60 protein-coding genes (1 of these 60 only partly in view) are annotated in these 54,552 nt (G+C 71.2%); 25 read left to right on the plus strand and 35 right to left on the minus strand.

Annotated features, from left to right (window positions below):
• Positions 1-190: 190 nt before the first annotated feature.
• Positions 191-610, minus strand: a complete 420-nt coding sequence (locus ACFCZ1_RS32130; protein ID WP_376681854.1) for an ATP-binding protein — start codon at positions 608-610, stop codon at positions 191-193.
• Between the two features lie 138 nt (positions 611-748).
• Here ACFCZ1_RS32130 and ACFCZ1_RS32135 point away from each other — a divergent pair, with 138 nt between their 5' ends.
• Positions 749-1,621, plus strand: a complete 873-nt coding sequence (locus tag ACFCZ1_RS32135) for a Scr1 family TA system antitoxin-like transcriptional regulator (protein ID WP_376681801.1) — start codon at positions 749-751, stop codon at positions 1,619-1,621.
• Positions 1,618-1,866, plus strand: coding sequence for a DUF397 domain-containing protein (locus tag ACFCZ1_RS32140; protein WP_376681802.1), 249 nt, complete (start codon positions 1,618-1,620; stop codon positions 1,864-1,866). The genes ACFCZ1_RS32135 and ACFCZ1_RS32140 overlap by 4 nt, the downstream gene beginning before the upstream one ends.
• On the opposite strand, the gene ACFCZ1_RS32145 is transcribed toward ACFCZ1_RS32140, so the two are convergent.
• The gene (locus ACFCZ1_RS32145) at positions 1,847-2,725 is read right to left on the minus strand and encodes a GyrI-like domain-containing protein (RefSeq protein WP_376681803.1); all 879 of its coding nucleotides are present in this window, start codon (positions 2,723-2,725) and stop codon (positions 1,847-1,849) included. The two genes, ACFCZ1_RS32140 and ACFCZ1_RS32145, sit on opposite strands and share 20 nt — an antisense overlap.
• Positions 2,726-3,308: 583 nt before the next feature.
• Between ACFCZ1_RS32145 and ACFCZ1_RS32150 the strand changes: the two genes are divergently transcribed.
• From ACFCZ1_RS32150 to ACFCZ1_RS32165, 4 genes are all read left to right on the plus strand, one after another.
• On the plus strand, positions 3,309-3,734 hold the full coding sequence (locus tag ACFCZ1_RS32150) for a hypothetical protein (protein WP_376681804.1): 426 nt from the start codon (positions 3,309-3,311) through the stop codon (positions 3,732-3,734).
• 120 nt (positions 3,735-3,854) lie between these two features.
• Positions 3,855-4,136 carry a hypothetical protein gene (locus ACFCZ1_RS32155; protein WP_376681805.1) on the plus strand — a complete coding sequence of 94 codons (282 nt, stop codon included), beginning with the start codon at positions 3,855-3,857 and terminating at the stop codon, positions 4,134-4,136.
• 151 nt (positions 4,137-4,287) lie between these two features.
• Positions 4,288-5,256 (plus strand): ABC transporter ATP-binding protein, encoded by a 969-nt coding sequence (locus tag ACFCZ1_RS32160; protein ID WP_376681806.1) that lies wholly within the window; start codon positions 4,288-4,290, stop codon positions 5,254-5,256.
• Complete coding sequence (locus tag ACFCZ1_RS32165) at positions 5,253-6,161, plus strand: hypothetical protein (RefSeq protein ID WP_376681807.1); 909 nt, start codon at positions 5,253-5,255, stop codon at positions 6,159-6,161. Before ACFCZ1_RS32160 ends, ACFCZ1_RS32165 begins: the two co-directional genes overlap by 4 nt.
• A gap of 70 nt (positions 6,162-6,231) precedes the next feature.
• Here ACFCZ1_RS32165 and ACFCZ1_RS32170 read toward each other — a convergent pair whose 3' ends face one another.
• The 4 genes from ACFCZ1_RS32170 to ACFCZ1_RS32185 all read right to left on the minus strand — a co-directional run bounded on the left by ACFCZ1_RS32170 (position 6,232) and on the right by ACFCZ1_RS32185 (position 12,438).
• Positions 6,232-6,717, minus strand: a complete 486-nt coding sequence (locus ACFCZ1_RS32170; protein WP_376681808.1) for a hypothetical protein — start codon at positions 6,715-6,717, stop codon at positions 6,232-6,234.
• A gap of 200 nt (positions 6,718-6,917) precedes the next feature.
• Complete coding sequence (locus tag ACFCZ1_RS32175; RefSeq protein WP_376681809.1) at positions 6,918-8,321, minus strand: alpha/beta hydrolase; 1,404 nt, start codon at positions 8,319-8,321, stop codon at positions 6,918-6,920.
• A gap of 377 nt (positions 8,322-8,698) precedes the next feature.
• Positions 8,699-10,591 (minus strand): AMP-dependent synthetase/ligase, encoded by a 1,893-nt coding sequence (locus tag ACFCZ1_RS32180; RefSeq protein ID WP_376681810.1) that lies wholly within the window; start codon positions 10,589-10,591, stop codon positions 8,699-8,701.
• Positions 10,592-12,063: 1,472 nt separating this feature from the next.
• Positions 12,064-12,438, minus strand: a complete 375-nt coding sequence (locus ACFCZ1_RS32185; RefSeq protein WP_376681811.1) for an ATP-binding protein — start codon at positions 12,436-12,438, stop codon at positions 12,064-12,066.
• Between the two features lie 156 nt (positions 12,439-12,594).
• Here ACFCZ1_RS32185 and ACFCZ1_RS32190 point away from each other — a divergent pair, with 156 nt between their 5' ends.
• Positions 12,595-13,452, plus strand: coding sequence for a helix-turn-helix domain-containing protein (locus ACFCZ1_RS32190; RefSeq protein ID WP_376681812.1), 858 nt, complete (start codon positions 12,595-12,597; stop codon positions 13,450-13,452).
• Positions 13,449-13,631: a DUF397 domain-containing protein gene (locus ACFCZ1_RS32195; protein ID WP_376681813.1), complete on the plus strand. Its 183-nt coding sequence runs from the start codon at positions 13,449-13,451 to the stop codon at positions 13,629-13,631. Before ACFCZ1_RS32190 ends, ACFCZ1_RS32195 begins: the two co-directional genes overlap by 4 nt.
• Before the next feature lie 16 nt (positions 13,632-13,647).
• Here the strand turns inward: ACFCZ1_RS32195 and ACFCZ1_RS32200 are convergent, their stop codons facing one another.
• Complete coding sequence (locus ACFCZ1_RS32200; RefSeq protein ID WP_376681814.1) at positions 13,648-14,157, minus strand: hypothetical protein; 510 nt, start codon at positions 14,155-14,157, stop codon at positions 13,648-13,650.
• Between the two features lie 259 nt (positions 14,158-14,416).
• On the opposite strand from ACFCZ1_RS32200, the gene ACFCZ1_RS32205 reads away from it, so the two are divergent.
• The 5 genes from ACFCZ1_RS32205 to ACFCZ1_RS32225 all read left to right on the plus strand — a co-directional run bounded on the left by ACFCZ1_RS32205 (position 14,417) and on the right by ACFCZ1_RS32225 (position 18,808).
• On the plus strand, positions 14,417-16,318 hold the full coding sequence (locus ACFCZ1_RS32205) for a WD40 repeat domain-containing serine/threonine protein kinase (protein WP_376681815.1): 1,902 nt from the start codon (positions 14,417-14,419) through the stop codon (positions 16,316-16,318).
• 75 nt (positions 16,319-16,393) lie between these two features.
• A complete protein-coding gene (locus tag ACFCZ1_RS32210) occupies positions 16,394-16,834 on the plus strand; it encodes a hypothetical protein (RefSeq protein ID WP_376681816.1) in 441 nt (146 codons plus the stop codon).
• Positions 16,831-18,219 (plus strand): hypothetical protein, encoded by a 1,389-nt coding sequence (locus ACFCZ1_RS32215; RefSeq protein ID WP_376681817.1) that lies wholly within the window; start codon positions 16,831-16,833, stop codon positions 18,217-18,219. Before ACFCZ1_RS32210 ends, ACFCZ1_RS32215 begins: the two co-directional genes overlap by 4 nt.
• Entirely contained in the window at positions 18,216-18,497 is a 282-nt protein-coding gene (locus tag ACFCZ1_RS32220; protein ID WP_376681818.1) for a hypothetical protein, read from the plus strand. The genes ACFCZ1_RS32215 and ACFCZ1_RS32220 overlap by 4 nt, the downstream gene beginning before the upstream one ends.
• Positions 18,494-18,808, plus strand: coding sequence for a hypothetical protein (locus ACFCZ1_RS32225; protein WP_376681819.1), 315 nt, complete (start codon positions 18,494-18,496; stop codon positions 18,806-18,808). The genes ACFCZ1_RS32220 and ACFCZ1_RS32225 overlap by 4 nt, the downstream gene beginning before the upstream one ends.
• Positions 18,809-18,903: 95 nt before the next feature.
• Here the strand turns inward: ACFCZ1_RS32225 and ACFCZ1_RS32230 are convergent, their stop codons facing one another.
• The 5 genes from ACFCZ1_RS32230 to ACFCZ1_RS32250 form a co-directional block, all read right to left on the minus strand.
• The gene (locus tag ACFCZ1_RS32230; protein WP_376681820.1) at positions 18,904-20,226 is read right to left on the minus strand and encodes a dicarboxylate/amino acid:cation symporter; all 1,323 of its coding nucleotides are present in this window, start codon (positions 20,224-20,226) and stop codon (positions 18,904-18,906) included.
• Between the two features lie 452 nt (positions 20,227-20,678).
• Entirely contained in the window at positions 20,679-20,951 is a 273-nt protein-coding gene (locus tag ACFCZ1_RS32235) for a DUF4229 domain-containing protein (protein WP_376681855.1), read from the minus strand.
• A gap of 126 nt (positions 20,952-21,077) precedes the next feature.
• On the minus strand, positions 21,078-21,602 hold the full coding sequence (locus ACFCZ1_RS32240) for a GNAT family N-acetyltransferase (RefSeq protein ID WP_376681821.1): 525 nt from the start codon (positions 21,600-21,602) through the stop codon (positions 21,078-21,080).
• A 101-nt stretch (positions 21,603-21,703) separates the two neighbouring features.
• Positions 21,704-22,867, minus strand: a complete 1,164-nt coding sequence (gene mqnE / locus ACFCZ1_RS32245) for an aminofutalosine synthase MqnE (RefSeq protein WP_069920704.1) — start codon at positions 22,865-22,867, stop codon at positions 21,704-21,706.
• A 52-nt stretch (positions 22,868-22,919) separates the two neighbouring features.
• Complete coding sequence (locus ACFCZ1_RS32250) at positions 22,920-23,375, minus strand: Lrp/AsnC family transcriptional regulator (protein WP_376681822.1); 456 nt, start codon at positions 23,373-23,375, stop codon at positions 22,920-22,922.
• Positions 23,376-23,497: 122 nt separating this feature from the next.
• On the opposite strand from ACFCZ1_RS32250, the gene ACFCZ1_RS32255 reads away from it, so the two are divergent.
• Positions 23,498-23,632 carry a hypothetical protein gene (locus ACFCZ1_RS32255; protein ID WP_267886500.1) on the plus strand — a complete coding sequence of 45 codons (135 nt, stop codon included), beginning with the start codon at positions 23,498-23,500 and terminating at the stop codon, positions 23,630-23,632.
• Positions 23,633-23,652: 20 nt separating this feature from the next.
• On the opposite strand, the gene ACFCZ1_RS32260 is transcribed toward ACFCZ1_RS32255, so the two are convergent.
• Entirely contained in the window at positions 23,653-24,321 is a 669-nt protein-coding gene (locus ACFCZ1_RS32260) for a UbiX family flavin prenyltransferase (RefSeq protein ID WP_376681823.1), read from the minus strand.
• Positions 24,322-24,471: 150 nt separating this feature from the next.
• Between ACFCZ1_RS32260 and ACFCZ1_RS32265 the strand changes: the two genes are divergently transcribed.
• Positions 24,472-25,026 carry a rhomboid family intramembrane serine protease gene (locus ACFCZ1_RS32265; protein WP_376681856.1) on the plus strand — a complete coding sequence of 185 codons (555 nt, stop codon included), beginning with the start codon at positions 24,472-24,474 and terminating at the stop codon, positions 25,024-25,026.
• 16 nt (positions 25,027-25,042) lie between these two features.
• Here ACFCZ1_RS32265 and mqnP read toward each other — a convergent pair whose 3' ends face one another.
• The 4 genes from mqnP to ACFCZ1_RS32285 are packed head-to-tail and all read right to left on the minus strand — an operon-like array spanning position 25,043 to position 28,321.
• A complete protein-coding gene (gene mqnP / locus ACFCZ1_RS32270) occupies positions 25,043-25,963 on the minus strand; it encodes a menaquinone biosynthesis prenyltransferase MqnP (RefSeq protein WP_376681857.1) in 921 nt (306 codons plus the stop codon).
• Positions 25,963-26,397 carry a hypothetical protein gene (locus ACFCZ1_RS32275; protein ID WP_376681824.1) on the minus strand — a complete coding sequence of 145 codons (435 nt, stop codon included), beginning with the start codon at positions 26,395-26,397 and terminating at the stop codon, positions 25,963-25,965. Before ACFCZ1_RS32275 ends, mqnP begins: the two co-directional genes overlap by 1 nt.
• Positions 26,394-26,870 carry a hypothetical protein gene (locus tag ACFCZ1_RS32280; RefSeq protein WP_376681825.1) on the minus strand — a complete coding sequence of 159 codons (477 nt, stop codon included), beginning with the start codon at positions 26,868-26,870 and terminating at the stop codon, positions 26,394-26,396. Before ACFCZ1_RS32280 ends, ACFCZ1_RS32275 begins: the two co-directional genes overlap by 4 nt.
• Positions 26,867-28,321 (minus strand): menaquinone biosynthesis decarboxylase, encoded by a 1,455-nt coding sequence (locus ACFCZ1_RS32285; protein ID WP_376681826.1) that lies wholly within the window; start codon positions 28,319-28,321, stop codon positions 26,867-26,869. Before ACFCZ1_RS32285 ends, ACFCZ1_RS32280 begins: the two co-directional genes overlap by 4 nt.
• A 90-nt stretch (positions 28,322-28,411) precedes the next feature.
• Between ACFCZ1_RS32285 and ACFCZ1_RS32290 the strand changes: the two genes are divergently transcribed.
• Positions 28,412-28,714, plus strand: a complete 303-nt coding sequence (locus tag ACFCZ1_RS32290; protein WP_376681827.1) for a PLD nuclease N-terminal domain-containing protein — start codon at positions 28,412-28,414, stop codon at positions 28,712-28,714.
• Positions 28,715-28,733: 19 nt separating this feature from the next.
• Here ACFCZ1_RS32290 and ACFCZ1_RS32295 read toward each other — a convergent pair whose 3' ends face one another.
• Positions 28,734-29,102 carry a cupin domain-containing protein gene (locus tag ACFCZ1_RS32295; RefSeq protein WP_376681828.1) on the minus strand — a complete coding sequence of 123 codons (369 nt, stop codon included), beginning with the start codon at positions 29,100-29,102 and terminating at the stop codon, positions 28,734-28,736.
• Positions 29,103-29,172: 70 nt separating this feature from the next.
• On the opposite strand from ACFCZ1_RS32295, the gene ACFCZ1_RS32300 reads away from it, so the two are divergent.
• Entirely contained in the window at positions 29,173-29,655 is a 483-nt protein-coding gene (locus ACFCZ1_RS32300; RefSeq protein WP_376681829.1) for a MarR family winged helix-turn-helix transcriptional regulator, read from the plus strand.
• A 45-nt stretch (positions 29,656-29,700) separates the two neighbouring features.
• Here ACFCZ1_RS32300 and ACFCZ1_RS32305 read toward each other — a convergent pair whose 3' ends face one another.
• The 8 genes from ACFCZ1_RS32305 to hemL form a co-directional block, all read right to left on the minus strand.
• A complete protein-coding gene (locus ACFCZ1_RS32305) occupies positions 29,701-30,234 on the minus strand; it encodes an SRPBCC domain-containing protein (protein WP_376681830.1) in 534 nt (177 codons plus the stop codon).
• 25 nt (positions 30,235-30,259) lie between these two features.
• Entirely contained in the window at positions 30,260-31,342 is a 1,083-nt protein-coding gene (gene ccsB, locus ACFCZ1_RS32310) for a c-type cytochrome biogenesis protein CcsB (RefSeq protein WP_376681831.1), read from the minus strand.
• Complete coding sequence (locus ACFCZ1_RS32315; protein WP_376681832.1) at positions 31,339-33,048, minus strand: cytochrome c biogenesis protein ResB; 1,710 nt, start codon at positions 33,046-33,048, stop codon at positions 31,339-31,341. The genes ccsB and ACFCZ1_RS32315 overlap by 4 nt, the downstream gene beginning before the upstream one ends.
• 13 nt (positions 33,049-33,061) lie before the next feature.
• On the minus strand, positions 33,062-33,835 hold the full coding sequence (locus tag ACFCZ1_RS32320) for a cytochrome c biogenesis CcdA family protein (RefSeq protein WP_376681833.1): 774 nt from the start codon (positions 33,833-33,835) through the stop codon (positions 33,062-33,064).
• Between the two features lie 4 nt (positions 33,836-33,839).
• Positions 33,840-34,481, minus strand: a complete 642-nt coding sequence (locus ACFCZ1_RS32325; RefSeq protein WP_376681834.1) for a TlpA family protein disulfide reductase — start codon at positions 34,479-34,481, stop codon at positions 33,840-33,842.
• Positions 34,482-34,547: 66 nt separating this feature from the next.
• Positions 34,548-35,792 (minus strand): hypothetical protein, encoded by a 1,245-nt coding sequence (locus tag ACFCZ1_RS32330; RefSeq protein ID WP_376681835.1) that lies wholly within the window; start codon positions 35,790-35,792, stop codon positions 34,548-34,550.
• Positions 35,793-35,963: 171 nt separating this feature from the next.
• Positions 35,964-36,644, minus strand: a complete 681-nt coding sequence (locus ACFCZ1_RS32335) for a histidine phosphatase family protein (protein WP_376681836.1) — start codon at positions 36,642-36,644, stop codon at positions 35,964-35,966.
• On the minus strand, positions 36,641-37,963 hold the full coding sequence (gene hemL / locus ACFCZ1_RS32340; protein ID WP_376681837.1) for a glutamate-1-semialdehyde 2,1-aminomutase: 1,323 nt from the start codon (positions 37,961-37,963) through the stop codon (positions 36,641-36,643). Before hemL ends, ACFCZ1_RS32335 begins: the two co-directional genes overlap by 4 nt.
• Before the next feature lie 304 nt (positions 37,964-38,267).
• Between hemL and ACFCZ1_RS32345 the strand changes: the two genes are divergently transcribed.
• Positions 38,268-38,705 carry a hypothetical protein gene (locus ACFCZ1_RS32345; protein WP_376681858.1) on the plus strand — a complete coding sequence of 146 codons (438 nt, stop codon included), beginning with the start codon at positions 38,268-38,270 and terminating at the stop codon, positions 38,703-38,705.
• A 250-nt stretch (positions 38,706-38,955) separates the two neighbouring features.
• Here ACFCZ1_RS32345 and ACFCZ1_RS32350 read toward each other — a convergent pair whose 3' ends face one another.
• From ACFCZ1_RS32350 to ACFCZ1_RS32380, 7 genes are all read right to left on the minus strand, one after another.
• Complete coding sequence (locus ACFCZ1_RS32350; RefSeq protein WP_376681838.1) at positions 38,956-39,498, minus strand: GNAT family N-acetyltransferase; 543 nt, start codon at positions 39,496-39,498, stop codon at positions 38,956-38,958.
• A gap of 210 nt (positions 39,499-39,708) precedes the next feature.
• Positions 39,709-40,920 carry an ABC transporter permease gene (locus tag ACFCZ1_RS32355; protein WP_376681839.1) on the minus strand — a complete coding sequence of 404 codons (1,212 nt, stop codon included), beginning with the start codon at positions 40,918-40,920 and terminating at the stop codon, positions 39,709-39,711.
• The gene (locus ACFCZ1_RS32360) at positions 40,910-41,557 is read right to left on the minus strand and encodes an ABC transporter ATP-binding protein (RefSeq protein WP_376681840.1); all 648 of its coding nucleotides are present in this window, start codon (positions 41,555-41,557) and stop codon (positions 40,910-40,912) included. Before ACFCZ1_RS32360 ends, ACFCZ1_RS32355 begins: the two co-directional genes overlap by 11 nt.
• Positions 41,558-41,678: 121 nt before the next feature.
• The gene (locus tag ACFCZ1_RS32365) at positions 41,679-43,088 is read right to left on the minus strand and encodes a peptidoglycan-binding protein (RefSeq protein ID WP_376681841.1); all 1,410 of its coding nucleotides are present in this window, start codon (positions 43,086-43,088) and stop codon (positions 41,679-41,681) included.
• Positions 43,089-43,197: 109 nt separating this feature from the next.
• The gene (locus ACFCZ1_RS32370) at positions 43,198-44,199 is read right to left on the minus strand and encodes a hypothetical protein (protein ID WP_376681842.1); all 1,002 of its coding nucleotides are present in this window, start codon (positions 44,197-44,199) and stop codon (positions 43,198-43,200) included.
• 77 nt (positions 44,200-44,276) lie between these two features.
• Positions 44,277-44,657 (minus strand): peptidase inhibitor family I36 protein, encoded by a 381-nt coding sequence (locus ACFCZ1_RS32375; protein WP_376681843.1) that lies wholly within the window; start codon positions 44,655-44,657, stop codon positions 44,277-44,279.
• 699 nt (positions 44,658-45,356) lie between these two features.
• Positions 45,357-46,253, minus strand: a complete 897-nt coding sequence (locus ACFCZ1_RS32380; RefSeq protein ID WP_376681859.1) for an NADP-dependent oxidoreductase — start codon at positions 46,251-46,253, stop codon at positions 45,357-45,359.
• A gap of 158 nt (positions 46,254-46,411) precedes the next feature.
• Between ACFCZ1_RS32380 and ACFCZ1_RS32385 the strand changes: the two genes are divergently transcribed.
• The 3 genes from ACFCZ1_RS32385 to ACFCZ1_RS32395 all read left to right on the plus strand — a co-directional run bounded on the left by ACFCZ1_RS32385 (position 46,412) and on the right by ACFCZ1_RS32395 (position 49,431).
• Complete coding sequence (locus ACFCZ1_RS32385; protein WP_376681844.1) at positions 46,412-46,828, plus strand: winged helix-turn-helix transcriptional regulator; 417 nt, start codon at positions 46,412-46,414, stop codon at positions 46,826-46,828.
• Positions 46,829-46,870: 42 nt separating this feature from the next.
• Positions 46,871-47,614: a Mut7-C RNAse domain-containing protein gene (locus ACFCZ1_RS32390; RefSeq protein WP_376681845.1), complete on the plus strand. Its 744-nt coding sequence runs from the start codon at positions 46,871-46,873 to the stop codon at positions 47,612-47,614.
• A 131-nt stretch (positions 47,615-47,745) separates the two neighbouring features.
• A complete protein-coding gene (locus ACFCZ1_RS32395) occupies positions 47,746-49,431 on the plus strand; it encodes an FAD-dependent oxidoreductase (RefSeq protein ID WP_376681860.1) in 1,686 nt (561 codons plus the stop codon).
• Here ACFCZ1_RS32395 and ACFCZ1_RS32400 read toward each other — a convergent pair.
• A complete protein-coding gene (locus ACFCZ1_RS32400) occupies positions 49,419-49,925 on the minus strand; it encodes a hypothetical protein (protein ID WP_376681846.1) in 507 nt (168 codons plus the stop codon). The genes ACFCZ1_RS32395 and ACFCZ1_RS32400 overlap by 13 nt on opposite strands.
• 237 nt (positions 49,926-50,162) lie before the next feature.
• On the opposite strand from ACFCZ1_RS32400, the gene ACFCZ1_RS32405 reads away from it, so the two are divergent.
• Together ACFCZ1_RS32405 and ACFCZ1_RS32410 are read left to right on the plus strand one after the other, a co-directional pair.
• Complete coding sequence (locus ACFCZ1_RS32405) at positions 50,163-50,498, plus strand: YnfA family protein (RefSeq protein ID WP_376681847.1); 336 nt, start codon at positions 50,163-50,165, stop codon at positions 50,496-50,498.
• 73 nt (positions 50,499-50,571) lie between these two features.
• A complete protein-coding gene (locus ACFCZ1_RS32410; RefSeq protein ID WP_376681848.1) occupies positions 50,572-51,342 on the plus strand; it encodes an SDR family NAD(P)-dependent oxidoreductase in 771 nt (256 codons plus the stop codon).
• 149 nt (positions 51,343-51,491) lie between these two features.
• On the opposite strand, the gene ACFCZ1_RS32415 is transcribed toward ACFCZ1_RS32410, so the two are convergent.
• Positions 51,492-52,685: an RtcB family protein gene (locus tag ACFCZ1_RS32415; protein ID WP_376681849.1), complete on the minus strand. Its 1,194-nt coding sequence runs from the start codon at positions 52,683-52,685 to the stop codon at positions 51,492-51,494.
• A gap of 192 nt (positions 52,686-52,877) precedes the next feature.
• On the opposite strand from ACFCZ1_RS32415, the gene ACFCZ1_RS32420 reads away from it, so the two are divergent.
• Together ACFCZ1_RS32420 and ACFCZ1_RS32425 are read left to right on the plus strand one after the other, a co-directional pair.
• A complete protein-coding gene (locus tag ACFCZ1_RS32420) occupies positions 52,878-53,777 on the plus strand; it encodes a DUF3558 domain-containing protein (RefSeq protein ID WP_376681850.1) in 900 nt (299 codons plus the stop codon).
• Positions 53,778-53,927: 150 nt separating this feature from the next.
• Positions 53,928-54,552: the 5' portion of a DUF3558 family protein gene (locus tag ACFCZ1_RS32425; RefSeq protein ID WP_376681851.1), read on the plus strand. 158 nt of this gene lie beyond the right edge of the window; only the first 625 of its 783 coding nucleotides appear in the window; it begins with the start codon at positions 53,928-53,930; its stop codon lies off the right edge, out of view.

The raw sequence follows: 54,552 nt of genomic DNA on the forward strand, positions 1-54,552 counted from the left end.
CATACCGGACGGCGTCTGCACGACAGGGACCGGCATACGGCCCTCCTTCGCCCAGGCCCATGCGGTCTGGTAGTGCACACCGTTGCGCGCCGCCCGCTCGGAAAGCTTCACGCCATCAGGATAAAAGCTGATGAAGGCAGATAACTACTGATGAAAAATGCGACTTTTGTTCACCCCTTTCAAGACCTCGTCACGGGCGGGCCCCCGCCTGCCGGACCTCCGCCCACACCGTCTTTCCGGGCTCCCGCGCCGTGACCCCCCACTCCTCGGCCACGGCCGCCACCACCAGCAGCCCCCGCCCGCCCTCCGCCGACCACGGATCGACGGCCCCCGGCGCCGACGGCGGCCCCTTGTCGCCACGGGTGTCGCTGACCGCCACCCGTACGCTCCCCCGCCCGTCGTAGTCCATCCGCAGCTCGAAGTCCCGCCCGGCCACCTGCCCGTGGAGCACGGCGTTGGCGGCGAGCTCGGCGACGACGAGCCCGACGTCGTCGGAGAACGGGCAGCCGTACGGCACCCCCCAGTAGGCCAGCTGCACCTGCGCCAGCCGCCGGGCGAGGGTGGCCCCGCGGCGCGTCGCACTGAACCGCTGCCGGAAGGCCTGTGCCATGTCACTGAATTCGGTCGTCACCTCACCGAGCGTGGCGGCGGAGCCGTAGGCTTTCCAGTGGCGGCGGCGCTACGAGCGTGATCCGTAGGGATGCGGCCTGTTCGTGTACGGCCCGTACGGACAAGGGCGGACCAGCCGATGAACCACCTGTCAGACCGCGAAGAACGCCCAGAGCGCCCGGTGGAGGCGGACGGCACGGCACACCTGTTCCGTGCCCTGGGCAAACAGATCAAGGCATTACGGGAGGCAGCCGACCTCCACCAGAAGGAACTGGCCGCGCTCCTGCACGTCGGCGAGGACCTGATCGGCGCGATCGAGCGGGGTGTCCGCACCCCGCAGCCGGACCTGCTGGAACGGGCGGATGTCGTCCTGGGCGCGCGGGGCGTCCTGAAGGCGGCGGTCCCGGAGGTCAGGGAGGCGCTGAAGCGGGCGCGGACCCGGCATCCGGATTGGTTCCGGAGCTACGCAGAGGCGGAGGCCGCGACTCAGGCACTCCATGCGTACGGACATCAGGGCGTGCCGGGTCTGTTGCAGACCGAGAGCCACGCGCGCGAGATCTTCACGGAGCGTCGCCCGCTCCTGGACGATCAGACGATCGAAAAGCGGGTGCAGGACCGGCTGGACCGCCAACAGGTCTTCGAACGGTGGCCGTCCCCCACCTTCAGCTTCGTCCTTGACCACAACCTGCTCGAGCGGAAGGTGGGCGGTCAGGACGTTCACCGCGAACAGCTCCAACGCTTTCTGAAGATCGGCCGGTTGCGCACGGTGCAGCTCCAGGTGATGCCGTACGGCGGCGGCGCGCACGCGGCGATGGACGGCTCGTTCACCCTGCTCCACCCCAAGGGCCGCCAGCAGATCGCCTATCACGAGGCCTACGGCCGCCCGCACTTGATCACTGATCCTGATCAGGTACGCATCATGGCTGAGCGCTATGGGATCATCCGGGCACAAGCGCTCACGCCCGATGAGTCCCTCGCCTTGATCGAGAAGATGCTGGGAGAAGCAGGATGAAAACCACTGGTCTGGCCTGGTTCAAGAGCAGCTACAGCAGCGGCGAGGGCGGCGAATGCCTCGAAGTAGCGCTCGCCTGGCAGAAGTCGAGCTACAGCAGCGGCGAGGGCGGCCAGTGCGTCGAGGTCGCGGCCTGCCCCTCCGCCGTCCACGTCCGGGACTCCAAGGTGACCGCCGGGCCGGAGCTGGCGGTCACCCCTGGAGCCTGGGCCGACTTCGTACGGTTCAGCCGCGCGTCGGCGTAGCCGACCGGGCGACCGGGATCCACAGGGCCGTCTCGGCCCCGCCGGACTCGTCCGGCCGGACCTGGAGGATCTCGGGGCCCGGACGGCTCTCGTACGGGTTGGACGGGAACCACTGGGTGAACACGTCCCGCCACAGGTGCTGGAGCGCCTGCGGGAAGGGGCCTGAGTTCTCGAAGACGGCCCAGGTGCCCGCCGGGACCCGGAGCACGTCCAGGTCCTGCGGTACGTCGGCCGCGCCCGTCACCACGGCGTGGTAGTAGTCCAGTTCGGTCCCCTCGGCCCGGCTGGGGTCGAGGTCGTCACTGACCGAGACGATCCCTTCCGGGTCCTGGTCGGACAGGCCGGCGATCCGCCGCACCGTGTCCGGCCCGATGCCCCGGATGAACTCGGCGATGGCCGGATTCGCCCCCTCGTGGACGAGGGGGACGCGGGCCTTCTTGCCCACCACCTTGAACGCGTCCTTCTCCACGACCTTGTACTGCATGCTGCTGCTCCCTTCGACGACGAGTCGGAAGGACATCCGGGGCTGTGACCGCAGGGCCGCACCGGTCTGCCGGGCTTCGCCCGGCCCGACGCCGTGCACGGCGCGGAACGCGCGGGCGAAGGACTCACCCGACCCGTAGCCGTAGCGCACGGCGATGTCGAGCAGGGTCCGTTCGCCCGCCAGTACCTCGGCGCCCGCGACGGTCAGCCGCCTGCGCCGGACGTACTCCGACAGCGGCATCCCGGCGAGTGCCGAGAACAGCCGCCGGAAGTGGTACTCCGACGTCACGGCGATCCGTGCCAGCTCGGCGATGTCGATCGCCCCGTCGAGGCGCGCCTCGACGTGGTCCATGGCCTGGTTGAGCCCTTCCAGCACCCGGGGCCTCCTTCCGTTTCACGCCTCACGCTAGGAAGGAGCGCCCCTCCCGCACCCGACATCCTGTGCCCGCGATGGTCGGGTCGCGGCGCGGCCTGCCCCGCCCGCACCGTCCAGCTCGTCGAAGCCGCGACCGAAAGCGTGCCTCCCGCCGGCCGCAGCGGTCATCTCCCCCTCATCGGGTGCGCATTCGGTGTGCGTCCCGTGCCCATCCGGTGTCCACCCAGCACATCACCGGAGATTCATTCCGGCCACAACCAACAACTTCCGGCCAAGCAATGCACAGGTAAAGCGCCACCCGATCCGGGAATACGCAGGTAGGCGCGGGGAACACCGCCGCCCACCTTGCCCGTTGACCATTTCAACAGTGGCCAAGTGATCGTCTTGTGGGTAACGTTCCGATGTGCCCGGCGCCCCGAAGTGTGGGAGACCGAGCACCGTCGGACTTCTCTCTGACCAGGAGCGGTTCGGCAACGACCAAGTAATCGGGGGAAAGAAGTCCGGGGGGACCCTTTCGGTTTCCACGCCTGTTCAGGTTGCCCACTCGGGCTTCCTCCCCCTTGCGACAACGCAAGGGATTCAAATGAATCGCAACACCCTGCGGATGGCGGCCGTTTCGGCCGTCGCCGCCATCGCCATCGGGGGAGGCGCGGGCCTGGCCCAGGCCTCCACGGCTTCCGTGGCCGCGCCCCAGACGGTTTCGGCCACCCAGCAGGCCGAGGCCCAGCAGGCCGCGCGCGCCCTGCTGGCCAGCCCGCTGGCGGCCGAGCTCTCGTCCGCCGAGCGGACCGAGATGAACAAGATAGCCAACGGCGAGCTCTCCGCTGCCAGCAAGTGGAGCGCCATCCGGGCCGCCTTCAGCAAGGTCGGCGGCTTCGCCAAGGCCATCGGCGGCAAGTACAGCGACTTCAAGAAGTGGTACGACGGCCTGTCCTGGTGGGTGCGTGCGCCTCTCGCGGCCATCTCCCCGGGCCTGACGCTTCTTGAGATCTACAACGCCCTCCGCTGATCGAGTGGCGTGGGCCGGGTCTGCCCGGGTACTTCCCGGGCGGGCCCGGCCCGCTACCCGTAGACGAAGACACGCAGAGCACGCAGAGCACACAGAGCATGCAGAGACGGAGCGTCCGGGATGACCGACACCAAGTCCGCCCGGCCCCGCGCGGCCGGCGAGAGTACGTGGGCGCTGCCCCTGCTGGCGCTCGTGCCGGCGGCGGCGATCAGGCAATTCACCGACCATTCCACGCCCTGGCTCGTGATTTCCTGGGTGTGCTGCGCCCTGTCCGCCGTATTGCTGGCGGTCGGCTGGTCGACGGTGATCCGGCACGGGATGCGCGGGCCCCTCTCCTGGGCTGCCTGCATTCTCGCGCACGCGGTTTTCGCCGTGCAATTGATATGGCTCATCCGGAGCTGATTTCGGAACTGAGTCCGGAAGAACTCACATTGCAATGGAACAAGGCAATCGGGGAAAGAAACCCGCGGGTGACAACCCTTCGGTTTCCACGCCTGTTCAGGTCGCCGGGTGCGGGCTTCCTCCCCCTTGCGATAACGCAGGGAGACCCTACATGAACCACCGCTCCAGCCATACGGAGCCGGAGCCGGGTGGTGTGCTGGTCGAGGCGGAAGGCCTCGGCCGGTCCTTCGGCACCAAGCGTGTTCTGGACGACGTCTCGCTGACCCTCCGCGCCGGTGAGGTGACCGGCTTCGTCGGTGCGAACGGGGCCGGGAAGTCCACCACGATCCAGCTGATGCTGGGCCTGCTGCACGGTGAGGGCCGGACCTCCTACCTCGGCCGCCCCCTGCGCGCCTGGGGCGCGCCCGGCACCGTCGTCGGTGCCGTCCTGGGCGGCGTCGCGGGCCATGCGAAGCATCGCGTGCGCACCCATCTGCGGATGGTGGCCGCGGGCTCCGCGGTGCCCGACCGCCGCGTCGGGGAACTCCTGGACAGCGTCGGTCTGACCGAGGCGGGCGGGCTGCGCCTGGACCAGCTCTCGCTCGGCATGTCCCAGCGGGTCGCCATCGCCCAGGCGCTGCTGGGCGATCCGCCCGTGCTCGTCCTCGACGAGCCCGCGAACGGGCTCGATCCCCATTCCATCCGCTGGCTGCGAGATTTCCTCCGCTCGCAGGCCGACCAGGGCCGGGCGGTCCTGGTCTCCAGCCACTTCCTCGGCGAGATGGAGCAGCTGGCCGACCGCGTGGTGGTGCTGTCGCGCGGCCGGGTCGCCGCCTCCGCGCCGATGGCCGAGCTGCTGGCCCGCGCGGCCCACCGGCAGGTGGTGAGCGTGGAGTCGCCCGAGCTGCCGAGGCTGGCCGCGCTCGTCGAGGCGCAGGGCGGCCGTCTCACCCCCACCGGTCCCACCGACCCCACCGGCCCCACCGGTGGCGGGAGCGCGCACATCACCGGCCTGGACCGGGTCCGGATCGGCACCCTCGCGGCCGAGAACGCCCTGCCGCTGTACTGGCTGCACGAGGCGAGGCCGTCCCTGGAGGAGTTCTACCTGGGCATCGCGGAAGAGGAGTTCAAAATCTCGTGACGTCATCAGCACCGGCGGCCGCGGCGGCCGTCGCCCCCGTCGACGACCGCCTGCCCCGCACCCCCGTGGCCGTCTCCCGCGCCGAGGCCTTCCGCAGGGCGTGCCGGTACGAGTGGCGGCATCTGGAGGGCCTGCGCTCGACGTGGATCCTGCTCGGCGTCGTGGCGGTACTGAGCCTGCTGACGGGCATCACCGTGCTGCTCGACCTGGACAAGGACCGGCCGGTCAGCGCCTCCACCATGGCCGACGTGATCGCGTGGACCCCGCTCGCGACGCAGGTCCCGGTCCTGTGTTTCTTCCTCCTCGTCCTGGGCACCGGCCCGGTCTCCACCGACCTGGTGCGCGGAGGCGCCCGTACGACGTGGCTGGCGGTCAACGGACGGGGCACGGCCTACGCGGCGAAGTGCCTGGTCGGGTTCCTGGCGGCGGCCGCGACGGCCGCCGCCAGCGCGCTGCTCGGGGCCCTCTCCTCCTCGGCCGTCCTGGCCGTGAGCGGCGCCCCGCAGCCCGCCTGGGGCGGAGTGGTGGTACCGGCGCTGCGCTTCACGCTGTGGATGGGCTGTTGGGCGCTGCTCTGCCTGGCGCTGGTGTCCCTGGTGCGCAGCCGGATCATCCCGGTGCTGGTCCTGTGCATGTGGCCGCTGATCGTCGAGCGGCTGGTGGGCGGGGCTCTCGGCTACCTGCCGGGGCTGGACGGGGTGGGCAAGTGGCTGCCGTTCGCGGCCGGCCGGGCGATGCTGACCGATGTCTCCGCCTACCCGGCCGACGACCGGCCGTTCGCGCAGGCGCTGGTCGGATCCCATCTGTCCTCGGGTTCCGCCACGTTGCTGTTCTGCCTGTACACCGCCGTGATCGCGGCGGCGGGTTGCTGGGCGTACTGCCGCCGGGACGCCAAGGCGGGCTGATCGCCTCACGACGTGTGCCAGGCGGGCGTCCGGGGCGGAGCCCCGATATCGGGGCTCCGGCCGCACCTCGTCAGCCCCGGCGGGTGAAGGGGGCGGCCAGGGCCGCGAGGAGGAGGCCCGCCAGACCCACGGCGGCGAGGGCGAGGGCGCCCAGGTGCAGGGCGGTCTCCCGAGTTTCCGGCTTGCCGTACACCCGGTCACGGAGGGCGCGGGCCTCGCCCGCGAAGACGAGCTTGTCGCTGCCGTCGCGCTCGATCTGGTCGGCGTACGCGTACAGCGTCCCGGTGTGCGACACCCCGCGGGCGGTCCACCGCGCGCCCTCGCACTTGGCGGTGGCCCGGCTCCCGCTCCCGCCGCCGCCCTTGCGAACGAACGTCTCCGTCCGGCAGCGCGCGGGCAGTTCGACGGCCGTGGACGTACCGAAGGCGTACGCGGCGCCCCAGCCCGCCGGCTTCTGGGAGGCGCTGCCGACGACGAGGAAGACGCCGGCGGCTATCCCCATGAGGAGCAGGCTGAGCGTCGCCCGCTGCTTGAACTTCTTCCCGCGTCCGGCCACGGAATCCCCTCAAGGTGGTTGTGCGCATGCCAAATCGACAGGTTCGGGCCACCGGAATGGCCGATTCCCGTTCCTGTGTATCGCGCGTTTGTACCGCACCCGCAGCCGCTCGACAAGGCCTGCGATGCCCGGCTCGCAAAGGCGGGCTGCACGGTCTCCCGACCGCCGGGCCCTGCCGTGACGGCCTCCGCCCCGCCCGCTCACTCCACGGCGGGGCAGGACCGCGTCCCGGCCGGCAGCCGCCCGTCGAGCAGGAAGCGGTCGGCGTACTCCCGTACGCAGGAGGAGACCGGGTAGCCGGTGTGCCCGTCGCCCTTGAAGTCCACGACGACCGCCGAGCCCAGCCGCTTCGCCGTCTCCTCCGTCCACTCGTACGGCGTCGCCGGGTCCCCTCGGGTGCCGACCAGCAGCATCCGCGGCGCGCCCGGGCGGTCTATCTTCCGGATGAAGTCGGTGCCGGCGGGCCGCCCGTAGCAGGAGAGCACCGTCCTCAGCTGGTGCGGCCCGAACACCTCGGAGGCCCTGAGGAACTCGCCCTTCAGACCGGCCAGTTCCTTCGCGATGGCCGCCGGGCTGGCCGTGTCGTTCGACCGGTCCGGGTCGTCCGCACAGGTCACGGCGGTGAGGGCGGCCTCGGCGTTGTCCCCGGGCACCGTCCCGGGCCCGCCGGCCCGCTCCTCCTCCGTCCGCTCCTCCTCGGCATCGTGCGGATCGGAGGGGTCCGCCGGCCCGCCGAGCTGGAGCAGCCCCACCGGGTCGCGGTCACGCTCGGCCATCGCGAGCGCGTCGGCGAGCCGGGGCCACGTCTGCCGCGAGTACAGGGCGGCGGCAATGGAGTCCACCGCGTCCTGCCCGGTCACGTACGTGCCGTCCTGGCCGACCAGCGGCTCCTTGTCGAGCCTCGCCACCAGGGCGTTGACCTTCTGCCCGGCGGAGCGCGTGTTGCTCCCGTAGACGCAGCCGGGCCGGCGGGCGCACCAGGACAGGAAACGGTCCAGGGCCCGCTGCTGGCCGCGTGCCGTGACGAGTGCCTGCTCCGCCAGCGGTTCGACGAGGGTGTCGACGCCGTCGAGGACCATCCGGCCGGTGCGCTCCGGGAACTGCGCGGCGTACACGGCGCCCAGCCGGGTCCCGTAGGAGAAGCCGAGGTAGTTGAGCTTGCGGTCGCCCAGCACGTGGCGCATCACGTCCATGTCGCGCGCGACGTGGACGGTCCCGATGTACGGGAGGACGGGGCCGGAGGCGAGCTCGCAGCGGCGCACCACGGCGCGCAGGGCGGCCAGCTGCGCGGCGGCGTCGGCCCGGGCCTCGTCGGCGGTCTGCTGGGAGCCGCCGCAGGAGACGGGCTCGCTGTGGCCGACGCCGCGGGGGTCGAAGGCGATGAGGTCGTAGCGCTCGCCTAGGCCGGCGAAGGCCTTGGGGTCGGCGGCCAGACCGGCGATGCCGGGGCCACCGGGGCCGCCGTAGTTCAGCAGGAGGGAGCCGAGGCGCTTGCCGGGGTCCGAGGCCGGTATCCGGGCCAGGGCGATCTCGACCGAGCCCTTGGCGGGGGCGGCGTAGTCGAGCGGTACCCGGACGGTCCCGCAGCGCATCGCGGCGGGCACGCGCTTCTCCGGGCAGTCCCCCCACCGGATGCGCTGCCCGTGGAAGCGTTCCAGCGGGTCGCCGACGGCTGGCGCGGGCGGCGGGGCGGCCGCGAAGCAGGCCGCGAGCAGGACGCAGGCGGCGGCGACGCTACGGGGCAGCCGGCGGGAGCGGGACCGGGACCGGGATCGCGGGCAGGATCGGGATCGGAACGGGGATGGCGATGGGGATGGGGATCGGTGCACTGCACCCTCCTCGGGTGTCCCCCCGGGAGCTCAGCCCACCTTAAGCGCCCTCCCCCGACCCCGCCTGCCGACGGCGGGCCCGGACACGGACAGGGGAACGGGCCCGGGAACGGCCCCCGGCACGGCCACGGCCACGGACCCCGCGCGTCGGCTCACCGCTCGCGCTGCCCCCGGTACAGCTCGTCGATCCGGTCCCGGTAGTCGCGGGCGATCGCGCCCCGCCTGAGTTTCAGCGAGGGGGTCAGGTGGCCGCGCGCCTCCGTGAAGCCGCCCTGAAGGACGGCGAAGCGGCGGATCGACTCGGCACGCGACACCAGCTGGTTGGCCTCGTCCACCGCCCGCTGGATGTCCGCCAGCAGTTCCTCGTCCCGCACCAGCTCGTAGATCGGCACACCCTGCTTCTTGTGCATCTGGCGCCAGTGCAGCAGCCCGTCCGGCTCCAGGGTGATCAGGGCGGTGACGTACGGCCGGTTGTCGCCGACCACCATGCACTGCCCGACCAGCGGGTGGGCCCGCAGCCAGTCCTCCAGCGGCGCGGGAGCCACGTTCTTGCCGCCGGAGGTGATGATCAGGTCCTTCTTGCGGCCGGTGATGGTGAGGTAGCCGTCGGCGTCGAGCGCGCCGATGTCCCCCGTCGCCAGCCAGCTGCCGGGTGGCAGGGCCTGCCCGCTGTTCCAGTAGCCGGCGAAGACGTGGCGCCCGCCGAGCAGCACCTCGCCGTCGTCCGCGATCCGCACGCCCGTGCCCGGCAGCGGCCAGCCGACCGTGCCCAGCCTCGGCCGCTGCGGCGGGGTGACGGTGCTCGCTCCGGTCGTCTCCGTCAGCCCGTAGCCCTCGAAGACCTCGATGCCGGCGCCGGTGTAGAAGGCGGCGAGCCGCGTGCCCAGCGGGGAGCCGCCGCTCAGGACGTAGCGGACGCGGCCGCCGAGCGCGGCCCGGATCCGCCGGTAGACGAGCGGGTCGTACAGGGCCCGCGCGGCGCGCAGCACGAACCCGGGGGCCTTGCCCTCGACCAGCTCGCCGCAGCGCTGCGCGATCCGCGCGGCCCGGTCGAAGGACGACGCCCGGCCCATCTTCTCGGCGGTGGCGCGGGCGGTGTTGTAGACCTTCTCCAGGACGTACGGGATGGCGAGGAGGAAGGTCGGCCGGAAGCCGGCGAGGTCGGCGAGGAGGTCCTCGGTGCTGATGCTGGGCGCGTGCCCCAGCTTCACCCGGGCCCGCAGGCAGCCCACGGCGACCATCCGGCCGAAGACGTGGGACAGCGGCAGGAAGAGGAGGGTGGAGGCCGGGTCCTTGCTGACGGACTTGAAGACGGGGTGCAGCAGCTCCACCGCGTTGTCCACCTCGGCGAAGAAGTTGCCGTGCGTGATGACGCATCCCTTGGGCTGCCCGGTCGTGCCCGACGTGTAGATCAGGGTCGCGACGGAGTCCGGCGTACGAGCGGCCCGGCGCGCGTGCACGACCGCGTCGGGCAGGTGCTCGCCGGCCTTGACCAGCCGGGCGACCGCTCCGGTGTCGAACTCCCACAGGTGCGCCAGCCAGGGCAGGTTGACCCGCTCGGCGCTGATGATCCGCGCCTGCGCGGTGTCCTCGACGGCGCAGGCCACGGCGCCGGAGTCGTGCAGGATCCAGCGGGCCTGGAGGGCGGAGGACGTCGGGTAGACGGGTACGGTGACCAGCCCTGCGGCCCATCCGGCGAAGTCGAGCAGGGTCCACTCGTAGGTGGTGCGGGCCATGATGGCGAGCCGGTCGCCCTCGCGCAGGCCCTCGGCGATGAGGCCCTTGGCCACGGCGAGCACCTCGGCGGCGAACTCGGCGGCCGTGACGTCGCGCCAGGTCCCGTTCCGGTCCTTGCGCGCGAGCACCGCCTCGCGGGGGGCCTCCCGGGCGTTCTGGAAGGGGATGTCGCCGAGCGAGCCGTGCTCCGCCACCGGTGCGAGCGCGGGCACGCGCACCTCGCGCACCACCCCGTCGACGACCGTCTTGACGGGCTCGACGGGCTCGACGGCCTTGACGGGTCTGACCGGCGTCAGGTCGGCTTCCACGGCGCACTCTCCTCGGTCCGGCACGAGTGTTACCGCCGGTAATTTACGCAGCGGTAATGCCGCCCGACCACCCCTCTGACCACCTTTTTCACGGAGGCTCCACGCCACGGCCGCATGCCGCGACCCCGCCAATTCGCTGGCCCGTGCCGGACGCGCAGGCGAGGCTCGAGAGGTGACGTACGACCGGGACACCATCGACCTTTCCGAGGACCGGTCCCCCCGGGTCCGCCGTGGCCGCAGACCTGGGACGAACTCGACCCCGAGCAGCACCCGTTCGCCTGGGACGAGGACGCGGAGCGCCTGCTCCGCGCCCTGATCGAGGAATGGGTACCGCCCGTCCTGTCCGGCATGGCGGGCCGGTGGCAGGGCGAGGCGGCCGCCACCCAGGATCGGGCTCCGGCTCCGACTCCGGCTCCGGTTCGGGCCGGGGCGCAGGCGCAGGCTCCGGCTCCGGCTCCGGCTCCGGCTCCGGCTCCGGCTCCGGGGGCAGCGGCGGCAGCGGCGGCGGGGGTGTCTCCAGCCCGGCACGCGGGTGGTTGAAGGACACCGTCCGCGTGACCACCTGCCCGGTGGCCAGCCGTACGCGGCTGCGCTCCAGGCACCCGTGCGCCTCCAGCTCCCGCAGGGCGGACGCGATCCGCACCTCCCCCTCCGGGAACCGGTCGGTGAGCCGCTTGATGCCGATCTTCGCGCCGTCCGGAAGCGACTGGATGTGGAGCGCGAGCCCCATCGCGACCAGCGACAGCGAGCGGTGCTGGGCGAGGTGGTTGCCGACCACCGTGTAGCGATCGGCGTGCCGCACGTTGACGTGGAGGACACCGGATCGGGCGGTCCCGGCGTGAACACGGGACGAGGCGCGCGAGAGCGCGCTAAGGTGCTGAAGAGCCATTGGGAAGTGCCGACTTCCTAGTTGGTCAGGCCCTCGACCGGGATTGCCGTCCCGCCGGGGGCCGTCTCATGCCTGACGTTGTGGGGCGAGCATATGCCCGGCAACCGGCCCGAAATCCAGCCGAGTTGGCACAGTTCACCCGTGTGAGTCACGGGGAGTCGGAGGGGTTGGGTTGGTTGGTTTTAGCTCCCGTGATTTAAAGCAGTGATGTCCGGGCGCACCGGGTCGCACGTCCCCACGACCCGGTACGGACGCAATTGCCACGACCCCGCCCGCACACCGAATCGCGGAACTCCGCGACCCGGTCGACACACCGCGCCGCCACCTCCCACAAGGCCGTCACCAGCACCTTCTGCGGCGAGCCCGTCACGCTCCACGGCAAGGACCGCCGGACCCATTCCGGGACCGAGCCGCTTATCGACGTATTCCCGTCGCGGCTGACCGTGCAGTTGAGGGTGACATTGCACTGCGCCGTCGGTCACCCAGCAGGCCCGACTCGGCGCGCTGCGCGAAAACCCATTCCGTGGGCGTCCCTGCACGCCTTTCATAACGGCCCACCGCTACTCCGGCGAGCCGTCTCCCGTCAGGCCACCGCAATTTCCGCCCACACCACCTTGCACGGACCGGGCCCGTGCTCGACGCCCCAGCGGTCCGCGAGCGCTTCGACGAGCACCAGCCCCCGCCCCGCATCGTGGATCTCCGGGATCCGGTCACCCCGGGCGTCCGTCACCTCGACACGCAGCACGCCCGGGGTGACGGTGAGAGTCAGCCGGAAGTCCCTTCCGGGCACCCGCCCATGGGTCACGGCGTTCGTGGCGAGCTCGGCGATGATCTGTGCGGGTGCCTCCAAAGCCAGCCCCCAGGAGCGCAGTTGTTCGACGGCGAGCACGCGCCCGAGTCGAGCACCGCGCGGGGTGGCGGACAGCTGGACGTGGAAGTCGACGAGTTGAGTAATCACGTCACTCAGCGTGTCCGTCCGTGCGTACCGTGAGAAGGGAAGCCGCCCGTACGTCCCGCGTTTGTCCGGAGATTGTCCAGTGCTGTCCTGGCTGTCCGGACCGACCTGACGGGTACGGGGGCGCTGAAGACATCGGCTCGTCGGAGGTGGGCGCGCATGAGCGTGGACAGTGACGGTACGGAAGACGCCGGCTGGGACGTCGACCCTGAGGACGAACAGGGAGTGGCGGTACTGGCCGCGCTGGGCCGCCAGCTCAAGGCATGGCGGGAGCAGGCGGGCATGCGGGCCGCCGAGTTCGGAACGGCGGTCGGGTACGGGGAGGACCTGGTCCGCAAGGTCGAGGCGGGCAAGCGGATCCCCCGCCCCGAGTACCTGGACAGGGCGGACGAGGTGCTGCGGGCGGGCGGGAAGATCGTCGCGATGAAGGCGGACATGGAGCAGGTCCGCTACCCGAAGAAGGTGCGGGAACTCGCGAAGATGGAGGCCACGGCGGTCGAGATCGGGGCGTACCGCATCCATGGGATACACGGTGTCCTGCAGACGGAGGAGTACGCGAGGGCGCTCTTCGAAATGCGTCAGCCCGCCTACACCCAGGACGAGGTGGAGCGATACGTGGCTGCGCGCATCACCCGTCGGGCACTCTTCGACCGCAGTCCGGCTCCGTCGCTCAGCATCGTCCAGGAAGAGACGAGCCTGCGCCGCCCCATCGGAGGCACAATGGTGTGGCGTCGACAGCTCGAACGTCTGCTGGAGGTGAGCCGGTTGCGACATGTCGCTCTCCAGGTGATGCCGACCGACCGCGAGGTCCATGCCGGCATGGACGGCGGGATCGAAGTGCTGAAGTTCGGGGACGGTAGCGCGGTGGGCCGCTCGGAAGGCGCCTTCGGTGGGCGCCCGGTCTCCGACCCGAGGCAGCTCCGGATCCTTGAGCTGCGCTATGGCATGATCCGGGCCCAAGCGCTCACACCCCTGGAGTCGCGGGGCTTCATCGAAGAACTGCTGGGAGAGACATGATCGACTACCCCGAGCTGCACTGGTTCAAGAGCAGCTACAGCGATGGCAGCGAAGGCGACTCCTGCGTCGAGGTGGCCACTACCCCCGCCGCAATCCACGTCCGAGACTCCAAGGACACCCGCCTCCCCCACCTCGCCTTCACCCCGCGCGCCTGGACGGGCTTCGTCTCGCACGCCTGACGCACTTCTCCGGGGGTCAGACCCTGAAGGAGGTCATCTTCACCAGCGCGGTGCGCTCGTCCTCGTACGTGATCCGCAGCGTGACGTGCGAGGCCCGGCTCGGCTTCAGGGTGCCCGCACCGTCGCCGTCGAAGCAGCCGATCAACGGGTCGCAGTCCGCACCCCTGGAGAGGACTCCGTGCCTGTCCTCCTCAAGATCCGCGCGCAGCCGGGGGAAGGCCTCCTTGAGCCCGTCGGACAGACCTTCGCGCGGCATCCGGAACGTGGCGACGTAGCCGGCGCTCGTCGGGTACGTGTCGTTCGTGCAGAACGCATCCCTTGCGCGTTCGGGCATCGAGGCATCCGCGAAGTCCAGCGCCTTCGCGCAGTTCACCCACCACAGTTCGGTCGCCTCCAGCCGCGCAGTAAGGGCTCTGGTCAAAGGCTCCTTCCCAGGGGCGAACTGACCGACCCACAGCACGGCGCCCGCGACCAGCGCCAGCGCCACACCCACCCCGACCAGCGCCCGGCGCAGCGCGGCGGACATCCGTTTTCCTTCAACACCCATGACTTCCCACCCCGTTCACGGCACGACGAACCCACCGGACGGCGGTCCGACCTCCCGGCACAGCCACCCTAACAATTCATTGAACGCGTTCAACCCAACGGCCGCGGCGCGCCCGTGCCGATGGGCCCGCACCGGCGACCCCACTTCCCGCCACCTCGTGGCATCTCGTCCGCCCGCGTCCCCGGTGTTACACAATGACCCGTGTCACAGCGGTAGTTGCCGTACGACCGGAGGGACCATGCGTACGGGAGAGCACTTCTCCGGGCGGTACAGGCTGGACACCCGGCTCGGGCACGGCGGCATCGGCGAGGTGTGGCGGGCGTACGACGTCGAGCTCGGCCGGGCGGTCGCGGTGAAGGTGCTGCTGGAGTTCGACGCGACGGACGAGCTGCTGCGGCGGTTCCGCCGCGAGGCGGCGATCGGGGCGCGGCTCCAGCATCCGGGGATCACGGTCGTCCATGACATCGGGCAGCACGAGAACCGGCTGTTCATCGTGATGGAGCTGCTGGAGGGGGAGGACCTCGCCCGGCTGTTGAGCCGGTCACCGGGCGGCCTCCCGGTGACCGAGGCGGTCGCACTGGCGCTGCAGGCCGCGGAGGCGCTGGCCGCCGCCCACGCCCAGAAGGTGGTGCACCGCGACCTCAAGCCCGCCAACCTCTTCCTGCTGGCCGACGGACGGCTGAAGATCTGCGACTTCGGCATCGCCCGTACCGCGGACGCCACCGACGGGCTGACGGTCACCGGCAGGCCGTTCGGCACTCCGTCCTACATGGCCCCGGAGCAGTGGCGCGGCGAGCACGTGGACGCGCGGTGCGATCTGTACGCCCTGGGGTGCGTGCTGCACGCCCTGCTGACCGGCGCCCCGCCGTTCCCCGACCCCGCTCAGCCCTGGGTCCTGATGCGCCGGCACCTGGACGAGACACCGCCGGACCTGCGCACCGTACGGGCGGACGCGCCGGCCGACCTCGCGGAACTGGTCGCTTCGCTGCTGGCCAAGGACCCGGCCGCCCGACCGGACGCCCCCACCACCGCCGAGCGCCTGCGCGCGATCCGGAACCCGGCCCCCGCCGCCACCCCCGACCTGCACACCGCCGCCACCGAACCCGCACTGTCGCCACCACCCACGCGCGAACCGGCGCCGCCGCGCACTCCCGCCCGCGGCCCGCGCCGCCGCACGCTCGTCCTCGGCGGCTTCGCCGCACTGGCCGCGGGGTCCGCAGGGGTACTCACCGCTCGGCATTTCGCCGACGACACCGGCGGCCCGGGCGCCGTCCTCGCCGACGGTACCTCTCGCGTGGAATCGGTGGCGTTCAGCCCGGACGGCACCGTCCTCGCCGGCGGCTACGGCGACAAGACCATCCGCCTGTGGGACATCGCCTCCCGCACGACCCTGGCTCCCCTCACCGGCCACAAGAATTCCGTGGTTTCGGTGGTCTTCAGCTCCGATGGCAAAACCCTCGCCAGCGGGAGCAGCGACCACACCGTCCGCCTGTGGGACGTAGCCTCCCGTACCTGCACCGCCACCCTCGTCGGCCACACCGGTGGCGTGCGGTCGGTGGTGTTCAGCCCGGACGGCACGTCCCTGGCCAGCGCCGCCTGGGACAACGACGTCCGCCTGTGGGACATCGCCTCCCGTACCAACACCACCACCACCCTCACCGACCCCATCAACGCCACGCACTCGCTGGCGTTCAGTCCGGACGGCAAGAAGCTCGCCGGCGGGAGCAGCGACCACACCCTGCGCCTCTGGGACCTCACCTCCGACAACAGCGCCGATCCCCTCCTCGGCCACACCGGTGGCGTGCGGTCGGTGGCCTTCAGCCCCGACGGCAAGCGGCTCGCCAGCGGAAGCGACGACCGCACCATCCGGCTCTGGAACGCCACCGAGCGCGGGAGCACCTACACCCTTGCCGGCCACACCCGTGACGTGGATTCGGTGGCCTTCAGCCCCGACGGCAAGCGGCTCGCCAGCGGAAGCGACGACCGCACCGTCCGGCTCTGGGACATCAAATCGGGCAACAGCACCGCCACCTTCACCGGCCACACCAGTGGCGTGGTTTCCGTGGCGTTCAGCCCCGACGGTAAGGCCCTCGCCAGCGGAAGCAACGACTCCACCATCCGGCTCTGGAAGCTCTCCTGACGGCAGAGGTGCCGTTTTCCCCGTATTAGCATGCACATGATCCGTCATTTCCGGGTCAAGTCAGGGGGGAACCACGTGTCGTTCGATACTGAATGGGCGCAGCACAAGGCCGCCGTCCTGGCCGGGCAGCAGTCGCCCGCGATGCGGCTCAACCAGGTGGCGCCCGAGGTGGGCGGCAGCCCGGCGGGCAGCCTGCTGGCCGGGACCCAGTCCATCAACGGCAACGCCAACCTCCTCATCGAGATCGCCGCGCTGCTGCACGAAGGCCGCCCGGACGGCGACGCGGGCACCATGGCCCGCGCGCCCCGCGCGCACGAGGACGTCGCGAAGGAGGCCCTGCGCTTCGCCCGGTTCGCCGACGACCAGTTCCAGGACACGATCGCCCTGTTCGCCGGCCTGGCCACCCGTCTCAAGACCACCGGCACCGGCTTCGCCCACGTGGACGACGCCACCGCCCGGTCCTTCCTCGCCAACCTCCTCGACTCGGGGCAGTACGTACCGCCGGAGTGCAAATGAGCGGCCTCAGCCACCACGGGGACGTCGCGTTCCTGGAGGAGTGCAACCCGGCCCTCATCGAGCGCAACGCCGCCGAGTTCCGCCGGCTGCGCGATCTCCTCGTCCAGGTCGAGGAGCCCGCCCGGCGGGCGGAGACCGGCACGCAATGGGAGAGCGACGGCAGCCACACGTACACCCGGCGCCTCGGCGAGGCCCGCCAGTTGGTGACCCACATGGCCGAGGGCTACGACAGGGCCGCGAGCGCCCTGAACGCCTACGCCGCGGCCCTGACCACCGCCAAGTCCCACTACGGCAACGGCAAGCGCTCCGAGCGGGCGCTGGCCGCGCTGATCGGCACGAAGGGCACCGCGATCACCAAGGTCGCGCAGGAGGCGGAACCGATGCGCCAGTGGGAGGACATGCGGGCGACGACCGGGGTCTTCGACTGGCTGGCCGAGGCCACGATGGACGTGGACGACATCCGGGACGAGGCGAACCGGCTCCACGACGCCGCGGGCGGCAGCTTCCACCTGGCGAAGACCACCGAGCAGGAGGCGCGCAGCACCTGCGTGCACGCGCTGAAGCAGGCGTACGAGTTGCTGCCCGACTTCCAGGTGAAGGGCGGCGGCAAGCGGCCCGACCTGTACGCGGCGATGGCGGACATCCGCCGAGAGGCGGCGGAGGCCCGCACCAGCCCGCTGGCCCACCTGCCGGGCAGCGGCCCGAAGCGCGAGATGACGGGGCCGCTCGGGAAGACCGAGATGTCGCCGGAGCTGCGCGACATCCGGATGCGGATCGCGGGACTGCCCGAGGTCGACGACAGCTACTGGAACCCGCCGGACGGCGACAAGGAGAAGGCGGCCTGGATCTCCCAGAAGAAGGAGATCCTCCGGGCGGCCGCCCAGCACGCGGGGCTGCCCGAGGAACTGGTCGCGGGCATCGCCTGGAAGGAGATCGCCGGTCAGCCCGGAATCGTCGACGACGGCATCGACACGATCCGGCAGTGGGCCGACACCCCGCTCAGTCCCCTCACTCCCGAGAACCTCTTCAGCCGGGCGGGCGGAACCCCCGACGAGACCTCCTTCGGTCCGATCGCCATCCAGCTCCGCCGCGGCGCCGAGGTGCTCGGCTACGATCCGGCGCACCTCACGGACGATCAGCGGGCCCTGGTGGAGGAGTCGCTCCAGGACCCGAGGCAGAATGCCTTCATCGCCGCCGGATTCCTCGCCCAGATCAAGGCCGAGGCGGGCTACGGCGACGTCCCCGCCGACCAGCTGACCGACGCCCAGATGCGGGAGATCGCCGCCCGCTACAACGGCGGCCCTTACTGGAAGTCGGAGAAGGCCCAGTCCTACGGCGACGACTTCGGCGACAGCCTCGGCAAGGTGAAGGACGCGATGCGATGACGTACCGCCGCTGGTGGATCGGGGTACCCCTCGCGCTCGTCCACCTCCTGAACACCGCCGTCGTCTACTACGCCCTGGCCTACGGACCGGCGGGCGCATGGGACGAGCAGGGGTACGCCGGGACCGAGCTGGAGTGCCTGCTCGCCCTCTTCCTGAGCGCCGGGGCGATCCTGATCACCCTCGTCCCGCCCGTCCGCCGGACGGTGGGCCTGTGGTGGCTCGTCCCGCCGGCCGTCCTGGGGGTGATCGCGTGGGTCCGCATCGCGACGCTCGGATGAGGCTGCCGCGCGAGGACATCGACCTGCCCGAGGACCAGGGCTGCCTGCGCTGGGTGCTCGGGGTCCCGCTCGCCCTCGTCTACGTCCCCGCGGTGTACCTCTGCTACCTCGCCCTGGTCATGCAGTCGGACCCCCGCGACGACAGGCTGCGGGACGACGTCCGGCTGGTCGCCGGCCTCTCGCTCTCCCTGTGCCTCCTGGGACTGCTGATCACCATCACCCCGGTGTTCCGGCGGAACCTGGGCCGGTGGTGGTTCGCGCTGCCGCTGCTGCTGGCGACGGTCGCGTACGCCCGCGGGCAGACGGTCTGAAGGCTCGGGACGGCTCGGGACGGCTCGGGACACCGGAAGACACGCCGCTGCCCCCGCCCGGACGGGGGCGGGGGCAGCGGCGGGTGCGGGAGGGGTCAGGCCGCCACGGCGACCGGCTCCGGCGTGACCGGGGCGGGCTCGTCCAGCGGGGAGGCCGAGGCGGTCGCGTAGGCCTCCTTGTCCAGGATTCCCTCGCGGGCCGAGACGATGACCGGGACCAGCGCCTGCCCGGCCACGTTCGTGGCGGTGCGGGCCATGTCCAGGATCGGGTCGATCGCCATCAGCAGGCCGACGCCCGCCAGCGGAAGGCCCAGTGTGGAGAGGGTCAGGGTCAGCATGACCGTCGCGCCGGTCAGACCGGCCGTCGCGGCCGAGCCGATGACCGAGACGAAGACGATGAGCAGGTACTCCTTGATGCCCAGCTGCACGTCGAAGATCTGCGCGATGAAGATCGCGGCGAGCGCCGGGTAGATCGCGGCGCAGCCGTCCATCTTGGTGGTGGCGCCGAACGGGACGGCGAAGGAGGCGTACTCCTTCGGGACGCCGAGGCGCTCGGTGACCTTCTGGGTGACCGGCATGGTGCCGACCGAGGAGCGGGAGACGAAGGCCAGCTGGATGGCCGGCCAGGCGCCCTTGAAGAACTGCAGCGGGCTGACCTTGGCGACCGTGGCCAGCAGCAGCGGGTAGACGCCGAACATCACGAGCGCGCAGCCGATGTAGATGTCGGCGGTGAAGGTCGCGTACTTGCCGATGAGGTCCCAGCCGTACGTGGCGATCGCGGTGCCGATCAGGCCGATGGTGCCGATCGGGGCGAGGCGGATGACCCACCACAGGGCCTTCTGGAGGAGCTCCAGGGCGGACTCGGCGAGGTCGAGGACCGGCTTCGCCTTGCCGCCCAGCTGGAGGGCGGCGATACCGGCGACGACGGCCAGGAAGACGATCTGGAGGACCTTGAGCTCGGTGAACGGCGTGACGATGTCCGTCGGCACGATCCCGGTCAGGAAGTCGATCCAGGTGCCCGCCTTCTTCGGCTCCTTGCCGTCGGCGGCGGTGAGGCCGGTGCCCGCGCCCGGGTCCGTGAGCAGGCCGATGGCGAGGCCGATACCGACCGCGATCAGCGAGGTGATCATGAACCAGAGCAGCGTGCGGGAGGCGAGCCGCGCGGCGTTGTTCACCTTCCGCAGGTTGGTGATGGACACGAGGATCGCGAAGAAGACGAGGGGGGCGATGGCCAGCTTCAGCAACTGGACGAAGGTGTCGCCGACCTTCTCCAGCGTGGTGCCGAGCCAGCTGACGTCCTGGCTGCGGGCGATCCATCCGAAGAGGACGCCCAGGGCCAGACCGGTGACGATCTGGGCCCAGAAGGGGAACTTGAACGAGGCCTTGGCGGGGGCCTGGGGGGTCGCGGACACGGACACTCTCCGGAGATGGCGCACGAAGACAGGGGGAAGTTCTGCGGTGGTGACGCGGTGGTGACACGGCGCGGCGACAGCCTGGGGAGAAAGGCCGGCCGGGACCGAAAGGACCGCTGCTGTATCGATTCAGCTCAACAGCAACAGGCCGCGGACACACGGCGGCAGAGGTCGACGTGCAGGCGCGACACGAGCAGGATGCTCGCGGTCATCGGGTGCGCAGCTGTGGTCGACATGTTGAACACGCTAACACTTCTCCTTTGGGAATCTCAAAGATGTTCTTTGAGACGGGGGCGCACGGACCCGCGTTCCCCCCGCGCGGACCCGTGCCGGCCCCCGGAAACGCCGAACGCCCCAGCGTTACCGGTGGCATTCCCGGTGCTGGGGCGGTTCGGTGTGTGATGAACCCAACTGTTCCGACTGCGCCGACTGCGCCGGCCGCCGGGCCGGCTGCGCCGTTACGAGTTCACGCGCGCCGCGTCGTCGGCCAGGTCCTCCTGGCTGCGGTTCTCGGCGAGCTTCTGCTTCGCACCCGCGACGCGGCCGGAGATCTGCTCGGACATCTCGTCGCGCTGCTTGCGCAGGAGGACGAAGGAGAGCGGCGCGGACAGGACGAGGGCGAGCAGCACGATCCAGGCGACGTTCGCGTCCCCGAGCCCGGCGGGCACCCAGCCGAGGCGGACCAGGCCGGACACGACGACGAGGCATCCGACGAAGATGCCCAGACGCATCGCGGTGTAGCGGATCGTTGCGCTCGGCTTGAGGGACACGGTGACCCCTTCTCTCTCGTCGTGGTCGTACGGCGGCACGTTCGCGTCCAGTGAAGCACGCCGGGCCCCGGCTCCGGCCCGCTGGGGTCAGCGCAGCGGCAGCAGCATCGTGATGTCGTCGCGGTCGTCGCCCGGGGCGACCCGGATGGCGTCGGGGACGCGGCCGACCTCCTTGTAGCCGCAGGCCGCGTAGAACCGCTCCAGGCCCATGCCGCCGCGCACGCCGAGGCGGATCGCCTCGATGCCCTCGATCGAGCGGGCCGCGTCCGCCACCGCGGCCATCAGTTCGCGTCCGCGACCCTTGCCCTGGTGGCGCGGATGGACCATCACCGTGTACGCCCACAGCCAGTGGAGCTGGAGGCGGTGCGTGTTGCGGGTGAGGAAGGCGGCGGCGGCGACCGCACCCTCCTCGTCACGCCCGACGAGGAGCCGGCTGCCCCCCTCGGCGACCGCGGCGAGCTGCTTGACCAGCGCCGGGCGGATGTCGTCGGAGGAGACGGGGGGCACGAAGCCGACCGCGCCGCCCGCATTGGACACGTCCGTCCACAGGCTGAGGATTCCCGCGTGGAGGGCGGGGTCGACGACCGGGTCCACGGTGAAAGTAATAGTCACAGCGCGATGTTATCCATTACATCAACGCGGGTCCAGCACAAAGAAGCCCCGATCCGGGCGGATCGGGGCTTCGTCGCGTCGTTGCGTGACGGACCGCGAGGTCAGACGCGCATCGCCTGCGGCGTCTCGCGCAGCCCCGCGTCCGGGCCGGGGTACTCGCGGATGATCTCGTACCGCGTGTTGCGCTCGACCGGCCGGAAGCCCGCCTCGCGGATCAGCTCCAGCAGGTCCTCGCGGCCCAGCTTGTTCGGGGTGCCGTAGTTGTCCGCGTCGTGCGTGATCTTGTACTCGACGACCGAGCCGTCCATGTCGTCCGCGCCGTGCTGCAGCGCGAGCTGGGCGGTCTGCACGCCGTGCATCACCCAGAAGACCTTCACGTGCGGCACGTTGTCGAACAGCAGCCGCGAGACGGCGAAGGTCTTGAGCGCCTCGGCGCCCGTGGCCATCGTCGTGCGCGCCTGGAGCTTGTTGCGCACCTTGCCGTCCTGCATGTCCACGAAGTCGTGCTGGTAGCGCAGCGGGATGAAGACCTGGAAGCCGCCGGTCTCGTCCTGGAGCTCGCGCAGCCGCAGCACGTGGTCCACGCGGTGGCGCGGCTCCTCGATGTGCCCGTACAGCATCGTCGAGGGGGTCTTGAGACCCTTCGAGTGCGCGAGCCGGTGGATGCGCGACCAGTCTTCCCAGTGGGTGCGGTGGTCGACGATGTGCTGCCGGACCTCCCAGTCGAAGATCTCCGCGCCGCCGCCGGTGAGCGACTCCAGGCCGGCCTCGATCAGCTCGTCCAGGATGTCGGAGGCCGACATCCCGGAGATCGTCTCGAAGTGGTGGATCTCGGTCGCCGTGAACGCCTTGAGCGAGACGTTCGGCAGCGCCTTCTTCAGCTCGGAGAGCGAGCGCGGGTAGTAGCGCCAGGGCAGGTTCGGGTGCAGGCCGTTGACGATGTGCAGCTCGGTGAGGTTGTCGTTCTCCATGGCCTTGGCCAGGCGCACGGCTTCCTCGATGCGCATCGTGTACGCGTCCTTCTCGCCCGGCTTGCGCTGGAACGAGCAGTACGCGCACGAGGCGGTGCACACGTTCGTCATGTTGAGGTGGCGGTTGACGTTGAAGTGCACGACGTCGCCGTTCTTGCGCGTGCGCACCTCGTGGGCGAGGCCACCGAGCCAGGCCAGGTCGTCCGACTCGTAGAGGGCGATGCCGTCCTCCCGGGTCAGCCGCTCGCCGGAGCGGACCTTCTCCTCCAGCTCGCGCTTGAGCCCAGCGTCCATCAGCCGGTCGCCTCCTCTAGATACCTGTCCTGCAACCCGACCAACCGTACTCTCAGGCTTCCTCCGGCAGTTCCCCGACCCGGTTCTCCCACTTGGTGGAGAGCACGATGGTGGTACGGGTACGCGAGACGCCCTTGGTTCCGGACAGCTTGCGGATGATCTTCTCCAGGCCGTCGACGTCGCTGGCGCGCACCTTCAGCATGAAGGAGTCGTCACCCGCGATGAACCAGCAGTCCTCGATCTCCGCGAGGTCGCGCAGCCGACGGGCCACGTCCTCGTGGTCGGCGGCGTCGGAGAGGGAGATGCCGATCAGCGCCGTGACGCCGAGTCCGAGCTCGGCCGCGGCCACCGTCGCGCGGTAGCCGGTGATGACGCCGGCCGTCTCCAGCCGGTTGATGCGGTCGGTGACGCTGGGGCCGGAGAGGCCCACGAGACGGCCCAGCTCCGCGTACGAGGCACGACCGTTCTCGCGAAGTGCCTGGATGAGCTGCCTGTCCACCGTGTCCATTACGTGGAGCCTTCCATTATTCGGCGATCCTGCAAGTTTAGGTATAGAATCTAAGGCATGCAGGGTCAACACCCTGCGAATCTTTTCAAAAGATAAATATCGATCTTCAGGAGTGGTTCACCGTGTACACGATCGAGATGGCCTACGCACACATGCGACAGCTCCAGGAGCTGGCCAACCGATCCCGTGCCCACCAGCCCGCCGCCGCCCACCGCGTCGACAAGACCCGCAAGCCGGGCCGGGCCAAGAAGGCCTGACCCGAGGGCGGGAGCCTCCCCTAGCTCCGCTGGGGGCGCCCCCGGACTTCCCCCTCCCAACGGCGGTACAGCTGGTGCGGCACCCCTGCCGCGTCCAGCACCCGCCCCGCGACGAAGTCCACCAGGTCCTGGATGTGCGTCGCGCCCGCGTAGAACGCCGGAGAGGCGGGCAGCACGATCGCGCCCGCCTCGTCCAGCGCCACGAGATGCTTCAGCGTCTGACCATTGAGCGGGGTCTCCCGCACCGCGACCACCAGCCGGCGCCGCTCCTTGAGCGTCACGCTCGCGACGCGCTGGAGCAGGTCCTTCGACAGCCCGAGCGCCACCCCCGCCACGCAGGCCGTGGACGCGGGAACGATGAGCATCCCCTTGACGGGGTACGAGCCCGAGCTCGGACCGGCCGCCAGGTCCCCCGCGCCCCAGTACCGGACATCGCCCTCGAAGGGCTGGAAGGTCCCCGGCTTGCCGTCGGCGCCGTATGTCAGCCACTGCGTCAGATCGTCGCGCCAGTGCGCGTCGCGGAAGGCGATCCCGGTCTCGTCCAGCAGGGTCAGACGCGAGGCCCGGCTGACCACCAGGTCGACGCTCTCTCCCGCCGCGAGCAGCCCGCGGAGCACCGCCGCCGCGTACGGCGTCCCGGACGCCCCGGAAACCCCGACCACCCACGGGGTGCGCTTGCGCTCAGTCATACCTCCGAGACTATCCGGCCATCACGGGCGGGCACTCGCTATGGTGGCCGGACGTTCCAGGGGGTGGGACGCACGACGAAGGGGACGAGGGTGAGCACGGCTCAGGACACCTGGACACAGACCGACCGGGCGAAGGCCGCTGCCAAGCTGATGCTCGGCTGGGTGGCCCTCCTGTGGGTGATCGAGGCCGTCGACTACGCCACCGGGCACGCGCTCGACCCGTACGGGATCAGCGCGCGCAGCGTCGGGGGACTCAGCGGCATCCTCACCGCCCCGTTCCTGCACTTCGGCTTCGCGCACGTGGCGGCCAACAGCGTCGCCCTGCTGATCTTCGGCTTCGTCGCCGCGCTCAGCGGCATACGCCACTTCCTGGCCGTCAGCGCCATCGTCATCCTCGGGGACGGGATCGGCGTCTGGCTGATCTCCCCCTCGAACACCAACACCGCCGGCGCCTCGGGCCTGGTCTTCGGCCTGTTCGGCTACCTCGTCGTCCGCGGCTTCGTCGAGCGCAAGCCCCTCGGCATCGCGGTGGGCGTGGTGATCGCCGCGATCTGGGGCGGCTCGTTCCTCCTCGGCGCCCTGCCGACGGACACCGCGGTCAGCTGGCAGGGCCACCTCTGCGGCCTCGCGGCGGGCGTGCTGACGGCCCTGTTCTTCCGCCGCCCGGCCCGCCCGGCGTCCCCGAACCGGCTGGTCCGGGCCTAAAAGGGCCGAGAAGGGCCTAGAAGGTCAGGCCCCGGGCCACCAGGTCGGCCAGGGCGCACACGAAGAGGGCGATGCCGATGAAGCCGTTCACCGTGAAGAAGGCGCGGTTCAGGCGGGACAGGTCGTGCGGCTTGACGATGGTGTGCTCGTAGCAGAAGGCACAGGCGACGATCACCAGGCCCGACCAGAAGAGCACCCCCGCGTCCGTGGCGAGGGCGTACCAGACCAGCAGGGCCGTGGTCACGACGTGCGCGCCGCGGGCCCCCCAGAGGGCGGCCGGGACGCCGAAGCGCGCCGGGACGGACCTGACGCCCTCCGCTCGGTCCGCGGCCACGTCCTGGGAACCGAAGATCAGGTCGAAGCCGCCGATCCACACGCCCACCGCGAGTCCCAGGATCACCGCGTCCCAGGACCACTCGCCGGTGACCGCCAGCCAGGCCCCGACCGGGCCGATCGCCTGCGCCAGGCCCAGGATCGCGTGCGGGAAGTCCGTGAACCGCTTGCCGTACGGGTACACCACCATCGGGACCACGGCGACGGGCGCGAGCGCCAGGCAGAGCGGGTTCAGCAGCGCCGCCGAGCCGAGGAAGACCGCGAGCGCGATCCCGGCCCCGGTCCACGCGGAGCGGACGGAGACCGCACCGGTGACCAGCTCACGGCCAGCGGTACGCGGGTTCCGGGAGTCGATCTCGCGGTCGATGATCCGGTTGGCGGCCATCGCGAAGGTCCGCAGGCCCACCATGCAGGTGGTGACCAGCAGCAGCGTGCCCCAGTGCACGTTCCGGTCGAGCTGGAACATGGCGGTGAGCGCGGCGATGTAGGCGAAGGGCAGCGCGAAGACCGAGTGCTCGATCATCACCAGCCGCAGGAAGGCCTTGACCTTGTTGCCGGCCTCGGGCGCAGGGCCGGGCCCGACCACTCCGTCGGCGGTGGTCATCATGCGAGGTCCCTCCGGAATGCTTCGAGGTGGGCCAGCTGCTCGTCGAGGGGGACGGCGCCGATCTCCAGGTCGAGGTGCGAGGTCTCGTCGTGTCCGCACGGCGTGACACGTGCCAGGAACACGACCGCGTCGTCGAGCCGGCGGACGTGGACGCTCAGCGGATTGTTGCGGCCCTCGCTGACGACCGCGCTGAAGTGCCGGCGCGGCGCGAAGGGCCCGTCGGGGGCGAAGCCTTCGAGCAGCCGGTCCGCGAACGCCCGGACCTCCTCGGCGCCCACTCCGGCGGTTTCGAAGTCCGCCGTGAAGCAGCCGCCCCAGTCGGCGGTGAGCCGCCAGAACGTTTCGGCCCCCTCGGGCGCGGTGAGCCGCACGGAGGAGACGTCGTCGCCGAGCCTGAGCTGCGGGGGGTACCCGTCGTCGGCGGTGGTCATGATGCGAGGCTCCTGCGGAACTCTTCGAGGTCGGCCAGGAGTCCGGCGAGCGGCACCGGGGTCGTCTCCAGGACCTGGGGCTGCTGGTCCTCGCCCTCGGGCGGGGTGACGCGGGCCGTGAAGGCGTAACCGTCGGCGCCGGCCGGGCGGGCGTCGAGCCGGAGCACCGGGCCCGCCTCGACGGTGAAGCCCTCGCCGGAGCCGAGGGCGGTCTGCAGCTGCTCCGCGAAGTGGTCGGCCTCGGCGTCACGCAGGCCGGGCAGCTCGAAGCCGCCGCCCTCGCCGTCCTCGTCCTCCCACATCAGCGCCCAGACGTTGCCGGGGCCCGCGAACTCCTCGGGCGAGACGCCCGCCCGTTCGGCGGCCTGCCGGACACCCGGGTCGGCGGGGTCGATCTTCGGGCGCTCCAGGCTCACGTAGGCCGTGGGGCTGCCGATGAGGAGGCCCGGGCCCGTGACGGCGATCGGGCTCACAGTCCGTACTCCTTCCAGCGGCGGTCCACCAGGGCGGCGGTCGCCGGGTCCGACTCGACCATGTCGGGCCAGCCGCCGTCGCGGGTGTAGCCCTCCTCGGGGAGCTTCTTCGTGGCGTCGATGCCGGCCTTGCCGCCCCAGAACTGCTGGTACGAGGCGTGGTCCAGGTGGTCCACCGGACCCTCCACGACGGTCAGGTCGCGGGAGTAGTCCGTGTTGCCGAGCGCCCGCCACGACACCTCGTGCAGGTCGTGGACGTCGCAGTCGGCGTCCACCACGATGATCAGCTTGGTCAGCGACATCATGTGCGCGCCCCAGATGGCGTGCATGACCTTCTGCGCGTGCTTCGGGTACTTCTTGTCGATCGAGACGATCGCGCAGTTGTGGAAGCCGCCCGACTCGGGCAGGTGGTAGTCCACGATGTCCGGCACGATGATCTTGAGCAGCGGGAGGAAGAAGCGCTCCGTGGCGCGGCCCAGCGGCCCGTCCTCGGTCGGCGGGCGGCCGACCACGATCGACTGGAGCAGCGGGCGCCTGCGCATCGTCACGCAGTCGATCTTCAGCGCGGGGAAGGGCTCCTGCGGGGTGTAGAAGCCGGTGTGGTCGCCGAAGGGGCCCTCCGGGAGCATCTCGCCCGGCTCCAGCCAGCCCTCGATCACGACCTCCGCGTTGGCCGGGACCTGGAGCGGCACGGTCTTGCAGTCGACCATCTCGATCCGCTTGCCCGCGACGAACCCGGCGAAGAGGTACTCGTCGATGTCGCCGGGCAGCGGCGCGGTGGACGCGTACGTCACCGCGGGCGGGCAGCCGAAGGCGATCGCGACCGGCAGCCGCTCGCCGCGCTTGGCGGCGACCGCGTAGTGGTTGCGGCTGTCCTTGTGGATCTGCCAGTGCATGCCGATGGTGCGCTTGTCGTGGCGCTGGAGGCGGTAGAGGCCGAGGTTGCGTACGCCGGTCTCGGGGTGCTTGGTGTGCGTGAGGCCGAGGTTGAAGAAGGAGCCGCCGTCCTTGGGCCACGTGAAGAGGGCCGGCAGCTGGTCGAGGTCCACGTCGTCGCCGGTGAGGACGACCTCCTGGACCGGGGCCTCACCCTTGATCTTCTTGGGCGGCACGTGGACCATCGAGCCGAGCTTGCCGAAGGCCTCGCGGACGCCGATGAAGCCCTGCGGCAGCTCCGGCTTGAGCAGACCGCCGATCTTCTCGCTGATCTCGCCGTACGACTTCAGGCCGAGGGCCTTCAGGAGGCGGCGGTCGGTGCCGAAGACGTTCATGGCCAGCGGCATGGCCGAGCCCTTGACGTTCTCGAAGAGCAGGGCCGGACCCCCCGCCTTGTTCACTCTGTCGACGATCTCCCCGACCTCCAGGTACGGGTCGACTTCGGCCTTGATGCGCTTGAGGTCGCCCTCCCGCTCCAGAGCCCGGAGCAGCGAGCGGAGATCGTCGTAAGCCATAGGGGTCAGTATCCGTCACCAACTACTCTGGGGGCGTCACCGGGGCCCGCTGCGGGCCCGCCGCCACTGCCCGGGAGTCGGTCCCACACCGTGCTGCGCTATCTGCCGTTCCTGCTGATCCTCGCGCTGACCATCTACGCCTTCATCGACTGCCTGAACACGCCGGAGGAAGAGGTCAAGCACCTGCCCAAGGTGGTCTGGGTGATCATCATCCTGCTCTTCTCCATCGTCGGGCCGGTGGTGTGGCTGGCCGCGGGCAAGAACCGGGCCGCGGTCGGCGGCGGCCGGGCGCGCCGGGCCCAGTGGATCGCACCCGACGACAACCCGGAGTTCCTGAAGTCCCTGCGCGACGAGCAGGAGAAGAAGAAGGACACGGGCAAGGACAAGGACTAGCCCGGACCAGGTCGGCCGTTCACTGCGCCCAGGGCAGGACGCGGGTGCCCTCGGTGCCCGGGACGCGGACCACGCCGTCCGCGCGCATGGCGACGTGGGCCTCGAAGGACTCGGCGGCGTGGATCCGGCGGAGCACGTCCGGGGGCAGCACCAGGGTCTGGCCCGCGGTGACCTTCTCGGTTCGGCCACCGTCCCAGGTGATCTCCAGCGAACCGGCCGTGAGCGTCCAGACCTGCTCGCGGCTGACGGAGTGCTCGGGGCCGGTCGCACCGGCGGTCATGTCGACGTGCCAGGTGCTGAGTTCGGCACTGCCCCGGCTCGGGGCGGCCAGGCCGGTCATGGTGGCGTTCGGGGTGACGGTGACGTGCTCGGGGGTCGTGGTGATCACGTGCAAGGCGGTCCCTCAATCCTGCGAGTCAAGGAGCTTTACTTGCGACGAGTAAAGCAGGTTGACTCGCATGTGTCACCATGTTTCCGTGACCGGAGACGAAGACGAGGGTGTCGAGCTGGCCTTCCTGCTCGGCCTGGGCTTCCAGCTGCTGCTGGGCGAGTTCACGCGGCGCGTGGCCGCCGCCGGATACGCCGACCTGCGGCCCCAGCACGGGATGGCCTTCCAGGTCCTCAAGGGCCCCGGAACCACCGCCTCCGAGCTCGCCGAGCGGCTGGGAGTGACGAAACAGGCCGCCGGCCAGCTCGTGGACGACCTGGAGAAGCGCGGCTACGTCCGCCGCGAGCCGCACCCCGAGGGCGGCCGCCGCAAGCTGGTCGTCCTGACACCGGCGGCCGTCGACCACCTGGCCGTCGCGGGCCGCATCCTGCACCAGCTGGAGGACGAACTCGGCCACAGCGCCGATCTGCCAGCCCTGCGCGGCGAGCTCTGGCGCGTCGTGCGCACCCTCAACGGGGACGCGGAACTGCCGGCCCTGCGGCCGGTGTGGTGAGCGATAGAGCAACCGGGCAGGTGAGCAGGTGACGGATCGGGCGCGCTACGCCCTGGTCAGGGCCGCGTATTGCGCGCGCAGCCCGTCCCGGCGGGCGCCGGTCCACACGACCCAGTCCACCGGCTGCCCGGCCAGCGCGGACTCCAGCAGTTCGAAGTGCTCGTGCCAGACCGCGAGGTGGTCCAGACGCTCGGCCTCGGCTTCGGCCTCCTGCGCCCCGGCCCGGCCGCCCACGCGGCGCTCGTTCACGAACCGGATGACGGTCGAGTCCGTCCCCACCGGCTCCAGGTGGAAACGGATCCGCTCCTGCCCGCCCACCGTGTACTCCACGACCCGCTCGACGTCCCAGGCCGTGACGCGGCCGGTCTCCACCGTCGGGCTGCCCAGCCGGTGCAGCGCGACCTCCCCGCCGAGCCTGCGCTCCAGGACCTCCGCCTCGGCCAGCCAGCCGCGCAGCCCGTCCCGCGTGGTCAGGGCGGGCCACAGCGCCTCGTACGCGTAGGGGAGGTGCAGCTCGAAGCGGATCCGCAGGCGGCCTTCGCCGGGACTGTCGCTGGTGCCATGGCTCACAGGAGGCATGACACCAGCGTCCCACTCCCGCCGGTCAGACGCCCGCGTACGAGTGCTTGCCGCTGAGCAGGATGTTCACGCCGTAGTAGTTCCAGATCCAGCAGGCGAAGGCGAAGAGCGCGAGGTACGCGGCCTTGCGGCCCTTCCAGCCGGCCGTGGCGCGGGCGTGCAGGTAGCAGGCGTACGCCACCCACGTCACGAAGGACCAGACCTCCTTGGGGTCCCAGCCCCAGTAGCGGCCCCAGGCGTCGCCCGCCCAGATCGCGCCCGCGATGATCGTGAAGGTCCACAGCGGGAACACGGCCGCGTTGATGCGGTACGAGAACTTGTCGAGCGAGGCCGCCGAGGGCAGCCGCTCCAGCACGGAGGAGGCGAACCCGCCCGGCTTGCCTCCGCCCGCGAGCTTGGCCTCGTAGGAGTCGCGGAAGAGGTACAGGACCGCTCCGGCCGCGCCGATGTAGAAAACGGCGCCGCAGAAGATCGCGGTGGAGACGTGGATCCACAGCCAGTACGAGTGCAGGGCCGGGACCAGCTGGTCACTGTCGGTGTAGAGCCAGGTCACGGCGATGCCGAGGTCCAGCAGAACGGTGGTGACCAGGATCAGGCCGAGCCAGCGGACGTTCTTCTTCAGCGCGAGGAGCACCAGGTACGCGCCGACGGCCACCGTGGAGAAGGTGATCGAGAACTCGTACATGTTGCCCCAGGGGGCCCGCTGCACCGACATCGCCCGGGCGACGACGCCGGCCGCCTCGATGAGGAAGGCGAGCGCGGTCAGCGAGACCGCGATCCGCCCGTACAGGTCACCCTGCTCGGTGCCGCCCGCGGCGCCCGGGCCGTCGGGCACGTCGCGCGTGCCCGCGGCGGAGCGGGTGACGACCTGCGGCTTGTCGAGGACGGCCGTACTGCCCGCCTTGCCCCGGACCTGCACGGCGGGGGCGGCCGCGCCCTTGGCCGGGGTCAGCGCGGCGGCCGTTCGGGCCACCTTGCTGCGGCTGCCGAAGGTCCACTCGGCGATGTGCGCGAAGAAGGCGAGCGTGTAGACCGCCATCGACGAATAGACCAGGTAGTTGCTGATCTGAGCCAGGTTCTCGTTGGCTGCGGCAGCGAGCGGCGTCATCCGCGCTCTCCTTCAGAGGTTTCTTCAACAGGTTCAGACGCAGTCGGCGCCTGCTGGTGCAAGTGGCCGGCGAGCTCGGCCAGCTCCTGCGGGAGCCGGGCGGACTCGCTGCGGCCGAGGCCCGCCATCTCGACGACGGTGACGCCGTCCTCGCCGCGCACCGCGCGCACCCAGACCCGGCGGCGCTGGATGAACAGCGATCCGGCCAGGCCCCCGATGGCGGCGATCGCACCCGCCAGGGCGAGGCCGCTGCCCGGCTGGTGGGTGACGGAGAAGGTGGCCCACCGCTCGATGCCCTCGAACTTCACGGTGCCCGCGCCGTTCGGCAGGACCATCGACTCGCCGCGCGCCAGCTTCTGCTTGAACAGCTGGCCCGACTCGTCCTTGAACGACTCCATCTTGGAGGTGTTCAGCTGGTACACGTTCTGCGGCAGGCCCGAGTCGACACCGAGGCTGCCGTGCCAGGCGCTGAGCATGAGCCGCGGATTACCCAGCTCCGGGAACTGCGAGAACATCATGCCCCGGCCCTCGCCGGCGAACGTCGGAACGAAGACGGCGTTGAAGCCGAGCTGCTCCTTCTTGCCGTCCTTGTCCTTGTAGCCGTCGGTGACCTTGACGGCTCCGGTGGAGGTGAGGCTGGCGTCCTGGGGGAGCATCGGCACGGCGTCCTTGAAGATCACCTTGCCGGTGGGGTCGGTCACCGAGATGACCGGCGCGTAGCCGTGCCCGAGCAGGTAGACCTTGGAGCCGTCGACCTCAAGGGGCTCGTTGACCTGGATCTCGCGCTTCTGCGGCTTGCCGTCCGCCCCTTCGGTGAAGGTGACGTACGCCTTGAAGTCGCGCGGGGTGCCCCGCTGGGGGCCGGTCTTCTCGTACGTCGCGTCGAACCTGTCCAGGGTGAACGAGAAGGGCGGCAGGTCGTCGGGGTCGAAGAGGCTGCCGTACTTGAAGTCGTCGTACTGGGTGAGCGTGTTCGAGAAGCCGCCGCCGCGCAGGACGAGCTTGCCGCCCTCGGACTTGAAGTACTGCCCCCAGGCGAAGGCCACCAGCATCACGATCAGCGCCACGTGGAAGGCCAGATTGCCGGCCTCGCGCAGGTAGCCCTTCTCCGCGGCGAGGGAGTTCCCGCCGCCCGCCTCCGTGCGGAAGCGCCGCCCGCCGAGCACCGTCCGCGCGTACGAGAGGACCTCGTCCGGGGACTTCTCCGTACGCCACGTCGTGTAGACGGGCAGCCGGTCCAGGCGCTTGGGGGCGGCCGGCGGCCGGCCGCGGAGCTGGCCCACGAACTGCCAGGAGCGCGGCAGGATGCAGCCGATCAGCGAGATGAACAGCAGCAGGTAGATCGCGGAGAACCACACCGAGCTGTAGACGTCGAAGAGCTGGAACGTCTCGGCGACGCCCACCCAGGACGGGTTGTCCCGCTTCCAGACGGCGACCTTCATCGCGTCGACGTTGGTCTGCGGGATGAGGGAGCCCGGGATGGCACCCAGGGACAGCATGAAGAGCAGGATCAGCGCCACCCGCATGGAGGTGAGCTGCCGCCAGAACCAGCGGGCCCAGCCGATCACCCCGATGCCGGCGGCCGGCCCCGCGGGGCCGTCCTCCAGCGGGGCGGTGGACAGCTGGGCGCCGGCCGCGCCGAGCGCGGGCTCGGCGGGGTCTTCGGATCGCGGCGCCTCGGTGGACGCGTTGTCGGTCGTACTCATGTCCGTGTAGTCCTCAGATCCCCACCGTGAAGCGTTGGGTCCAGCTCTGCATGTCACTGACGATGCTGGCCCACATTCCTGTGACGAGCAGCAGACCGGTCAGGATCAGCATGCCTCCGCCGATGCGCATCACCCACGCATAGTGCTTCTTCACCCAGCCGAATGCGCCGAGCGCCTTGCGGAAGGCGATCGCGGTGAGGATGAACGGCACGCCGAGCCCGAGGCAGTAGGCGACGGTCAGCAGCGCGCCCCGGCCGGCGCTCGCCTGGTCGAGGGAGAGCGTGGTGACGGCCGCGAGGGTCGGGCCCATGCAGGGGGTCCAGCCGACGCCGAAGAGCACGCCGAGCATCGGGGCGCCGAGCAGGCCTGCCGTCGGCTTCTTGTGGAAGCGGAACTCCCGCATCGTCAGACCCGGGATCGCGCCCATGAAGAAGAGGCCCAGGAGGATCACCAGACCGCCCAGGACCCGGGAGATGATCTCGTTGTTCTCCCTCAGGGTCTCGCCGAAGTAGCCGAAGAGCGCGCCGGTGGAGACGAAGACGGCGGTGAAGCCGGCGATGAACAGGAGCGCGCCCGCCAGCATCCGCCCGCGGCGGGCCTCCGCGAGGTCGGCGCCGCTGACGCCGGTCACGTAGGAGAGGTAGCCGGGGACCAGCGGGAGCACGCAGGGCGAGAAGAAGGAGACCAGTCCGGCGAGGACCGAGACGGGCAGCGCAAGCAGCAGCGCCCCGTTCAGGACCGTGGTGTTCACGCCGGTCGCCTCGGCGGCGAGCACGTACTCGACCACGAGGTCACTGCTCCGCGAGGATCGGGTCGATCATCGAGCGCAGTTGATCCTCGCTCACCGCGACGAGGGTCCGGGCGGCGATCCTGCCCTCCTTGTCGAGGATGATCGTGGAGGGGATCGAACTCGCGTTGAGGGTGCCCTTGGGGAAGCGGAGCATCAGCTTTCCGGCGGGGTCGTAGAAGCTCGGGTAGGTGATCCCGAAGTTCTCCTCGAACGAGGCCGCGTTCTCCTTGCTCGTGTCGCGGGTGTTGATGCCGACGAAGGCGACGTCCTTGCCGCCGTCGGCCAGGTCCTTGGAGACCTTGGCGAAGTTGGGGGCCTCGGCACGGCACGGCGGGCACCACGAGCCCCAGACGTTGAGGACGACGACCTTGCCCTTGAGGGTGGTGGTGTCGAGGGTCTTGCCGTCGACGGTCTCGCCGTCGAGCTTCGGGGCCTCGTCGCGCTCCCCCTTGGCGACGGTGGAGATGCCGCTCTTGCCCGTGACGTAGTTGCCACCGGTGGAGGTGGCCTTGCCGCCGCCGTCCGAGCCGCCGCAGGACGTCAGGGTCATGACGCCCGCGACGGTCACCGCGGTCAGCAGGGCGGCACGGCCGCTGGTCGAGCGGCGGCTGTTTCGACTGGCACGGGCGCGGCTGAGGCTCATGTGAAAAGTTTCGCATGAGCAATTTGTTGATCTACCGCACCCCCCGGCGGGGTGTCGACGCCCTGGTCAGGCGGCGGTGAGGTAAGCGGCCCAGCCGACGCCGGGCGACTGGCCGGGGCCGAGGGCGCGGAGCTTGGCGAGCACCTTGGGGTCCTGGACGTCCAGCCAGTCGGTGAACTGCCGGAAAGATACGAGGCGTACGTCCCTTTTGTCCGCCATGCCCTTGAGTGCTTCCTCGACGGCGTCCATGTAGATGCCGCCGTTCCACTCCTCGAAGTGGTTGCCGATGAACAGGGGCGCACGGTTGGTCTCGTAGGCCCGCCGGAAGCCGCCGAGATAGGTGGCGGTGGCCTGGGTGCGCCAGCCGGGGTAGTTGGCGGGCACGCCCCTGGTGGTGTTCTTCGACTGGTTGGCGAGGATGTTGTAGTCCATCGAGAGCACCTCGAAGGAGTGCCCGGGAAAGGGCAGGGACTGCAGCGGCAGGTCCCAGACGCCCGACCGCTTCACCGGCCAGACCTGCAGGCCGCCGGGCGAGCTGGAGTCGTAGCGCCAGCCCAGCTTCTGGGCGGTCGGCAGCAGGCCGTCCCGGCCGAGCAGGCACGGGGTGCGGGCGCCGGTCAGCTCCTTGCGGTAGTCGAAGGGCAGGGGTTCGAGGTCGGTGAAGCCGGTGTTCGTGCGCCAGTTGGTGACGAAGGAGACGGCCTGGTCGATCTCGCTCTGCCAGTCGTCCGGGCCCCACTTGCCGACCGAGCCGGAGCCGCCGCAGAAGTGGCCGTTGAAGTGGGTGCCTATCTCGTGCCCGTCGAGCCACGCCTGGCGGACGTATCCGAGGGTGGAACGGACGTTCTCGTCCTTGAGGTAGCCGATGTCGGAGGCGCCCACGGGGTTGTTCGGCGGCCGGTAGAGGTCCTTCTTCGACTCGGGCAGCAGGTAGAGGCCGGAGAGGAAGAAGGTCATGGCCGCGCCGTGGTCCTTGGCGAGCTTGAGGAAGCGGGGGAAGAGGCCGTTGCCGACCTCCCCCGCCCCGTCCCAGCTGAAGACGACGAACTGAGGCGGGGTCTCGCCCGGCTGGAGGGGCGCGGGCGCGGCCGGCTGGCCCGGCTGCGGTCCGGTGTCGGCGGTGGAGCCGTCACCGATGGGCCTGACCGCGGGCTTCTCCCCCGGTTTGGGGCTCTTGACCGGCCCGGGCCTGCCCAGTTCGGCCTTGCTCCCACCACCCAGGCCGCAGCCGGCGATCCCGGCCACGGCCGCGGCGGTGGCCGCGGCACCGAGGCCGAGCCCCAGCACTCCCCTTCGACTGAAGTCGCGCATGTCACCGTCCCGTCGTCAGAACCAAAGCTCACATTCCGTCATATAAACGGACAACTAGCCTGAGCTTGTGCGCTGACACGGTGATTCCCGCGCCTCTTGTATTTATTTAGGTAAAGCTGTAACAGATCGTCACAGATTGTGGATCAACACGAGCGGCTCACGGCTCACGGCTCACGCGCCGAAGGCCTTGGACTTCCCCTTCACCGGCTTCGCCCCGGCCAGCAGATGCACCGGCACCAGATCCCTGGCCGGCTCGCTGTAACCCACGGACACCAGCTGATCGGCCTGGAACGTGAAGGACGTCATCGAGGCGAGCGTGCACTGGCGGCGGCGCGGGTCGTGCCACAGCCGCCGCTTCTCCGCGAAGCTGCGCACGATCCAGATCGGCAGCTGGTGGCTGACCGCCACCGCCTCGTGGCCGCGGGCCGCGTCGCGCGCGGCCTCCAGCGCGCTCATCATCCGGACCACCTGCTCGACGTACGGCTCGCCCCAGGACGGCTTGAACGGGTTCGTCAGGTGCTTCCAGTTGCCGGGCTTGCGCAGAGCGCCGTCGCCGACGCCGAAGGTCTTGCCCTCGAAGACGTTCTCCGCCTCCAGCAGCCGCCGGTCCGTGGCCACGTCCAGACCGTGGATCTTGGCGATCGGCGCGGCCGTCTCCTGCGCCCGCTCCAGCGGGGAGGACACGACGTAGGTGACGTCCCGGTTCTCCAGGTGCTCGGCGACCCGGTCGGCCATCTGCCGGCCCAGGTCGGACAGGTGGTAGCCGTCCCGGCGCCCGTAGAGGACACCGTCCGGGTTGTGCACCTCCCCGTGGCGCACCAGGTGGACGACGGTGATCTCGCTGCTGCTCATGCGGTGGCCTCCGCGGCGGCCCGGGCGGCGGCCGGCAGGGCGGCCGCGATCCGCTCGACCGCCCGCTCGTCGTGGGCGGTGGACACGAACCAGGACTCGAAGGCGGACGGCGGCAGGTAGACGCCCTGCGCCAGCATCGAGTGGAAGAAACCGTTGAAGCGGAACGACTCCTGCTTCTTGGCGTCGTCGTAGTTGCGCACCTCGTCCTCGGTGAAGAAGACGGAGAACATGTTGGACGCGGTCTGCAGCCGGTGCGCCACGCCCTCCTTGGCGAGCGCCCCGGTGACCAGGCCCTGGATCTCCTTCGAGACCGCGTCGACCTTCTCGTACGCGGCCGCGTCCAGCAGGCGCAGCTGCGCGAGGCCCGCGGCGGTGGCGACCGGGTTACCGGAGAGCGTGCCCGCCTGGTAGACCGGTCCGGCCGGAGCCAGGTACCCCATGACGTCCGCGCGGCCGCCGAAGGCCGCCGCCGGGAAGCCGCCGCCCATGACCTTGCCGAAGGTCATCAGGTCCGGCTTCACCCCGTCGACGCCGTACCAGCCGGCGCGGCTCGTACGGAAGCCCGTCATGACCTCGTCGGAGATGTACAGGGCGCCGTTGTCGCGGCACAGGTCGGCGAGCCCCTGATTGAAGCCCTCGGCCGGGGTGACCACGCCCATGTTGCCGGGCGCGGCCTCGGTGATCACGCAGGCGATCTCGCCGGGGTGCGCGGCGAAGGCGGCCCGGACCGCGTCGAGGTCGTTGTAGGGCAGGACGATCGTGTCGCCGGCCTGCGCGCCCGTGACACCGGGCGTGTCCGGCAGCGCGAAGGTCGCCAGCCCGGAACCGGCGGCGGCCAGCAGCGCGTCCACGTGACCGTGGTAGCAACCGGCGAACTTCACGACCTTGGCCCGGCCGGTGAAGCCGCGCGCCAGCCGGATCGCCGACATCGTGGCCTCCGTCCCGGAGGACACGAGCCGCACCTGTTCGACGGGGGCGACGCGCGCGACGATCTCCTCGGCGAGCGCGACCTCGCCCTCACCGGGCGTGCCGAAGGAGGTGCCACGGGCGACGGCCGCCTGGACGGCCTCGATCACCTCGGGGTGGGAGTGGCCGAGGATCATCGGTCCCCACGAGCACACGAGGTCGACGTACTCCCGGCCGTCGGCGTCGGTGAGGTACGGACCGGTGCCGGACACCATGAACCGGGGCGTACCGCCCACGGCGCGGAAGGCGCGCACCGGAGAGTTCACGCCGCCGGGGGTCACGAGGGAGGCGCGCTCGAAGAGCGTCTGCGAAACTGGGGCTTCATACGGGTACGGGTAGCTCACACCAGCCATGGTCTCAGAGGCCGCGACAGACTTGCGGACGGGCGTTTCACCGCGCCGCCGCGGGGGAGGTCACTGCCATGATGATCAGGCTGCGTGGCGGGGGTCACGGGGCCGGGGCAAGCAATACCAGTCGGGTGGAGATATGCAACGCGGTGGTGGACCGGGCGAGGGTACGGACGGCCTCGACCCCCAGCGCGCCCGCGAAGCCCGCGAAGCCCGCCGCCGCGGCAAGCACCGCCGCCGCTCCACAGAGGTGCCGGACGCGATCCCGGGACCCACGGAAGCGCCGGACGACCTGCCCAGGGGCCGCGGCATGGGAGTGACGTACAAGTACTTCGGCGCACCAGACGGCGCCACGGCGGCCCGGGTCCCGGTCACGATGCGGCCGGAGGAACTCGGCGGCGACGAACTGGGCATGGGCGGCCTGTTCACCAAGATCAAGCCGGAGACGGTGGCCGCGATGGTCCTGACCGGCATCGAGGGCATACCCCTCCACAAGGTGCCCCCGCTGGAACTGGTCGTCCTCCACCCCGACTACGCGGTCGTCAAGCTCCCGATGACGGTGGTCGACCCGCTGCGCGGCATCGGCGAGGAATCGGTGGGCGCGGCCGCGTTCATCTGGTCCACGGTCCCGGACCGCGGCGGCCCGCGCGACGCGTTCAACGTCTACCAGCTGCTCCACGAATGGCAGGACTTCTCGCACCGCCTCCACGAGAACGGGCACCAGGCGTACTGCCTGGTCTGGCCCTGACCTGGTCTTTCGTTCACCGTGGGCGGCCCTTCGCGCGGGCCGTCCCCGTCCCGCCATGCCCGGGAGTCGCCCGTCGGGCGGCCGGGGCACATCGAAGACACACGGGGCACACGGGGCACACGAGGGCAGACGAGGGCACACGGTCGAGGAACGCGCGTCCGGGCATATCCGGACACCCCGACAACACGGCGGGCGCACGGCGGCGCAGCCGTCGCCGTGCGCCCGCCGGGGATTGCCGGCAGCCCCGTGGCTAGACCTTCGGGTCGGGCTTCCAGTCCTGGACGAGGAGACCGAGCACCACCTCGTCGAGGAACTCGCCCAGCACCCAGGCCGAGGAGCGCAGGACGCCCTCGCGGACGAAGCCGTTGCGCTCGGCGGAGCGCAGCATCGCGGCGTTGTCAGAAAGCGTCTCGATCTGCAGCCGCTGCAGGCCGCGCACGACCAATCCGTAGTGGCACAGCGTCGCGACCGCGTCGGTGCCGTACCCCTTGCCGCGGGAGGACGGCAGCAGTCCCAGGCCGATGTGCGCGGACCGGTGGTGGTTGTCGATGCCCCACAGCGTCGCGGTGCCGACCAGCGTGCCGCCTTCCAGCTCCACCACGGAGAACGGGACGTGCCCCTGCGCCTTGTCGTCCACCACGAGCCGCGGATCCTTCGAGCCGGGCGTGATCGGCCGCCACGGCCCGGATTCGGCCCGTGAGGCGTTGACCACGTCGTCGTAGAGCTCGGCCCGCAGGATCGGGATGTCGTCCTCATGCCGGGCCCTGAGCCCGACCTTGCTGCCTCTAAGCATGCAGGCTTCCTATCCGACCGGAATCGGCGACGGCAACCAGATAAGGCCAACTGCCGTCGCTGAAGCGGGTTTTCGCCATCGCCCTGGGAGAGGGCGCGCCCAGGGCGCATGAGCCTGGGAGCCGATGGGCGGGCGGGAATCGACGGGAACCGACGGGAACCGGCGGGCAGGGCCTTCGCTGGTCAGCGCGGGCCCGGGCCGGTCACAGCACTAGACGCCCGCCCGGAGCGTCTCGGCCGGGAGGATCCGGGCGGCCGCCAGCGCCGGGTAGAGGCCGGCCGCCAGACCCACCACGAGCCCGACCAGGGGGCCCGCCGAGGTGAGCACGGGGTCGAGGACCACCAGCCAGTCCTTCGCCAGACAGGTCACGGCGGTGATCTGGATGCCGAGCACCGTGCCGACGGCGCCGCCCGCCAGTCCGACCAGCCCGCTCTCGATGCAGAACTGCCCGGCGACCGCCCGGCGGGAGGCGCCCAGCGCCCGCCGCAGGCCGATCTCGGACCGCCGCTCCAGCACGGACACGTAGGCCGTGTTGCTGACACCGAGCGCACCGACACCCAGGGAGACGGCGGCGAGGCCCAGGAACAGGGCCCGGGTCTGCGATTCGACGCCCTGGCGCAAGGTCCGGGGATCCGGCGGGACCAGCGCGACGAGCTTGTCCGGAGCGCCCGGGGCCAGCGCGAAGGGAGCCTCGGCGCCCACCTGGTCGGCTGCGCCCATGTCCGTACGGATGATCATCTCCGCCGGGGCGAAGCCCAGCTGCGCCGGATCCTGCAGGGCGGCCCAGTACGGGACGACCACCGAGCCGGTGAGACGCGTGTCGCCGGTGGGGGCGCGGAAGACGCCGAGCACGGTGAAGGCGACCCCGTTGACGTGGATCACCGAATTGCCGGCCCCGCCGTCGACGGTCAGCCGGTTCGCGGCGGCCGTGTCGATCACGGCCACCCGCTCCCGCCGCGCCTCGTGGCCGGTGTCGAACCAGCGGCCCTGCGTGAGCTCGGCCGACATGGCGAGCAGCGCCTCGGGCTGCGCGGCCATCAGCGTGCTCTCGGGCAGGTCGTTCTCCCCGCCGCCGGACAACCGCGAGACGACGGGCTGTTCGCCGGCCTTGCTGACCAGACCGGCGGTGCGGACGCCGTTGAGGCCGCGGACCCGCTCGGTGTCGGCGCCCTGGGGGCGCGGCCGTACCCCGGCGACGGCCTCCGAGGGGTACTTGACCGTCACCTGGGTGGCCTTCAGGGCGTCGAACTGGTCGGACACGGCGCCGGCCGCACTGGCGGTGATGCCGAGCGTGGCGAGCGCGGCGGCCAGCCCGACGGAGATGCCCACCATGGTGAGCAGGGTGCGGAACCGGCGGCCGAACAGCGCGAGGAACGCCTGGACGAGCAGATCCGCCGCGGACGTACGGGGGTTACGAGACACGGCCGTCCACCACCTTGAAGACCCGGTCGGCCCGGGCGGCGACGTCGGGGTCGTGCGTGACGACGACGACGGCCCGGTCCTGTGCGACCAGTCCGGCCAGCAGGTCCATGACGCGGGCCGAGTTGGCGGTGTCCAGGTTGCCGGTCGGCTCGTCGCACAGCACGACCGCGGGCCGGTGGACGATGGCCCGCGCGACCGCGACCCGTTGCCGCTCCCCGCCGGAGAGCGTGGTGGGCTTGACGTCGAGCCGGTGCCCGAGGCCCACGGACTCCAGCGCCCGTACGGCCTGCGGCCTCCGCTGCGCGCGGGGCACGCCGAGGTGGACGAGGGGCAGGGCCACGTTCTGTACGCAGGTCAGGTGCGGGACGAGGTGGAAGGCCTGGAAGACGAAGCCGAGCGTCGAGGCCCGCAGGGCGGTGCGGGCGCGTTCTGACAGGACGGTGGTGTCCTTGCCCTGCAGCAGGTACCGGCCGCGCGTGGGGGCGTCGAGCAGTCCTAGCACGCTCAGCAGCGTGGACTTCCCGGAGCCGGAGGGGCCGACGACGGCCGCGAGCCGGCCGGGCAGGATGTCGAGCGTGACGTCGGCCAGCGCGTGCACGGGCGGCGGTCCCGGGTACGTCTTGGCGATGCCGGCCATCTCTATGACGGGTGCGGCTACGGGTACGGGTGGGCGCAGGGGCACGAAAGCGGGGCCGGGGCCGGAGCCGGAGCCCCGGCCAGGACCAGGGCCGGGGCCGGAATCAGGGGCAGGGCCGGATTCAGTCATCGGTGCCCCCCGTGGCGCTGCCCGCCGGCTTTCCGCGTCGGACGAGGGCGACCGTCTGCCCTGCGCTGAGGTTCGCGTCGAGCGCGTGGACCGCGGTGAGGCCGTCGTGCGTGAACAGCACCTCGACGGGGATGTTCCGCTCCTTGCCGCCCTCGGTGACGGTGACGGTGGACGCGCCGCCGAGGTCGGTCCAGACGGCGGACACCGGAACGGTCAGCGAACCCTTGGGGCTGCGGCGGATCTCGACGGTGATCTGCTGGGCGGCACCCTCCTTGGCCTCGGATCCGGTGGGGACGAACAGGGCGTCGTGCTGGCCCGAGGCACCCGCGCCCGCGCCCGCGCCTGCCCCTGCGCCCGCCGTGCCGGCCGTACCCGCCGTACCCGCCGTGCCCGCGCCGTCCTGGCCTCCGCCCTTCCCGCTCCCCTGCTGCTGCTCACCGTTCTTGCCGTCGGAGGCGCTGTCGAGGGCGCCGAGGGAGCCGGCCCGGCCCTCGTAGGGACCGCTGCCGAAGCGGATGACCGCGTCGTCCGGCAGATCGCGCAGCCGCGAGCGCTGGTCGGCGGTGAGGGTGGCCCGTACCTGGCGGCCGCCGCTGCCGAGGACGACGAGCGGTTTGTCGGCCGCGTCGCCGACCGCGGCGGTGACCTGCACCACCGCGGCCGGAAGGGCGCTGACGTACGCCACTTCCGCGGCCGGCAGGAGTTCGCCGGGCTTGGCGGCGGCGGGACCGGCTGCCGGCGGGTTCGCGGCGGGCGGGGTGGCGGAACCGGCCGGGCTGCGGGCGGGCGGCGCGCTCGCGCCCTTGCCGCCGGGGGCTTCGCCCGTACCGCCGTCGGTCTCCGCGCCGCCGCGGGCGGACGTGCCCGCCCCGGCGGACGTACCGGCCGGGGAGGCACCGCCCGCACCGCCGCCCTGCGCGACGGGCGCCTCGTGCCCGGCGTCGGCGTACAGCTTGCGCACCGCTTCGGCGGTGGACGGGCCGTACGTACCGTTCACGGCGGTTCCGTACAGCGGCTGCAGCGCGCGCTGCAGCTGCCGTACGTCCGGTCCCTTGTCGCCCGCCTTCAGGTCCCGGTACGCGGGGAAGCGTCCCGGGAGCAGGAGGACCGGCCTGCCCGACACCTCGGCGACCACCGCACCGGCCTTCAGGCTCTTGCCGACGGTCGCGGGCAGCGCCGTCACGACCGCGCGGCTGGTGCCCTGCGGCTGGGCGCCGGTGATGGTCGTCCGGGAGGCCGTCTCGACCTTCCCGGCCAGTTCCATCTTCTCGACGAGCTGCTGGTCGGTGACCTTCCCCGTGATCTGGGACGGCGGAGGCGCCGCGGCGTTCGAAGCACGCTGCTCCGGCGTTCTGGCCTGGGAGGCGATCCACCAGACGGAACCGGAGCTCCCGAGAAGCACGGCGCCGACTACGGCTGTGACGAGGCCCCGCCTGGACCTCGGCCGGGCCCGGTCGCCGGACGGCGTGACCACCTGGGACTCTTCGGGGTGTTCAAGGCTCATGGCAGTGTTACGACGTCTCTCGCAGTAGTTCCTGGGCCTTGCCCTTGGCCTTGGTGACGAGTTCCAGCCACGCGGTGATTTCCGCTTCGTGCTTTACCAGCGAGGCGGCGGAAGCCTTGCTCTTGGCGTCCCGCGCCTTTGTATTGAGGCCGGCCTTCACTCCGCAGTCGGCGTCCGCGGTCGCCTGTTTGATCTCGGCACGCTGGGCATTGTCGAGCGCCGCACTGTCACCACCGGGAATGTTCGCGTAGTAGGCCAGTGCAGCTTCCCTGGCCTTCTCCGGAGTCGAAACCTCCGTATATCCCGCGGACTTCAGACAGGAGGCCCACTCGGCCAGGGCCTTCTGATAGCCGTCGTCATCGGCGAGGATATGCGCGCTGTTCTGCTTGACCGTGTTGTAGACCGTCCAGTTGAGCCGCAGGTATTCCTTCACGTCCCCGTAGACGGCCTTGAGGGTCTCGCCGCGGCAGCCCTTCGACGGCACCATGACCTTGCCGCCACCGAAGTCGAACTCGACACCGCCCTCGGGCCTGTCGACGTACCCGTCCATGGCCATGCTGTGGGCCCGCTTGACGTCCTCGGGCAGCGCGTCGAAGTCGTCGGCGCTCTCCTGGGCCTTCTGGTTGCCCGACCGGCGCGGGTCCGCCCCGTAGCCCACGGTGCGCGCGGTCTCGGGCAGCGGGGCGAGGTCCTCGCTCCGCTTCTTGCCGCCGGTGCCCGTGCCGTCACCGCTGCCGGTGCCGGTGCCGGTGCCGGTGCCGGTGCCGGTGCCTTCGGTCGGAAAGACCTTGAAGCCCTTGTCGTTCATGCACTTGCGGATCAGCTTGGACTCGGCGTCACGCTCCTGCTCCAGAGCCGCGTTGGCGCTGTCGAGCGCGGTCTGTGCCCTGCGAGCCGTCTCCATGTCCTTGGGTGCCGCCTCCGAACAGCCGGAGACGGAGCCGAGTAACACCATCGTCGCGACCGCCGTCACGGTCACCGTCGTCGTACCCCGGGCGCGCTTGTTCAATGTCGGTGTCCCTTGAGTGTGCGGCTGGGCCGTCCCCGCATCGCGTCGCGGGGGCGGCCCAGCCTTTCAGGCGGTGATCAGCAGCCGGAGCCGTCGTTCAGGGTGTTGCTCGCCCCGTCGTCGTTGGCGTCCCAGTAGTAGTTCACGGAACCACCGGGGACGAGGCAGACCTCCACGCCCCACGACATCCAGCGGCCGCCGTAGGTCTTGGACGACTGTCCGCGCCGGTTCCACCAGGAGCTGTCGGCCTCGTACACGGACGGCATGTCGATGTCCCAGCGGGCGGACTCGTACTTCGTCCGGTACATGGAGTTGGACTGGGAGAAGTCCCGGTCCTTGTAGATGCAGAAGTTGCCGTCGTAGCACGTCCGGTCAACGGCCGCGGCGGACGGCGCTGCGGCGACGACGCCCACGACGGCCGCCATCGCGATGAATCCCGCAGAAATCTTCTTGATCACTTACGGATCCCCCTCAGTCGATTCTGACTTGATTCAGTGAGAGGGCAGGGCAGCCGAAGCCCTCCCCCCCGGTCGGCTGCCGATCACGATAGGCCAGATTGCGCGACGAAAAAAGTAAATTCCCTTTACAGCAAGGCCAGTTGATGATCACAATTGATCCGCTTGTCCGCGCATTACAAGAACATTTCGCAAGGAATCGCCAGGTCAGCCTCGCGCGGCGGGACGGTACGACTCCATGGCGATGGCGTCCGGATCCTCGCAGCCGAGTTGGAGCCCTGCCGGGCCCTCGACGACGCCCGGGTGCGCGATGCCCCGCTCGTCCAGCCGGGACTCCCGGGCCTCGGGCGCGGCACGGTCCGCGGCCCGTGGAACGCGCGGTGGTCCCGTCCGATCCGATCCGATCCGGGCCGGGCCGGGCCGGGCCGGGCCGAAGACGTCCGCGCCGTTCGTCGCCGTATGCCCGCGGGAGCCGCGGCCGACGGCCGACGGCCGACGAGGATGCGGCACCGGACGCGCGGGCCGCGCCCTCCGGGCGCCCGGCGCCGCTTTCGAAACACGCCGTAGCGCTGGGACCGGCACGGTCCACCGGCCCGTTCCGGCAGCGCCCCCGCCCGACACCGACCACCGCCCGGCCACACAACCGGCCCGACACCGACCCCCGCCCGGCCCCGCAGTCGCCACGGACGCGTCGCGGACGCGTCACGCGGTCAGGACGATCCGCCCGCGCGTCCCCGGAGTCGCCAGGTGGGCGTGGGCCTTCGGGGCGTCCGCCAGCGGGAAGGTGTCCGCCACCCGGAGGGTCAGCTCGCCCGCGTCGACCAGGGACACCAGCCGGGCAAGGTGCTCCCCGTCCGCGGCGACCTCCTGCTCCGCCACCCGGATACCGCGCTCGGGGGCGGGCGCGGCGCCGGGGATCAGGCCGACGTAGACCCCGCCGTCGCGGACGAAGGCCAGCGCGGGCTCCCCCAGGACGGCCGTGTCCAGGACCCCGTCCACCGGCCCGGCCGGAGCCTCGCCGCGCGGTACGAAGGCGGCCGCGCCCAGGGACCGTACGAGCTCCTCGTCCTCCGCACCCGCCAGGGCCGTCACCACGAGCCCGGCCTTCGCGGCGAGCTGGACCGCGATGCCGCCGACCACGCCCGCCGCTCCGGTGACGAGTACCGAGGACCCGGGGGCGAGTCCCAGCAGGTCCACCGCACGTGCGGCGGTGAGCCCGCTCAGCGGGAGCGCCGCCGCGGCCACGACATCCACGGTGACCGGCGCGGCCGCCACGGCGGAGGCGTCGAGGACCGCGTACTCCGCGTGCGTGCCCAGCGGCTTGACCGGCCCGTAGTGCAGCCCCACGACCCGGTCGCCGCTGCTCCGGCCGGTCACGTCCGCGCCGACCTCGGCTATCTCGCCGGCCACGTCCCAGCCGAGCCCGAGCCGCTGCCCGGCGCCGCCGAAGACGCCCGCGCGGACCGCGCCGTCCACCGGGTTGATCCCGGCGGCCCGCACCCGGATCAGGACCTGACCCGCGGCCGGGCGCGGCACGGGCACCTCGGCCAGCTCGACCCGCTCGGGTCCGCCGAACTCGTTCACCACTGCCGCCAGCATCGTCTTCTGCTCGCTCATGTCGTCTTCTCCCGTTCGGTGCGTTCGTCAGCTCGCTCGCTCGTTCACTCGTTCGCGATGAGCACTAACTTAGGGAGAGGTACTCTCTTTTCGTAAGTACGCACTTCGAGGTGCGTACCCGACCCGGAAGTGGGGCACCCATGGCCACCCGCACTGCCGCAAGCCGCCGCGAAGACGCCCGTCACGCCTACGACGCCTTCCTCAAGGAGTGCCCCACCAGCCAGCTCCTGGCCCGGATCAGCGACAAGTGGGTCGGCCTCATCGTCAGCGCCCTCGGCGAGGCAGAAGACCGCTCCATGCGCTACAGCGACCTCGGCCGCAAGATCCCCGGCGTCAGCCAGAAGATGCTCACCCAGACCCTCCGCTCCCTCGAACGCGACGGTCTGGTCACCCGCACCGTCACCCCCACCGTCCCCGTACGCGTCGACTACCGGCTCACCGACCTCGGCAGCAGCCTCGGCTGCCTCCTCTCCTCCGTGAAGCTATGGGCCGAAAACCACTTCGACGAGGTCAGCGCCCACCGCGACGGCTACGACCACGCCGCCGCGACCTCCTAAAACCAGCCGCGTCCAGCCCCCTGTCAGTGGCATGCTGACAGGGTGAACGGACCCGGCATTCAGCTCACCCTCGCCCCCGAACTGCGCCTGTTCGCCGCGCCCAGCCGGCGCGCCGAACGCGTACCGACCACGACCGACGGCGCCTCCAGCCTCGGCCACGTCGTCGAATCGGCCGGCGTCCCGCTCACCGAGGTCGGCCGCCTGCTCGTCGACGGCCGCGAGGTACCCGTCTCGTACGTGCCCCAAGACGGCCAGTCCGTCGAGGTGTTCGGCGTCGACCGGCCCCAGCAGGTCCCCGGCGCCCCGCTCCGCTTCCTCCTCGACGTACACCTCGGCACCCTCGCCCGCCGCCTGCGCCTGCTCGGCGTCGACGCCGCCTACGAGAACGAGGACATCGGCGACCCCGCACTCGCCACCCGGTCCGCCGCCGAACAGCGCGTACTGCTCTCCCGCGACCGCGGACTGCTGCGCCGCCGCGAGCTCTTCGCCGGCGCCTACGTCTACAGCGACAACCCCGACGAGCAACTGCGCGACGTCCTCGGCCGGTTCGCGCCCACCCTCGCGCCGTGGACCCGCTGCACCGCCTGCAACGGCCCGCTCCACGAAGCCGACAAGGACAGCGTGGGAGACCGACTGGAACACGGCACGCACCGCTCCTACGACGTCTTCGCGCAGTGCACCGACTGCGAGCGCGTCTACTGGCGCGGCGCCCACCACGCCCGCCTGGAGCGGATCGTCCACGAGGCGCTCGCCGAGTTCGGCACCGCCGACTCCAGCACAGCCTGACGCCCGCCGCCCACCGGCTGACGCCTGACCCACCTGCGCGCGCCGGCCGGCGCTTGGCGCACCCGCGTCCGCCGGCCGCCTCACCCGCGCCCGCCGCCCGCCGCCCGCCTCACCCGTGCCAGAACCGGCGCCTGGCGTCCGGCCCCGGCGGTCCCCGGCTGGCAGACTGCCGAGGTATGACCTTCGCCAAGGACGCAGAGGGCAAAGAGAACGCGACGGGCACCGAGGACATCGTCGACGTCGTCGTGGTCGGCGCCGGCCCCACCGGACTGCTCCTCGCCGGGGACCTGGCCGCCGCCGGACTCTCCGTCACCCTCATCGAACGCCGACCCCGCACCGCCGCCAACCTCACCCGCGCCTTCGCCGTGCACGCCCGCACCCTCGAACTGCTCGACGCCCGCGGACTAGCCGACGAACTCGTCTCCACCGGTCGGCGGATCGACCGCCTGCGTCCCTTCGGAGGCATGGCCCTCTCCCTTCAACGACTCAGCACCCGCTACCCGTTCGCGCTCATCACCCCTCAATATGAGACAGAGAAACTCCTGGAGCGTCGCGCGCTGTCCACAGGCGTCGACATCCGGTACGACTGTGAGCTCATCGGACTGCACCAGGACCGCGACACCGTCACCCTCGACGTGCGCTCCTCCCACGAAGCCCCCCACGGAGCTCCCGTCGGCGCCCCCGGCGACCCGACGGGCGACCCGGCGGGCGACCCGACCGCCGCCCCGCCCGACACCCCCCGCACCTCATCGCTCCACGCCCGCCACGCCGTCGGCGCCGACGGCGTCCGGTCCACCGTCCGCACCGCCCTCGGCCTGCCCTTCCCCGGCCAGGCAGTCGTCCGCTCCATGATCCTCGCCGACGTCCGGCTGACCGAGCCCCCCGAAGGGCTCCTCTCCGTCGACGGCAACGCCGACTCCTTCGCCTTCCTCGTCCCCTTCGGCGACGGCTGGTACCGCGTCATCGGCTGGCGCCGCGACAGCCGCGCCGGCGACACGGACCCCGTCGACCTCGACGAGCTGCGCGCCATCGCCCGCACCGCCCTCGGCACCGACCACGGCATGCACGACCCCCGCTGGATCTCCCGCTTCCACAGCGACGAACGCCAGGTGCCCCAGTACCGCTCCGGCCGCGTGTTCCTCGCCGGGGACGCCGCCCACGTCCACTCCCCCGCCGGCGGCCTCGGCATGAACACCGGCCTCCAGGACGCCGCCAACCTCTCCTGGAAACTCGCTGCCGCCCTCCACGGCCACACCCCCGACCCCGAAGGCCTCCTGGACAGCTACCACCGCGAACGCCACCCCGTCGGCCGCCTCGTCCTGCGCATCAGCGGCGCCCTCGTCCGCGCCGTCACGGCCTCCGGCCCCGTCCGCCGCACCGCCCGCAGCCTCGGCGCCGCCCTCCTCCCCCGCATCGGCCCCGCCCGGGACCGCGCCCTCGGCCTGGTCTCCGGCATCGGGATCGCCTACCCGCCCCCGCGCGGCGGCCGCCGCCCCGCCGGGCGCCGCGCCCCCGACCTCGCCCTCGCACCCGGCCCGCACGGACAGCGCCTGTACGAGGCCCTGCGCGCCGGGGGCTTCGTCCTCATCACCCCGCCCGGGCGGACCACCCCACCCGGCGCCCCCCTCACGCACCTCCACTGGCGCACGCAGCGGCGTAGCGCCTGCGTCCTCGTCCGGCCCGACGGGTACGTCGCCTGGAGCGCCCCCCGGCCCACCGACGCCGAGCTCACCGCGGCCGTGGCCGCCTGGCTCCTGCCCGCCGCCCGCAACGCCGGCTCCGACGCCGCGGGCGGTGGCCCCGCTCAGAAGGCGTAGGAGTCGCCCGTGTCCAGCGCCAGCACCACGTGCTCGTTGTTCTCCAGGTTCCGGTCCGTCGCACCGCCGTTCCACCACGTGTCGACCCGCACGACCACCTCCGGCACCGGCTCCCGCATGGCCAGCGCCAGCCCGATGTGCCGCCCCCGCCCGTGCAGCGGCAGCGGCCCCGTCTCGCACACCACCTCACGCAGCCCGGCCCGCGCACAGCCCGGCGCCAGCTCCTGCCGGTCCGCGAGCGCCGCCGACAGCCGCAACCGCACCGTCGCGTTCGGCAGCGCCGAAGGCCCCTCGTTCTGCGGGACCATCAGAATCCGCAAGTGCGCGTGGGCCAGGGAAACCCGGCCGTGGTACGCCACGTCGGCCTCCGGCCCGTCCTCCGCGGGGACCGGCGCCGCAAGGACCGGCCCCGCGGAGGCCGCCCCCGCGGGCAGACCACCGCCGAGCACCAGCAACCCGGCCAGCACCACACTCCGTACGGCAACACGGCGCATCGCCACCACCTCCACGCGCGGACGCTAGGCGCCGACCGCCCGCGCCGGTCGGACCATCACACGAATGAGGGCATGCCGTCCCGCCATTCGCCCGCCGCACCCCGCCCGCCGTCCCCGCACCGCCGCACTCCACCCCGCCGTCCCCACCCCACCGTCCCCACCCCACCCACACCGCCTGCCCCGCCTGCCCCGCCTGCCCCGCACGCCCCGCACGCTCCCGTACGTAGGCTTCCGGCCATGCTGATCGCCCGCTCCGCCGCCCTCTTCGCCCTGGCCGCCCTCCTGGAGATCGGCGGCGCCTGGCTCGTCTGGCAGGGCGTCCGCGACCACAGGGGCTGGGCCTGGATCGGCGCCGGAGTCATCGCCCTCGGCCTCTACGGCTTCGTCGCCACCCTCCAGCCCCAGGGCGACTTCGCCCGGGTCCTCGCCGCCTACGGCGGAGTGTTCGTCGCCGGATCCCTCGTCTGGGGCGTGGTCGCCGACGGCTACCGGCCCGACCGCTGGGACGTCATCGGCGCCCTCGTCTGCCTCGCCGGCATGGCCGTGATCATGTACGCCCCGCGCGGGCGCTGAGCCCCGGCCGCCCCACGGGCCCCGCCTATGCTGGCGGGGAATCGCCCGTACGAACGAACCAGGAGCCCCGCACATGAGCACGGCCACCAAGACCGCCGTAGTCACCGGAGCGAGCAGCGGCATCGGCGCCGCCACCGCCCGCCAGCTCGCCGCGGCCGGCTACCACGTCGTTCTCACCGCCCGCCGCAAGGACCGCATCGAGGCCCTCGCCGCCGAGCTCACCGCGGCCGGCCACTCCGCCGCCGCCCACGCCCTCGACGTCACCGACCGCGCCGCCGTCGACGCCTTCGCCGCCTCGCTGGAGCGCTACCCGTCGGTCGACGTCCTGGTCAACAACGCGGGCGGCGCCATCGGAGCCGAACCCGTCGCCACCGGCGACCCCGCCGACTGGCGCACGATGTACGAGGTCAACGTCATCGGCACCCTCAACGTCACCCAGGCCCTGCTCCCGGCCCTCACCGCCTCCGGCGACGGCACGGTGGTCGTCCTGTCCTCCACCGCCGGCCACTCCACGTACGAGGGCGGCGCCGGCTACGTGGCCGCCAAGAACGGCGCCCGCGTCCTCGCCGAGACCCTCCGCCTGGAGATCGTCGGCCAGCCCGTCCGCGTCATCGAGATCGCCCCCGGCATGGTCAAGACCGAGGAGTTCGCGACCACCCGCTTCCGCGGCGACACCGAGAAGGCCGCGAAGGTGTACGCGGGCGTCGCCCAGCCCCTCTCCGCCGACGACGTGGCCGACACCATCACCTGGGCGGTGACCCGTCCCAGCCACGTCAACATCGACCTCCTGGTGGTCCGCCCCCGCGCCCAGGCCTCGAACACGAAGGTCCACCGCGAGCTCTGACCCCCACGGGACGGGCCCGGCCCCTCCAGATGCGACATGCGGCACGAGGCGCAGCGGAACCGCCGCTCGACCGGGCGGGAGCAACGCGGAGGGGCCCGGACCATCACTGGCCCGGGCCCCTCCACTCCCCCGACAACCGCGCGCAGGCCTCAGCCCTTGACGCAGATGACCTGCTTGAGCTTGGCCACGACCTGCACGAGGTCCGTCTGCTGGTCGATGACCTGCTCGATCGACTTGTACGCGCCCGGGATCTCGTCCACCACCCCCGAGTCCTTGCGGCACTCCACGCCCTTGGTCTGCTCCGCCAGGTCGCGCGCCGAGAACTTCTTCTTCGCAGCCGTACGGCTCATCTTCCGGCCCGCGCCGTGCGAGGCCGAGTTGAAGGACTTCTCGTTGCCGAGGCCCTTCACGATGTACGAGCCCGTCCCCATGGAACCCGGGATGATCCCGTAGTCACCGCTGCCGGCGCGGATCGCGCCCTTGCGCGTGACCAGCAGGTCCATGCCGTCGTACCGCTCCTCCGCGACGTAGTTGTGGTGGCAGCTGATCTCACGATCGAAGGAGACCTTGGCCTTCCGGAACTCCTTGCGGACGACCTCCTTGAACAGGCTCATCATCGCCGCACGGTTGTACTTCGCGTACTCCTGCGCCCAGAAGAGGTCGTTGCGGTACGCCTCCATCTCGGGTGTGCCGGCAAGGAACACCGCCAGGTCCCGGTCGACGAGGTTCTGGTTGTGCCCGAGGCCCCGGGCCACGCCGATGTGGTGCGCGGCGAGCTCGTTGCCGATGTTCCGGGAACCCGAATGCAGCATCAGCCAGACCGAACCCGACTCATCGAGACAGAACTCGATGAAATGATTTCCGGATCCGAGCGTTCCGATCTGCTTCGTGGCGCGCTCCTGACGGAATTTGACCGCATCGGTGAGGTAGTCGAAGCGCTTCCAGAGGTCGTCGTACCCGTCCGCCGAGAAGCCGTACAGGCGCGACGGGTCCACGGCCTCCTTGTGCAGGCCCACGCCCACCGGAATCGCCTGCTCGATCTTCGACCGCAGCTTGGACAGGTCCCCCGGCAGGTCGTTGGCCGTCAGGGAGGTCTTCACCGCCGACATGCCGCAGCCGATGTCCACGCCCACCGCCGCCGGGCAGACCGCGTCCTTCATGGCGATCACCGAACCGACGGTGGCGCCCTTGCCGTAGTGGACGTCCGGCATGACGGCCAGGCCCTTGATCCATGGCAGGGTGGCGACGTTGCGCAGCTGCTGCATCGCGCCGTCCTCGACCGACGCCGGGTCGGTCCACATCCGGATCGGGACCTTCGCCCCGGGCACCTCTACATACGACATAAGGTCTCAATTCCCCGACAGCTACAGAAAAGTCTGAATACGCAAAAAGCCTCGCTCTTGATCCCAAATACGACAGGGGACCGGCGCCAGCACCAGCGTGTGCGATAGACATTGTGTCCATCCGCGCCCAAGTCGCGGCAACGCATTTTCCTGACCGTCGGGGGGCCCGCCGGTCGAAGGGAGCCATTGGACGTGCAGCGCAAGGCGGTACGGCGAACCCTGCCGGGCATCGCGATGCTCACCGCACTCGTCGTCGGCGCGGCCGGTCTGACCGGGTGCACGAGCGGGAGCGGGACCCGAAGCCCCAGCGACTCCAAGGCCGGCGGCAGCTCGGCCACGCCCGCCCAACCGGGGAAGTACCGCATCCTGCCCGCGCCCTGCAAGGCCGGGGCGGACAGCAAGCGCCTCAAGGCCATGCTCCCCGCCGCGGACTCCCTCACCCCCGAACAGCGCGACCAGCTCTACGCCGGAACCGCGGACGCCTCGTACGACGGCGACCGGCGCGTCGGTTGCCGCTGGACCGCGCAGACGCCCGAGGAGACCCGACTGCTGTCGGTCGGCTTCGAGCGCGTGGTCTCGTACGACCGGGCCGTCGCCAGCGACGACGACAAGGCGCGCCAGGTGTACGTGCGCCAGCTCACCGACGCCCACCTGCCGTTCCCCGGCCCGAGCCCGAGCCCCACGCCGACCGGGGCGCCCGCCGGAACGCCTGCCGGTGCGCCCGCCGGTACGCCCGCCGCTCCTCCGGCGGCCACCGCACCCGCCACCGCACCCGCCGGTACGCCCGCCGGTACGCCCGGCTCCGGATCGCCCTCGCCGGGCGGCAGCCCGTCCGCCCCGCCCGTCGAGCTCGGTTCCCGCGTGCTGGAGGGCCTCGGGAGCGAGGCGTTCATCGACGACAAGCTGAGCCCCGCCGGGGCCACCGCGGCACAGTCGCGCACCGTGCGGATTGTGTTCCGCACCTCGAACGTCATCGTCACGCTGGAGTACAGCGTGCAGCCCGCACTGCCCGGCACGGTCCCGTCGAGCGCCGAAACCCAGGACAAGGCGCGGCAGTTGGCGCAGGCTCTGGTCGAGCGCCTGGGCGAGTGAACGGGGCGCGCCGCAGCCCCGGGTGACGGCGCGCACAGCACACCGCCACCCGATCGGGCTACCGTTGCCCGGGTCCCGTGTCCACATCCGCGTCCGGATCCGCACCCGGATCCGCGTCCGAAGAAGCCCCACACACGCACTGAAGGAAACATGCACCGATCAGCCTCGCGCCTCACCCGTGTTCTCGCCTGCGCAGCCGTCCCGGTCATCCTCACCGTCGCCGGGTGCTCGTCCGACTCGGGCAAGGAGTCGGGCTCGGACGGCGGCAAGAAGCCCGGCTCCGCCTCGTCCTCCAAGCCCAGCGGCAAGCCTTCCGTGGCTCTGGAGAAGGCGGCGTTCGCCACGCTGCCCGATCCCTGCAAGGCCGTTCAGGGCGGGACGATAGACACGCTCGTCCCGGAGGCGAAGGACAAGAACGGTTCGGCGACCAAGTCGAACGACCTGGCCAGCCGCGCCAGCTGCTCCTGGAACGGCCTGGACGAGGACGGCCTGAAGGGCTCGCAGTACCGCTGGCTCTCGATCTCCTTCTTCCGCTACGACTCGCACGCCTCCCTCGGCAGCGCGAACAAGCGCGCCGAGGAGCAGTACAACAAGCAGGTCGAGCTGTCGAAGGCGTCCGAGGGCGCACAGAACGTGAAGGCGGAGGCCGCGGGCGGGATCGGCGACCAGGGGACGTCGGTCGCGTACAACGTGAAGAAGGACGTCGACTTCTTCAACACGACGATCGTGGCGCGCACGCAGAACGTGGTGATCACGCTCGACTACAACGGTGCGG

This window comes from Streptomyces sp. NPDC056224, assembly GCF_042267665.1.
Taxonomy (GTDB): Bacteria; Actinomycetota; Actinomycetes; order Streptomycetales; family Streptomycetaceae; genus Streptomyces.

Coding starts and splice junctions, on each gene's coding strand:
- ACFCZ1_RS32130 (WP_376681854.1), bottom strand. CDS start 610: ATGGCACAGGCCTTCCGGCAGCGGTTCAGTGCGACGCGCCGCGGGGCC.
- ACFCZ1_RS32135 (WP_376681801.1), top strand. CDS start 749: ATGAACCACCTGTCAGACCGCGAAGAACGCCCAGAGCGCCCGGTGGAG.
- ACFCZ1_RS32140 (WP_376681802.1), top strand. CDS start 1,618: ATGAAAACCACTGGTCTGGCCTGGTTCAAGAGCAGCTACAGCAGCGGC.
- ACFCZ1_RS32150 (WP_376681804.1), top strand. CDS start 3,309: ATGAATCGCAACACCCTGCGGATGGCGGCCGTTTCGGCCGTCGCCGCC.
- ACFCZ1_RS32155 (WP_376681805.1), top strand. CDS start 3,855: ATGACCGACACCAAGTCCGCCCGGCCCCGCGCGGCCGGCGAGAGTACG.
- ACFCZ1_RS32160 (WP_376681806.1), top strand. CDS start 4,288: ATGAACCACCGCTCCAGCCATACGGAGCCGGAGCCGGGTGGTGTGCTG.
- ACFCZ1_RS32190 (WP_376681812.1), top strand. CDS start 12,595: ATGAGCGTGGACAGTGACGGTACGGAAGACGCCGGCTGGGACGTCGAC.
- ACFCZ1_RS32195 (WP_376681813.1), top strand. CDS start 13,449: ATGATCGACTACCCCGAGCTGCACTGGTTCAAGAGCAGCTACAGCGAT.
- ACFCZ1_RS32200 (WP_376681814.1), bottom strand. CDS start 14,157: ATGTCCGCCGCGCTGCGCCGGGCGCTGGTCGGGGTGGGTGTGGCGCTG.
- ACFCZ1_RS32205 (WP_376681815.1), top strand. CDS start 14,417: ATGCGTACGGGAGAGCACTTCTCCGGGCGGTACAGGCTGGACACCCGG.
- ACFCZ1_RS32215 (WP_376681817.1), top strand. CDS start 16,831: ATGAGCGGCCTCAGCCACCACGGGGACGTCGCGTTCCTGGAGGAGTGC.
- ACFCZ1_RS32220 (WP_376681818.1), top strand. CDS start 18,216: ATGACGTACCGCCGCTGGTGGATCGGGGTACCCCTCGCGCTCGTCCAC.
- ACFCZ1_RS32225 (WP_376681819.1), top strand. CDS start 18,494: ATGAGGCTGCCGCGCGAGGACATCGACCTGCCCGAGGACCAGGGCTGC.
- ACFCZ1_RS32235 (WP_376681855.1), bottom strand. CDS start 20,951: ATGCGTCTGGGCATCTTCGTCGGATGCCTCGTCGTCGTGTCCGGCCTG.
- mqnE (WP_069920704.1), bottom strand. CDS start 22,867: ATGGACGCTGGGCTCAAGCGCGAGCTGGAGGAGAAGGTCCGCTCCGGC.
- ACFCZ1_RS32250 (WP_376681822.1), bottom strand. CDS start 23,375: ATGGACACGGTGGACAGGCAGCTCATCCAGGCACTTCGCGAGAACGGT.
- ACFCZ1_RS32260 (WP_376681823.1), bottom strand. CDS start 24,321: ATGACTGAGCGCAAGCGCACCCCGTGGGTGGTCGGGGTTTCCGGGGCG.
- ACFCZ1_RS32265 (WP_376681856.1), top strand. CDS start 24,472: ATGCTCGGCTGGGTGGCCCTCCTGTGGGTGATCGAGGCCGTCGACTAC.
- mqnP (WP_376681857.1), bottom strand. CDS start 25,963: ATGACCACCGCCGACGGAGTGGTCGGGCCCGGCCCTGCGCCCGAGGCC.
- ACFCZ1_RS32275 (WP_376681824.1), bottom strand. CDS start 26,397: ATGACCACCGCCGACGACGGGTACCCCCCGCAGCTCAGGCTCGGCGAC.
- ACFCZ1_RS32285 (WP_376681826.1), bottom strand. CDS start 28,321: ATGGCTTACGACGATCTCCGCTCGCTGCTCCGGGCTCTGGAGCGGGAG.
- ACFCZ1_RS32300 (WP_376681829.1), top strand. CDS start 29,173: ATGTGTCACCATGTTTCCGTGACCGGAGACGAAGACGAGGGTGTCGAG.
- ACFCZ1_RS32305 (WP_376681830.1), bottom strand. CDS start 30,234: ATGCCTCCTGTGAGCCATGGCACCAGCGACAGTCCCGGCGAAGGCCGC.
- ccsB (WP_376681831.1), bottom strand. CDS start 31,342: ATGACGCCGCTCGCTGCCGCAGCCAACGAGAACCTGGCTCAGATCAGC.
- ACFCZ1_RS32315 (WP_376681832.1), bottom strand. CDS start 33,048: ATGAGTACGACCGACAACGCGTCCACCGAGGCGCCGCGATCCGAAGAC.
- ACFCZ1_RS32325 (WP_376681834.1), bottom strand. CDS start 34,481: ATGAGCCTCAGCCGCGCCCGTGCCAGTCGAAACAGCCGCCGCTCGACC.
- ACFCZ1_RS32330 (WP_376681835.1), bottom strand. CDS start 35,792: ATGCGCGACTTCAGTCGAAGGGGAGTGCTGGGGCTCGGCCTCGGTGCC.
- ACFCZ1_RS32335 (WP_376681836.1), bottom strand. CDS start 36,644: ATGAGCAGCAGCGAGATCACCGTCGTCCACCTGGTGCGCCACGGGGAG.
- hemL (WP_376681837.1), bottom strand. CDS start 37,963: ATGGCTGGTGTGAGCTACCCGTACCCGTATGAAGCCCCAGTTTCGCAG.
- ACFCZ1_RS32345 (WP_376681858.1), top strand. CDS start 38,268: ATGGGAGTGACGTACAAGTACTTCGGCGCACCAGACGGCGCCACGGCG.
- ACFCZ1_RS32350 (WP_376681838.1), bottom strand. CDS start 39,498: ATGCTTAGAGGCAGCAAGGTCGGGCTCAGGGCCCGGCATGAGGACGAC.
- ACFCZ1_RS32360 (WP_376681840.1), bottom strand. CDS start 41,557: ATGGCCGGCATCGCCAAGACGTACCCGGGACCGCCGCCCGTGCACGCG.
- ACFCZ1_RS32380 (WP_376681859.1), bottom strand. CDS start 46,253: ATGCTGGCGGCAGTGGTGAACGAGTTCGGCGGACCCGAGCGGGTCGAG.
- ACFCZ1_RS32385 (WP_376681844.1), top strand. CDS start 46,412: ATGGCCACCCGCACTGCCGCAAGCCGCCGCGAAGACGCCCGTCACGCC.
- ACFCZ1_RS32400 (WP_376681846.1), bottom strand. CDS start 49,925: ATGCGCCGTGTTGCCGTACGGAGTGTGGTGCTGGCCGGGTTGCTGGTG.
- ACFCZ1_RS32405 (WP_376681847.1), top strand. CDS start 50,163: ATGCTGATCGCCCGCTCCGCCGCCCTCTTCGCCCTGGCCGCCCTCCTG.
- ACFCZ1_RS32410 (WP_376681848.1), top strand. CDS start 50,572: ATGAGCACGGCCACCAAGACCGCCGTAGTCACCGGAGCGAGCAGCGGC.
- ACFCZ1_RS32415 (WP_376681849.1), bottom strand. CDS start 52,685: ATGTCGTATGTAGAGGTGCCCGGGGCGAAGGTCCCGATCCGGATGTGG.